The organism is Microbacterium sp. NPDC056057, assembly GCF_042266945.1.
Classification (GTDB): domain Bacteria; phylum Actinomycetota; class Actinomycetes; order Actinomycetales; family Microbacteriaceae; genus Microbacterium; species Microbacterium trichothecenolyticum_C.
On the sequence record NZ_JBHJWS010000003.1, the window covers coordinates 288675 to 343877 of the forward strand.

General features: G+C 70.1%; 56 protein-coding genes and 4 tRNA genes (2 of these 60 running past the window's edge). 37 read left to right on the forward strand and 23 right to left on the reverse strand.

The annotated features are described in order from the left end of the window. Positions 1-304 carry the start of a glycogen debranching protein GlgX gene (glgX, locus tag ACFC1K_RS13410; protein WP_375872008.1) on the reverse strand. Its footprint begins 1781 nt before the window's first position, so only the first 304 of its 2085 coding nucleotides appear in the window; the start codon lies at positions 302-304; the stop codon falls past the left edge of the window. Positions 305-427: 123 nt separating this feature from the next. On the opposite strand from glgX, the gene ACFC1K_RS13415 reads away from it, so the two are divergent. The 4 genes from ACFC1K_RS13415 (at position 428) to ACFC1K_RS13430 (ending at position 5536) form a co-directional block, all read left to right on the forward strand. Continuing rightward, a complete protein-coding gene (locus ACFC1K_RS13415) occupies positions 428-1612 on the forward strand; it encodes a cysteine desulfurase family protein (protein WP_375872405.1) in 1185 nt (394 codons plus the stop codon). A gap of 9 nt (positions 1613-1621) precedes the next feature. Then, positions 1622-2719, forward strand: coding sequence for a tRNA 2-thiouridine(34) synthase MnmA (gene mnmA, locus ACFC1K_RS13420; protein ID WP_375872009.1), 1098 nt, complete (start codon positions 1622-1624; stop codon positions 2717-2719). Positions 2720-2986: 267 nt separating this feature from the next. Next, entirely contained in the window at positions 2987-5173 is a 2187-nt protein-coding gene (gene ligA, locus ACFC1K_RS13425) for an NAD-dependent DNA ligase LigA (protein ID WP_375872406.1), read from the forward strand. Positions 5174-5227: 54 nt separating this feature from the next. After that, the gene (locus ACFC1K_RS13430) at positions 5228-5536 is read left to right on the forward strand and encodes a YciI family protein (RefSeq protein ID WP_310291167.1); all 309 of its coding nucleotides are present in this window, start codon (positions 5228-5230) and stop codon (positions 5534-5536) included. Between the two features lie 4 nt (positions 5537-5540). On the opposite strand, the gene ACFC1K_RS13435 is transcribed toward ACFC1K_RS13430, so the two are convergent. Then, on the reverse strand, positions 5541-7241 hold the full coding sequence (locus tag ACFC1K_RS13435) for a long-chain-fatty-acid--CoA ligase (protein WP_375872010.1): 1701 nt from the start codon (positions 7239-7241) through the stop codon (positions 5541-5543). 60 nt (positions 7242-7301) lie between these two features. On the opposite strand from ACFC1K_RS13435, the gene gatC reads away from it, so the two are divergent. The 6 genes from gatC (at position 7302) to ACFC1K_RS13465 (ending at position 12992) form a co-directional block, all read left to right on the forward strand. Next, positions 7302-7601 carry an Asp-tRNA(Asn)/Glu-tRNA(Gln) amidotransferase subunit GatC gene (gatC, locus tag ACFC1K_RS13440; protein WP_310291162.1) on the forward strand — a complete coding sequence of 100 codons (300 nt, stop codon included), beginning with the start codon at positions 7302-7304 and terminating at the stop codon, positions 7599-7601. Positions 7602-7611: 10 nt separating this feature from the next. Next, entirely contained in the window at positions 7612-9132 is a 1521-nt protein-coding gene (gene gatA, locus ACFC1K_RS13445) for an Asp-tRNA(Asn)/Glu-tRNA(Gln) amidotransferase subunit GatA (protein ID WP_375872011.1), read from the forward strand. Continuing rightward, on the forward strand, positions 9132-10655 hold the full coding sequence (gene gatB / locus ACFC1K_RS13450; protein ID WP_310291158.1) for an Asp-tRNA(Asn)/Glu-tRNA(Gln) amidotransferase subunit GatB: 1524 nt from the start codon (positions 9132-9134) through the stop codon (positions 10653-10655). The genes gatA and gatB overlap by 1 nt, the downstream gene beginning before the upstream one ends. Positions 10656-10758: 103 nt before the next feature. Further along, positions 10759-12021 carry a DNA polymerase IV gene (locus tag ACFC1K_RS13455; RefSeq protein WP_375872012.1) on the forward strand — a complete coding sequence of 421 codons (1263 nt, stop codon included), beginning with the start codon at positions 10759-10761 and terminating at the stop codon, positions 12019-12021. Between the two features lie 82 nt (positions 12022-12103). Next, positions 12104-12424, forward strand: a complete 321-nt coding sequence (locus ACFC1K_RS13460; RefSeq protein ID WP_310291154.1) for a hypothetical protein — start codon at positions 12104-12106, stop codon at positions 12422-12424. Further along, positions 12399-12992, forward strand: a complete 594-nt coding sequence (locus ACFC1K_RS13465; RefSeq protein ID WP_375872013.1) for a hypothetical protein — start codon at positions 12399-12401, stop codon at positions 12990-12992. Before ACFC1K_RS13460 ends, ACFC1K_RS13465 begins: the two co-directional genes overlap by 26 nt. Before the next feature lie 7 nt (positions 12993-12999). Here the strand turns inward: ACFC1K_RS13465 and ACFC1K_RS13470 are convergent, their stop codons facing one another. The 6 genes from ACFC1K_RS13470 to ACFC1K_RS13495 all read right to left on the reverse strand — a co-directional run bounded on the left by ACFC1K_RS13470 (position 13000) and on the right by ACFC1K_RS13495 (position 15087). Continuing rightward, complete coding sequence (locus ACFC1K_RS13470; RefSeq protein WP_375872014.1) at positions 13000-13494, reverse strand: DUF2017 family protein; 495 nt, start codon at positions 13492-13494, stop codon at positions 13000-13002. Continuing rightward, positions 13491-13790, reverse strand: coding sequence for an ATP-dependent Clp protease adapter ClpS (clpS, locus tag ACFC1K_RS13475; protein WP_375872015.1), 300 nt, complete (start codon positions 13788-13790; stop codon positions 13491-13493). The genes ACFC1K_RS13470 and clpS overlap by 4 nt, the downstream gene beginning before the upstream one ends. Continuing rightward, the gene (locus tag ACFC1K_RS13480; RefSeq protein WP_082496959.1) at positions 13790-14137 is read right to left on the reverse strand and encodes a metallopeptidase family protein; all 348 of its coding nucleotides are present in this window, start codon (positions 14135-14137) and stop codon (positions 13790-13792) included. The genes clpS and ACFC1K_RS13480 overlap by 1 nt, the downstream gene beginning before the upstream one ends. A gap of 59 nt (positions 14138-14196) precedes the next feature. Continuing rightward, positions 14197-14272: transfer RNA gene (locus ACFC1K_RS13485), tRNA-His, on the reverse strand. Between the two features lie 38 nt (positions 14273-14310). After that, complete coding sequence (gene orn / locus ACFC1K_RS13490) at positions 14311-14937, reverse strand: oligoribonuclease (protein WP_310291146.1); 627 nt, start codon at positions 14935-14937, stop codon at positions 14311-14313. Between the two features lie 77 nt (positions 14938-15014). Next, a tRNA-Arg gene (locus ACFC1K_RS13495) sits at positions 15015-15087 on the reverse strand. Between the two features lie 106 nt (positions 15088-15193). Here ACFC1K_RS13495 and ACFC1K_RS13500 point away from each other — a divergent pair. Beyond that, a complete protein-coding gene (locus ACFC1K_RS13500; protein ID WP_220287448.1) occupies positions 15194-15406 on the forward strand; it encodes a methyltransferase in 213 nt (70 codons plus the stop codon). 47 nt (positions 15407-15453) lie between these two features. On the opposite strand, the gene ACFC1K_RS13505 is transcribed toward ACFC1K_RS13500, so the two are convergent. Then, positions 15454-16062 (reverse strand): YitT family protein, encoded by a 609-nt coding sequence (locus ACFC1K_RS13505; protein WP_375872016.1) that lies wholly within the window; start codon positions 16060-16062, stop codon positions 15454-15456. Positions 16063-16123: 61 nt separating this feature from the next. On the opposite strand from ACFC1K_RS13505, the gene ACFC1K_RS13510 reads away from it, so the two are divergent. Next, complete coding sequence (locus ACFC1K_RS13510; protein ID WP_375872017.1) at positions 16124-17548, forward strand: PLP-dependent aminotransferase family protein; 1425 nt, start codon at positions 16124-16126, stop codon at positions 17546-17548. Positions 17549-17581: 33 nt separating this feature from the next. Here ACFC1K_RS13510 and ACFC1K_RS13515 read toward each other — a convergent pair whose 3' ends face one another. Continuing rightward, positions 17582-17845: a hypothetical protein gene (locus ACFC1K_RS13515; RefSeq protein WP_375872018.1), complete on the reverse strand. Its 264-nt coding sequence runs from the start codon at positions 17843-17845 to the stop codon at positions 17582-17584. A gap of 227 nt (positions 17846-18072) precedes the next feature. On the opposite strand from ACFC1K_RS13515, the gene ACFC1K_RS13520 reads away from it, so the two are divergent. The 4 genes from ACFC1K_RS13520 to ACFC1K_RS13535 all read left to right on the forward strand — a co-directional run bounded on the left by ACFC1K_RS13520 (position 18073) and on the right by ACFC1K_RS13535 (position 21490). Further along, positions 18073-18615: a single-stranded DNA-binding protein gene (locus ACFC1K_RS13520; RefSeq protein ID WP_375872019.1), complete on the forward strand. Its 543-nt coding sequence runs from the start codon at positions 18073-18075 to the stop codon at positions 18613-18615. A gap of 42 nt (positions 18616-18657) precedes the next feature. Next, positions 18658-19185: a DUF6993 domain-containing protein gene (locus ACFC1K_RS13525; RefSeq protein ID WP_375872020.1), complete on the forward strand. Its 528-nt coding sequence runs from the start codon at positions 18658-18660 to the stop codon at positions 19183-19185. 111 nt (positions 19186-19296) lie between these two features. Further along, positions 19297-20976 carry an energy-dependent translational throttle protein EttA gene (ettA, locus tag ACFC1K_RS13530; RefSeq protein WP_310291133.1) on the forward strand — a complete coding sequence of 560 codons (1680 nt, stop codon included), beginning with the start codon at positions 19297-19299 and terminating at the stop codon, positions 20974-20976. A 1-nt stretch (position 20977) separates the two neighbouring features. Further along, complete coding sequence (locus ACFC1K_RS13535) at positions 20978-21490, forward strand: acyl-CoA thioesterase (protein ID WP_375872407.1); 513 nt, start codon at positions 20978-20980, stop codon at positions 21488-21490. A gap of 20 nt (positions 21491-21510) precedes the next feature. Here ACFC1K_RS13535 and ACFC1K_RS13540 read toward each other — a convergent pair whose 3' ends face one another. Then, a complete protein-coding gene (locus ACFC1K_RS13540) occupies positions 21511-22371 on the reverse strand; it encodes an acyl-CoA thioesterase II (protein WP_310291804.1) in 861 nt (286 codons plus the stop codon). 111 nt (positions 22372-22482) lie between these two features. Here ACFC1K_RS13540 and ACFC1K_RS13545 point away from each other — a divergent pair, with 111 nt between their 5' ends. Beyond that, on the forward strand, positions 22483-23160 hold the full coding sequence (locus tag ACFC1K_RS13545; protein WP_375872021.1) for a hypothetical protein: 678 nt from the start codon (positions 22483-22485) through the stop codon (positions 23158-23160). A 14-nt stretch (positions 23161-23174) separates the two neighbouring features. On the opposite strand, the gene ACFC1K_RS13550 is transcribed toward ACFC1K_RS13545, so the two are convergent. The 8 genes from ACFC1K_RS13550 to pepN all read right to left on the reverse strand — a co-directional run bounded on the left by ACFC1K_RS13550 (position 23175) and on the right by pepN (position 32918). After that, the gene (locus ACFC1K_RS13550; RefSeq protein ID WP_375872022.1) at positions 23175-24833 is read right to left on the reverse strand and encodes an FAD-binding dehydrogenase; all 1659 of its coding nucleotides are present in this window, start codon (positions 24831-24833) and stop codon (positions 23175-23177) included. 39 nt (positions 24834-24872) lie between these two features. Further along, positions 24873-25355: a globin gene (locus ACFC1K_RS13555; protein WP_375872023.1), complete on the reverse strand. Its 483-nt coding sequence runs from the start codon at positions 25353-25355 to the stop codon at positions 24873-24875. Next, positions 25352-26461 (reverse strand): mechanosensitive ion channel domain-containing protein, encoded by a 1110-nt coding sequence (locus ACFC1K_RS13560; protein ID WP_375872024.1) that lies wholly within the window; start codon positions 26459-26461, stop codon positions 25352-25354. The genes ACFC1K_RS13555 and ACFC1K_RS13560 overlap by 4 nt, the downstream gene beginning before the upstream one ends. 46 nt (positions 26462-26507) lie before the next feature. Further along, positions 26508-27209 (reverse strand): response regulator, encoded by a 702-nt coding sequence (locus ACFC1K_RS13565; protein ID WP_375872025.1) that lies wholly within the window; start codon positions 27207-27209, stop codon positions 26508-26510. Beyond that, on the reverse strand, positions 27206-28507 hold the full coding sequence (locus tag ACFC1K_RS13570; protein ID WP_375872026.1) for a sensor histidine kinase: 1302 nt from the start codon (positions 28505-28507) through the stop codon (positions 27206-27208). Before ACFC1K_RS13570 ends, ACFC1K_RS13565 begins: the two co-directional genes overlap by 4 nt. A gap of 10 nt (positions 28508-28517) precedes the next feature. Further along, a complete protein-coding gene (locus tag ACFC1K_RS13575) occupies positions 28518-29327 on the reverse strand; it encodes an ABC transporter permease subunit (protein WP_375872027.1) in 810 nt (269 codons plus the stop codon). Further along, a complete protein-coding gene (locus ACFC1K_RS13580; RefSeq protein WP_375872028.1) occupies positions 29324-30235 on the reverse strand; it encodes an ABC transporter ATP-binding protein in 912 nt (303 codons plus the stop codon). The genes ACFC1K_RS13575 and ACFC1K_RS13580 overlap by 4 nt, the downstream gene beginning before the upstream one ends. A gap of 136 nt (positions 30236-30371) precedes the next feature. Further along, positions 30372-32918: an aminopeptidase N gene (pepN, locus tag ACFC1K_RS13585; protein ID WP_375872029.1), complete on the reverse strand. Its 2547-nt coding sequence runs from the start codon at positions 32916-32918 to the stop codon at positions 30372-30374. A 184-nt stretch (positions 32919-33102) separates the two neighbouring features. Here pepN and ACFC1K_RS13590 point away from each other — a divergent pair, with 184 nt between their 5' ends. The 7 genes from ACFC1K_RS13590 (at position 33103) to ACFC1K_RS13620 (ending at position 40327) form a co-directional block, all read left to right on the forward strand. Continuing rightward, a complete protein-coding gene (locus tag ACFC1K_RS13590; RefSeq protein ID WP_375872030.1) occupies positions 33103-34302 on the forward strand; it encodes a ferrochelatase in 1200 nt (399 codons plus the stop codon). An 84-nt stretch (positions 34303-34386) separates the two neighbouring features. After that, complete coding sequence (locus ACFC1K_RS13595) at positions 34387-34932, forward strand: ribose-5-phosphate isomerase (protein ID WP_375872031.1); 546 nt, start codon at positions 34387-34389, stop codon at positions 34930-34932. Between the two features lie 3 nt (positions 34933-34935). Continuing rightward, positions 34936-35934, forward strand: a complete 999-nt coding sequence (locus ACFC1K_RS13600; protein ID WP_375872032.1) for an Fpg/Nei family DNA glycosylase — start codon at positions 34936-34938, stop codon at positions 35932-35934. Positions 35935-35975: 41 nt separating this feature from the next. Beyond that, the gene (locus tag ACFC1K_RS13605) at positions 35976-36617 is read left to right on the forward strand and encodes an FMN-binding negative transcriptional regulator (protein ID WP_375872033.1); all 642 of its coding nucleotides are present in this window, start codon (positions 35976-35978) and stop codon (positions 36615-36617) included. Further along, a complete protein-coding gene (locus tag ACFC1K_RS13610; RefSeq protein ID WP_375872034.1) occupies positions 36614-38119 on the forward strand; it encodes an amidohydrolase family protein in 1506 nt (501 codons plus the stop codon). Before ACFC1K_RS13605 ends, ACFC1K_RS13610 begins: the two co-directional genes overlap by 4 nt. 109 nt (positions 38120-38228) lie before the next feature. Beyond that, positions 38229-39638, forward strand: coding sequence for a sensor histidine kinase (locus ACFC1K_RS13615; RefSeq protein WP_375872035.1), 1410 nt, complete (start codon positions 38229-38231; stop codon positions 39636-39638). A gap of 20 nt (positions 39639-39658) precedes the next feature. After that, on the forward strand, positions 39659-40327 hold the full coding sequence (locus ACFC1K_RS13620) for a response regulator transcription factor (protein ID WP_310291100.1): 669 nt from the start codon (positions 39659-39661) through the stop codon (positions 40325-40327). Positions 40328-40377: 50 nt separating this feature from the next. Here the strand turns inward: ACFC1K_RS13620 and ACFC1K_RS13625 are convergent, their stop codons facing one another. Beyond that, positions 40378-40860 (reverse strand): Dps family protein, encoded by a 483-nt coding sequence (locus ACFC1K_RS13625; RefSeq protein WP_375872036.1) that lies wholly within the window; start codon positions 40858-40860, stop codon positions 40378-40380. Between the two features lie 144 nt (positions 40861-41004). On the opposite strand from ACFC1K_RS13625, the gene ACFC1K_RS13630 reads away from it, so the two are divergent. Next, positions 41005-43152 (forward strand): acyltransferase family protein, encoded by a 2148-nt coding sequence (locus ACFC1K_RS13630; protein ID WP_375872037.1) that lies wholly within the window; start codon positions 41005-41007, stop codon positions 43150-43152. After that, entirely contained in the window at positions 43149-43688 is a 540-nt protein-coding gene (locus ACFC1K_RS13635; RefSeq protein WP_375872038.1) for a gamma carbonic anhydrase family protein, read from the forward strand. The genes ACFC1K_RS13630 and ACFC1K_RS13635 overlap by 4 nt, the downstream gene beginning before the upstream one ends. 9 nt (positions 43689-43697) lie before the next feature. Here ACFC1K_RS13635 and ACFC1K_RS13640 read toward each other — a convergent pair whose 3' ends face one another. Both ACFC1K_RS13640 and ACFC1K_RS13645 read right to left on the reverse strand, forming a co-directional pair. Then, complete coding sequence (locus tag ACFC1K_RS13640; RefSeq protein ID WP_375872039.1) at positions 43698-44603, reverse strand: alpha/beta fold hydrolase; 906 nt, start codon at positions 44601-44603, stop codon at positions 43698-43700. A 151-nt stretch (positions 44604-44754) separates the two neighbouring features. After that, positions 44755-44825: transfer RNA gene (locus tag ACFC1K_RS13645), tRNA-Gly, on the reverse strand. Between the two features lie 98 nt (positions 44826-44923). Here ACFC1K_RS13645 and ACFC1K_RS13650 point away from each other — a divergent pair. The 8 genes from ACFC1K_RS13650 to ACFC1K_RS13685 all read left to right on the forward strand — a co-directional run bounded on the left by ACFC1K_RS13650 (position 44924) and on the right by ACFC1K_RS13685 (position 52115). Next, the gene (locus ACFC1K_RS13650; protein WP_056368297.1) at positions 44924-45301 is read left to right on the forward strand and encodes a nuclear transport factor 2 family protein; all 378 of its coding nucleotides are present in this window, start codon (positions 44924-44926) and stop codon (positions 45299-45301) included. 75 nt (positions 45302-45376) lie between these two features. Continuing rightward, positions 45377-45450: transfer RNA gene (locus ACFC1K_RS13655), tRNA-Pro, on the forward strand. Between the two features lie 81 nt (positions 45451-45531). Further along, positions 45532-47046 (forward strand): trigger factor, encoded by a 1515-nt coding sequence (tig, locus tag ACFC1K_RS13660; RefSeq protein WP_375872040.1) that lies wholly within the window; start codon positions 45532-45534, stop codon positions 47044-47046. A 157-nt stretch (positions 47047-47203) separates the two neighbouring features. Then, on the forward strand, positions 47204-47794 hold the full coding sequence (locus tag ACFC1K_RS13665; protein WP_310291090.1) for an ATP-dependent Clp protease proteolytic subunit: 591 nt from the start codon (positions 47204-47206) through the stop codon (positions 47792-47794). 29 nt (positions 47795-47823) lie between these two features. Further along, entirely contained in the window at positions 47824-48495 is a 672-nt protein-coding gene (locus tag ACFC1K_RS13670) for an ATP-dependent Clp protease proteolytic subunit (protein ID WP_310291089.1), read from the forward strand. A 206-nt stretch (positions 48496-48701) separates the two neighbouring features. After that, complete coding sequence (gene clpX / locus ACFC1K_RS13675) at positions 48702-49970, forward strand: ATP-dependent Clp protease ATP-binding subunit ClpX (RefSeq protein ID WP_310291087.1); 1269 nt, start codon at positions 48702-48704, stop codon at positions 49968-49970. A gap of 30 nt (positions 49971-50000) precedes the next feature. Next, entirely contained in the window at positions 50001-50987 is a 987-nt protein-coding gene (locus ACFC1K_RS13680; protein ID WP_375872041.1) for a serine hydrolase domain-containing protein, read from the forward strand. A gap of 9 nt (positions 50988-50996) precedes the next feature. Continuing rightward, entirely contained in the window at positions 50997-52115 is a 1119-nt protein-coding gene (locus ACFC1K_RS13685; protein ID WP_375872042.1) for an epoxide hydrolase family protein, read from the forward strand. A 7-nt stretch (positions 52116-52122) separates the two neighbouring features. Here the strand turns inward: ACFC1K_RS13685 and ACFC1K_RS13690 are convergent, their stop codons facing one another. After that, a complete protein-coding gene (locus ACFC1K_RS13690; protein ID WP_375872043.1) occupies positions 52123-54174 on the reverse strand; it encodes a M3 family metallopeptidase in 2052 nt (683 codons plus the stop codon). Between the two features lie 119 nt (positions 54175-54293). Between ACFC1K_RS13690 and ACFC1K_RS13695 the strand changes: the two genes are divergently transcribed. The 3 genes in view from ACFC1K_RS13695 to ACFC1K_RS13705 are tightly spaced (each overlapping or abutting the next) and all read left to right on the forward strand, a layout consistent with a single transcriptional unit that may run on beyond the window. After that, positions 54294-54932, forward strand: coding sequence for a helix-turn-helix domain-containing protein (locus ACFC1K_RS13695; protein WP_310291079.1), 639 nt, complete (start codon positions 54294-54296; stop codon positions 54930-54932). Next, complete coding sequence (locus ACFC1K_RS13700) at positions 54929-55159, forward strand: hypothetical protein (RefSeq protein ID WP_310291077.1); 231 nt, start codon at positions 54929-54931, stop codon at positions 55157-55159. Before ACFC1K_RS13695 ends, ACFC1K_RS13700 begins: the two co-directional genes overlap by 4 nt. After that, on the forward strand, positions 55156-55203 hold the beginning of the coding sequence (locus ACFC1K_RS13705) for an MFS transporter (protein WP_375872044.1). Its footprint extends 1305 nt past the window's final position; the window shows 48 of its 1353 coding nt (coding positions 1-48); it begins with the start codon at positions 55156-55158; its stop codon lies beyond the right edge, outside the window. Before ACFC1K_RS13700 ends, ACFC1K_RS13705 begins: the two co-directional genes overlap by 4 nt.

The window sequence follows — 55203 nt, forward strand, 5'->3', positions numbered from 1 at the left end:
TGCCGCGATTGAAGGTGTTGCCCGGGGCCTGCGGCCCGTCGACGCGGATCGCGTATCGCGTGCCGGGGCGCAGGAGCGGCGTCGTGATCTCCCAGACGCCGCCGCCGATCGCGACGAGAGGCTCGGTCGCGGTGATCCAGTCGAGGTCGGTGTCGTCGAAGACGACGAGGTCGATCGCGTCCGCCGCGTCCGACCAGACGCGCAGGCGTGCGTGACCGTCGAGCAGCACGACGCCCAGCCCATCGAGCTGAGGATCGAGCAGATCCGCGTCAGGGGGCGAGATCACGGAGACCGGGCTGACCATGCGGACTACCATAACCATGGTCCGAGTCGGCGGTGTTACGACACCGGGTCCCACCGGACACGGAACTCGGATGCAGCAGCCGCCGCATCCGATCGCGAAGGAGGCCGACCGGTCATGAGCGACGTGCGGATCTATCTCGATCACGCCGCGACCGCGCCACTGCGACCGGAGGCGCGCGACGCGTGGGTCGACGCCGCGGCGACGGTGGGCAACGCCTCGTCCATCCACGGCGCGGGCCAGCATGCGCGACGCGTGCTGGAGGAGGCGCGCGAGCGCCTCGCCGCCGTGGTGGGTGCGGACCCGATCGAGATCGTCTTCACCTCGGGCGGCACCGAGGCCGTCAACCTCGCGGTGAAGGGCCTGTGGTGGGCGCGCCGACCCGATTCCGGCGCCGTGGTGCTGCCGGACGGCGAGCACCACGCCACCCTCGACGCGGTCGAATGGCTCGAGGCGCAGGGCGCGCACCTCCGGCACGTCGGCATCGACGACGCTGCTCGGATCCGCGTCGACGAGTTCGCCGCGGAGCTGTCCGACGCGGCTCTGGCCACCGCGCTCGTCGCGAACAACGAGGCCGGCACGGTGAACGATGCGGCCGCCCTGTCGGCTTCGGCAGCGGGGGCCGGCGTGCCGCTCCACCTCGACGCGGTGGCGGCGTTCGGTCATGTGCCGGTGTCGTTCCGCGCCTGGCGGGCCGACGCGCGGGGTCGCGCCGGGCTCGCAGCCATGAGCGTGTCGGCACACAAGATCGGCGGCCCGGCGGGCGTCGGCGCGCTCGTCGTCGCCCGCGGCGCGGAGCTCACTGCGCTCCTTCACGGTGGTGGTCAGCAGCGGCGGCTGCGGGCCGGCACGCAGGACGTGCCCGGTGCGGCCGCCTTCGCGGTCGCCGCAGAGCTCGCGGAGGCGGAACGCGTGGCGGAGGCGGAACGGCTCGGCGCCCTGCGGGAGCGGCTGGTGGGCAGCATCCGAAACCGCATCCCCGATGCCGAGCTGCTCGGAGACCCGATCGACCGCGTGCCGGGGAACGCACACCTGCTCTTCCCGGGGGCGTCGGGTGAGACGCTGCTGTTCCTGCTCGACATGGCGGGCGTCGAGGTCTCCACCGGATCGGCGTGTCAGGCGGGAGTGCCCGAGCCGTCGCACGTCGTGCTCGCGATGGGACGGACCGATGCCGAGGCCCGCCAGGTGCTGCGGTTCACGCTGGGGCGGACCACCACCGACGCCGACGTCGACGCCGTGCTCGCCGTGCTGCCCGACGTCGTCGAGCGCGCGAGGGCGGCATCCGGGCCACGGTCAGGCAGAGGTTCGTAGACTGGACCCATGCGGATCCTTGCGGCCATGAGCGGTGGAGTGGACTCCGCCGTCGCGGCCGCCCGGGCCGTCGAGGCGGGACACGAGGTCGTCGGCGTGCACCTGGCGCTCTCACGGGCCGGCGGCACGCTGCGCACCGGCAGCCGCGGCTGCTGCACCATCGAGGACGCCATGGACGCGCGCCGGGCCGCCGACCGCCTCGGCATCCCCTTCTACGTGTGGGACTTCTCCGAGCGCTTCCGTGACGACGTCATCGACGACTTCGTGGCCGAGTACCGCGCCGGCCGCACGCCGAATCCCTGCATGCGGTGCAACGAGAAGATCAAGTTCGCCGCGCTCCTCGAGCGCGCGATCGAGCTCGGCTTCGACGCGGTGTGCACGGGGCATTACGCCACGCTGGTCGACGGCCCCGAGGGTCTCGAACTGCACCGCGCCTCGGATGCCGCGAAGGACCAGTCCTACGTGCTGGGCGTCCTGAACGCCGAGCAGCTCGCGCGCACCTACTTCCCGCTGGGCGCGACACCGTCGAAGGCCCTCGTGCGCGCCGAGGCCGAGGAGCGCGGCCTGACCGTCGCTCACAAGCCCGACAGCCACGACATCTGCTTCATCCCCGACGGCGACACGCGCGGCTGGCTCGCCGAGAAGGTCGGCGCCGAGCGCGGTGACATCGTCGACCGAACCGGCGCGGTCGTGGGAGCCCACGACGGCGCGCATGCCTTCACCGTCGGCCAGCGCCGCGGCCTTCAGCTCGGCGTTCCGGCGCCCGACGGCAAGCCGCGCTTCGTGCTCGAGGTGCGACCCGTGTCCAACACCGTCGTCGTGGGCCCGAAAGAGGCCCTCGCCACCGCCGAGATCGCGGGGGAGCGGTACTCCTGGGCCGGGCGCCCCCAGTCCGCCGGCGAGTTCGCATGCCATGTGCAGATCCGCGCCCACGCGGACCCCGTGCCGGCGACCGCGACTCTCGCGGACGGCCTGCTGACGGTGGTTCCCGAGGAGCCGTTCGACGGCGTGGCTCCGGGCCAGACGGCCGTGCTCTACGACGGCACGCGCGTGATCGGGCAGTTCACGATCGATCGCACGGTTTCGGCCGTTCCGGTCGACGCCTAGACGGGAACGGATGCTGCGCCCCCGGTTCTGCGGACGCCTCGGCGCCCTGGCGGTGTCCGACCCCGCTCCTAGACTGGTGCGGTGACGGATGACCTCGGTACGCCAGCCTCCGCCCCGCTCGATGCGGCGGCCCCCCTCCCCGCCGACGCCGGTCTCGAGGCCTCGCGCGCCGAAGCACTGGAGCTGACGGACCGCATCATCGACGCCCGCGACGCGTACTACGGCCGCAACGCCGAACTCGTCGACGACGCGACCTACGACGGGTGGATGCACCGGCTCGAGGAGCTCGAGCGGCTGCACCCCGAACTCCAGGGCCAGGACTCGCCGACTCAGACAGTCGGCGCGGCCGAGAGCTCGATGTTCGCCCCGGTCGAGCACGCAGAGCGCATGCTGAGCCTCGACAACGTGTTCAGTCTCGACGAGCTGCGGGACTGGTGCGTGAAGGCCGAGACGGCGGCCGGCCGAAAGGTGCGGTGGCTCACCGAGCTCAAGATCGACGGACTGGCGATCAGCCTGCGCTACGAGAGGGGCGTCCTGACTTCCGCGGCGACGCGAGGCGACGGCCGCACCGGTGAGGACGTCACCGTGAACGCGATCCGCGTGGCGGGGATCCCGCAGCGGCTCAAGGGCAGCGGGCACCCCGACCTCGTCGAGGTGCGCGGTGAGGTATTCATCCCGGTCGCGGCCTTCGAGGCTCTGAACGCCCTGCAGGCCGACATGCGCGACCGTGCCGTCGAAGAGACGCGCGCCCGCGGGCGCGCGTTCGACGAGGCCAAGGCGCGACTGAGCGCGGAACGGCGGTTCCCGTCGTTCGCCAACCCGCGCAATGCCGCCTCGGGCGGCCTCCGCCAGCAGCTTGACAAGAAGGACGGCCTGGAACGCGAGGCCGGTCAGGCCCGGCTCGATTCGCTCCGCCTCTTCGTCCACGGCATCGGCGCGTGGAGTCGCCCGCCGGTGGATTCGCAGAGCGAGACGTACGGCCTCCTCGCCGAGTGGGGACTTCCGGCCAGCCCGTACTTCCGCACGGCCGACGACATCGACGGCGTGCTGGACTTCGTCGCACATTATGGCGAGCACCGCCATGACGTCGAGCATGAGATCGACGGCGTCGTCGTGAAGGTCGACGAGCTCGCGCTGCACGACGAGCTCGGCGCGACCAGCCGCGCGCCGCGGTGGGCGATCGCGTACAAGTACCCGCCCGAGCAGGTGAACACGAAGCTGCTCGACATCGTCGTCTCGGTCGGTCGTACGGGTCGCGCCACGCCGTTCGCCGTGATGGCTCCGGCGCGCGTCGCCGGGTCGGTGGTGCGTCAGGCGACGCTGCACAACCAGGACGTCGTGCGCGCGAAGGGTGTGCTGATCGGCGACACGGTCGTGCTGCGCAAGGCCGGCGATGTGATCCCCGAGATCCTCGGTCCCGTGGTCGAGCTCCGCGACGGCACCGAGCGCGAGTTCGTCATGCCCGCCGAATGCCCCGAGTGCGGCTTCCCACTCGCGCCGGCGAAGGAGGGCGACATCGACTTGCGCTGCCCCAACACGCGGGCCTGCCCGGCCCAGGTGCGCGGCCGCGTCGAGCACATCGGCTCGCGCGGTGCGCTCGACATCGAGGCGTTGGGCGAGGTGACCGCTGCGGCGCTCACGCAGCCGTCGGTGCCCGAGGTGCCTCCCCTCGAGACCGAGGCGACGCTCTTCGAGCTCACGGTCGAGCAGCTGGTGCCGATCGAGGTGGTCGTGCGCGACGCCGAGACCGGCGAGCCGCGCGTCGACGAGAAGTCCGGCGAGGTCGTTCGGCGAGCGCCCTTCCGGCGCAATCCCACTCCGGCCGAGAAGAAGGCGGGCATCACCGACGCGCAGCCGTCGGCGCAGGCTCTCACGCTCATTGATCAGCTGGAGCGCGCGAAGTCCAAAGAGCTGTGGCGTTTCCTGGTGGCCCTCAACATCCGCCACGTCGGGCCCGTGGCGGCGCGGGCGCTGGCCCAGTGGTTCGGCTCGGTGGAGGCGATCTGTGAGGCCTCCAGAGACGACCTCGCCGCGGTCGAGGGCGTGGGCGGGATCATCGCCGACTCGCTCCGGGAGTGGTTCGAGGTGGATTGGCACCGCGACATCGTCGATCGGTGGGCGGCTGCGGGCGCCCAGCTCGCCACGCCTGGCCACCCCGGTCCCGGAGCGGCTGTGAGCACCGGGGGAGTGCTCGACGGCCTCACCGTCGTCGCGACCGGCTCCCTCGAGGGCTACAGCCGTGAGGGGGCGCAGGAAGCCATCCTCAAGGCCGGCGGCAAGGCCGCGTCGAGCGTGTCGAAGAAGACCGACTTCGTCGCCGCCGGCCCGGGGGCCGGTTCGAAGCTCGCGAAAGCGGAGGAGCTCGGCATCCGCATCCTCGACGCCGCGCAGTTCCACATCCTCGTGACGCAAGGACCCGAGGCGCTCGACGCCCTCGTCCCCGACGCGGGCTGACGCCGACTTCCCGAGGACGGTGCGCCCGCGGTCCGCGGCTGGGATGATGACCGCATGGCGCAGTGGCTCTACCGGATCGTCCCGTCTCGACCCGAGATGGTCGCCGACGCGACTCCTGACGAGCAGCGCATCGTGGGCGAGCACTTCGCCTATCTGGTCGCCTTGCGCGACCGCGGTGTACTGGTCCTCGCCGGGCGGACGCAGGAGAGCGAGGGCACCTTCGGCATCACGATCTTCGAAGCCGACGACGAAGCCACGGCGCGCGGGATCATGAACGCCGACCCCGCGGTAGCGGCCGGCGTCTTCGTCGCGTCGCTGCATCCCTATCGGATCGCAGTCGCCCGCGACGGCCTCGAGGACTGAGCCGTCAGGCTCCCGTGTTCAGCGCGAGCAGGCGGTCGCGCACCTGGCGGCGCAGCACCTTGCCGATCAGGGACTTGGGCAGCTCGTCGACCACGTAAATGCGTCGCGGCACCTTGTAGGGCGTGAGGATGCCCCGCGCGAAGTCGCGCACGGCTTCGACATCGATCTCCTGGCCCGGGGCGACCACGATCGCGGCAACGACCTCCTCGCCGGAGTGCTCGCTCGGGAGTCCGACGACGGCCGCGTCCTCGACCTGGGGGTACTGGCGAAGCGCGTTCTCGACCTCGGTGGGCGCGACGTTGAAGCCGCCCGTGATGATCAGCTCCTTGATCCGGTCGACGATGCGCACGAACCCGGCGTCGTCGATCGTGACGATGTCGCCGGTGCGGAACCAGCCCTCGGTGAACACCGCCTCGGTCTCTTCGGGCTTGCCGTAGTAGCCGCTGAACACCTGCGGGCCACGCACGACCAGCTCACCCCGTTCTCCGGCGGGCACATCCTGGGTCGGGTCGTCCGGGTCGACGACGCGGCACTCGGTGCCCGGCAGCGGAAGACCGACCGTCCCCGGGACCCGGTTGCCGGCGACGGGATTCGCCATCAGCACCGGCGAGCACTCGCTGAGACCGTAGCCCTCGACGAGGAACCCGCCGGAAGCCGCCTCGAAGGGCACGACGAGCTCGTGCGGGAGCGCCATGGCGCCCGAGATCGCGACCTCGGTGCCCGCGAGCGACACGCCCTTCTCACGCGCGGCCTTGAGGAGGCGATCGGCGATCGGCGGGACGAGCGGGAGGAAGGTGGCGGGATGCTTCTTCGTGACGTCGAGCACCATGTCCGGGTCGAAGCGGGGGAAGAGTACCAGGCGCGCGCCCATCGACATCGCGAAGGTCAGGCAGAGGGTGAGTCCGTAGGCGTGGAACATCGGCAGCACGGCGTAGACGACGCACCCGTCTCCGCGGACGATCGACGGCACCCACGCGCGCGCCTGCGCCGCGTTCGAGAGCAGGTTGCGATGCGTGAGCGAGGCGCCCTTCGGAGTGCCGGTGGTTCCGCTCGTGTACTGGATGAGCGCGAGGTCGTCGGTGCCGGGGCGCGGATGGGATGCCGGCAACGCCGGTGACCCGACGACCTTCTCCCATGTCACCGTCCCCGAGACCCGCTCGGTCAGCGCCTCGCGCGCCTCGCGGGCTTTGGCGATGGGTAGCTTGAGGGCCAGGCGGGTGCCGAACGGCATCGCCTTGATCACGTCGACCGAGATGAGGTTCGTGACGGCGAGATCGGCCGGGAAGTCCTGCACGGTCGCGACGACCTTGGTCCAGACGATCGCGTGCTTCGCGCCGTGGTCCTCGAACTGCTTGCGGAGCTCGCGCGGTGTGTAGAGCGGGTTGTGCTCGATCACGACCGCGCCCAGGCGCAGGATCGCGTAGAACGCGACGATGTGCTGCGGGCAGTTCGGCAGCACGATCGCGACCGGGTCGCCGGCCTTCACCCCGAGGTCACGGAGTCCGGCGGCCGCGCGCTCGATCTGCTCGTGCAGCGAGCGGTAGGACGTCTCGCGTCCGAAGAACTGCAGGGCCGCAGCATCCGGGTAATCGCGTGCCGACGCATCGACGATGTCGACGAGCGAGCCGGTCACGGGGGCGAGATCCTCCGGAACCCCTTCGGCATAGCTGGCGATCCAGGGGCGCGGCGGGTCGTAGGTCGTCACGGGCACAGCCTACGCCGGGGACGCCCGGGGCCATGGGTGCGGCCCCGGTAGTCTTGTCTGGTGTCTGAAATCACCCCCGATCTCGTGCGCCATCTCGGTGTGCTCGCCCGGATCCAGCTGAGCGACGGAGAGGTCGAGCGCCTCACCGGCCAGCTCGACGCCATCGTCGACAACATCGCCAAGGTCTCCGAGGTCGCCACCCCCGACGTCCCCGCCACCAGTCACCCGATCGCCCTCGAGAACATCTTCCGTTCGGATGTGCCCGGCGATCTGCTGACACCCGCGCAGGTGCTGCAGAACGCACCGGATTCCGCGGACGGCCGATTCCGCGTGACCGCGATCCTCGGCGAAGAGCAGTAAGGGGCCCGACGTGACCGATCTCACGAAGCTGAGCGCCTCCGCGCTCGCAGACAAGCTCTCCGCCGGCGAGGTGTCGAGCGTGGAGGCCACGCAGGCCCACCTCGATCGCATCGCCGCCGTCGATGCTGAGGTGCACGCCTTCCTCCACGTCAGCGAGCATGCGCTGGACGTGGCCGCCGACATCGACCGCCGGCGCGCAGCCGGTGACGACCTCGGCCCGCTCGCGGGCGTTCCCCTCGCCATCAAGGACGTGCTGGTCACGACGGACATGCCGTCGACCAGCGGCTCGAAGATCCTCGAGGGCTACATGTCGCCGTACGACGCGACCGTCGTCGCGCGTTCGCGCGCCGCGGGTCTCGTCCCGCTCGGCAAGACGAACATGGACGAGTTCGCGATGGGCTCGTCGACCGAGCACTCGGCGTACGGTCCGACGCGCAACCCCTGGGATCTCTCCCGCATCCCCGGCGGTTCGGGCGGTGGCTCGGCCGCCGCGGTCGCGGCTTTCGAAGCACCGCTCGCCCTCGGCTCCGACACCGGCGGATCCATCCGCCAGCCGGCGCACGTCACCGGCACCGTGGGCATCAAGCCGACCTACGGCGGCGTCAGCCGCTACGGCGCGATCGCGCTGGCCTCGAGCCTCGACCAGGTCGGCCCCGTCACGCGCACGGTGCTCGACGCCGGACTCCTCCACGACGTGATCGGCGGGCACGACCCGCACGACTCCACGTCGCTCGCCCACGAGTGGCCGTCGTTCGCCGCGGCCGCCCGCGAAGGCGCGACCGGCCAGGTGCTCAAGGGACTCAAAGTCGGTGTGATCCGCGAGCTGCCCGATAGCGGCTTCCAGACCGGCGTGTCGGAGTCCTTCCGCGCGGCTCTCGCCGCGATGGAGGCCCACGGCGCCGAGATCGTCGAGATCAGCGCGCCGCACTTCGAGTACGGCGTCGCCGCGTACTACCTGATCCTCCCGGCCGAGGCATCCAGCAATCTGGCGAAGTTCGACTCGGTCCGCTTCGGACTGCGTGTCGACGTGCCCGGCGGCACCGTCGAGGACGTCATGGCCAAGACCCGCGACGCCGGCTTCGGCGACGAGGTGAAGCGCCGCATCATCCTCGGCACCTACGCTCTGTCGGCGGGCTACTACGACGCGTACTACGGCTCAGCCCAGAAGGTGCGCACGCTCATCCAGCAGGACTTCGCGGACGCGTTCTCGACGGTGGATGTGATCGCGACGCCGTCGGCCCCGACCACGGCGTTCAAGCTGGGCGAGAAGATCGACGACCCGCTGCAGATGTACCTCAACGACGTGACGACCATCCCGGCGAACCTCGCCGGTGTGCCCGGCATCTCGATCCCGTCGGGCCTGGCATCCGAGGACGGCCTGCCGGTCGGCATCCAGTTCCTCGCCCCGGCCCACGAGGACGCTCGCCTGTACCGCGTCGGTGCGGCGCTGGAGTCTCTGCTCGTCGACTCGTGGGGCGGCCCGCTCCTCGACAGGGCGCCGGCACTCGGCGCGAACGGAGGTGCCCGCTGATGGCGAAGGACAAGCTGATGGACTTCGACAAGGCGCTCGAGCTCTACGAGCCGGTGCTCGGGTTCGAGGTGCACGTCGAGCTCAATACCGAGACCAAGATGTTCTCGGCGGCGGCCAACCCGGCGAACGACGCGAACCACGGTGCAGCGCCGAACACCCTCGTCGCTCCCGTCGACATGGGACTGCCGGGCGCGCTCCCCGTCGTCAACGAGACCGCGGTGCGGTACTCGATCAGCCTGGGCCTTGCCCTCGGCTGCTCGATCGCGCCGTCGAGCCGGTTCGCGCGGAAGAACTACTTCTACCCCGACCTGGGCAAGAACTACCAGATCTCGCAGTACGACGAGCCCATCGCCTTCGAGGGCTCGGTCGACATCGAGCTCGCGGACGGCGAGATCGTCACGGTGCCGATCGAGCGCGCGCACATGGAAGAGGATGCCGGCAAGCTCACGCACGTCGGTGGCTCGACCGGTCGCATCCAGGGCGCCGAGTACTCGCTCGTCGACTACAACCGCGCCGGCGTCCCGCTCGTCGAGATCGTCACCAAGCCGATCTTCGGCGCCGAGCACCGCGCGCCCGAGATCGCGAAGGCGTACGTCGCGACGATCCGCGACATCGTGATCGGACTGGGCATCTCGGAGGCGCGCATGGAGCGCGGCAACCTCCGCTGCGACGCCAACGTCTCGCTGCGTCCGCGCGGCCAGGAGAAGCTCGGCACGCGCACCGAGACGAAGAACGTCAACTCGATGCGCTCGGTCGAGCGTGCCGTGCGGTACGAGATCCAGCGTCAGGCCGCCATCCTCGCCGCAGGGGGGACGATCACGCAGGAGACGCGCCACTGGCACGAGGACACCGGCACCACGTCGCCCGGTCGTCCGAAGTCCGACGCGGACGACTACCGCTACTTCCCCGAGCCCGACCTGCTGCCGGTGGCGCCGTCCATCGAGCTGATCGAGCAGCTGCGCGCCGCGCTGCCCGAGCCGCCGGCGGCCCGCCGCCGCCGTCTCAAGGCGGACTGGGGATTCGCCGACATCGACTTCCAGGGCGTCGTGAACGCCGGTCTTCTCGCCGAGGTCGAGGCGACGATCGCCGCGGGCACGTCGCCCGCCGCGGCACGCAAGTGGTGGACCGGCGAACTCCTGCGCATCGCGAACGCCGAGGGGCGCGAACCCGCTGAGCTCGCCACCCCCGCGGACGTTGCCGCGCTGCAGGCACTGGTCGACGCGGGAACGCTCACCGACAAGCTCGCGCGCCAGGTGCTCGAGGGCATGATCGCCGGCGAGGGCACACCGCAGGAGATCGTCGATGCCCGCGGCCTCGCGGTCGTCTCGGACGACGGCGCGCTCATCGCGGCGATCGACGAGGCGCTGGCCGCTCAGCCCGACGTGCTCGAGAAGATCCGCGACGGCAAGGTGCAGGCGGCGGGCGCCGTCATCGGCGCGGTCATGAAGGCGATGAAGGGCCAGGCGGACGCCGCGCGCGTGCGTGAGCTCGTGCTCGAGCGCGCCGGGTCGACGAGCGCGTAACGGCCGGGGGTGCACGCGCACGCGTGGTGCTTCGAGAGGGCGGATTCCGACCGGGATCCGCCCTCTCGCTGTCGATGTCCGACGTTGGTGGAAGGATCAAGGCATGGGGCGTGGCGACGGGACCGGCCGTGTCGTCTCACCAGAGGGTGCCGACGACAGTGGCGCCGGCATCCTGCACGTCGACATGGACGCGTTCTACGCGTCGGTCGAGCAGCTGGACGATCCGTCGCTGCGCGGCAAGGCGATCATCATCGGCGCGCCCGACGGCCGCTCGGTCGTGTCCAGCGCGTCGTACGAGGCTAGGCGCTACGGGGTGCGTTCGGCCATGCCGGTCGGTCAGGCGCTCCGACTGTGTCCGCACGCGGTCGTCGTCCCTCCGCATTTCGACCGGTACCTCGAGACGTCGGCGCAGGTCATGCGCATCTTCCGCGCCGTCACCCCGCTGGTCGAGCCGCTGTCGATCGACGAGGCGTTCCTCGACGTGCGGGGCGCGCGCCGGCTGTGGGGGAGTCCCGGAGAGATCGCACGGATGCTGCGCCGCCGCGTCCTCGACGAGACCGGCCTCACATGCAGCGTGGGCGTCGCGGCGACCAAGCACGTCGCGAAGATGGCCTCGACGATGAGCAAACCCGACGGGCTGCTCATCGTCGCGGAAGCAGACACGGCCGCGTTCCTCGCGCCGCGGTCGGTGCGCGCGCTGTGGGGCGTCGGCCCGAAGACGTCCGAAGCGCTCGAGGCACGCGGCATCCGTACCATCGCCGACGTGCTCGACACGCCCCGCGAGCTCCTGGATCGCGCTCTCGGAGTCGCGATGGGGGATCGGATCTGGCATTTGGCGCGGGGGATCGACGCGCGCGAGGTCGACACGAGCCGCGTCGAGAAGAGCGTGGGGCACGAAGAGACCTTCCACGAAGACATCGGCGACACCGCCATCCTGCGCTCCGAATTGCGGCGCCTCGCCGATCGTGTGGGTGCCCGACTGCGCAGCAGCGGGTGGGAGGCGTCGACCGTCGCGATCAAGGTGCGCTACGCGGACTTCACGACGATCTCCCGCTCCCAGACGCTCACCGAGCCCACGGCCGTGGGGCAGCGCATCGGCGATGCCGCCCACGAACTGTTCGCGTCGGTGGATCGAGCGCTGCCTGTGCGGCTCATCGGCGTGCGCGCGGAGAAGCTGCGCCCGGCGGGCGCGGCGATGCCGACGCTGTGGGACGACGATGAGGGATGGCGCCGCATCGAGGACGCGCTCGACGGTGCCACCGCGAAATTCGGACGCGGCGCGGTCACCCGCGCCACACTGCTCGGTACGCGGGGCGGAGGCACCCTGCCGTCCAGCCCGCCCCCGCCCCGGCTCGACCAAGGGTGACGCGCTCGTACGAGGCTGGACGGGGTCGTCGGAGTTCCCCTGCGCGCTGTGCGTGCGGCGCGGCGGCGGGTACGTTGGAAACATGCCCAACATCGCACTCGAACTCGGCAAGCAGTCCGCGTCCTTCGGCGTGAAGAGCGCATACGGCGATCAGCAGGACGTCGACGGCGTCCGGATCATCCCGGTGGCGCTGACGTGGTCCGGCTTCGGCGGCGGATCCGACGAGGCGGGGAACGGCGGCGGCGGCGGAGGCGGCTGGGCCATCCCGGTCGGCGCATATATCCGTCGGGGCGATGACCTCCGGTTCGAGCCGAACATCATCGCGCTCCTGACGGTCGCGGTTCCGTTCGTCTTCTTCGCCGGTCGCGCGCTCAGCCGTGTCATCCGTACCCTCAAGAAGTAACCCGGACGCGGTCGGCAATTCGCTCGGGATCGCGGTCGATCGGATCATCGCGGCAGTCGCAGAGGTCGCCGCATCCAATCCCGTGGTCCTCATCGACGGACGAAGCGGTGCGGGCAAGACGTCGCTCGCACGCACACTCGTGGCGAGATGGCCGCTGCGCGGCCGGGTTCAACTGGTGGCGCTCGATTCCATCTACCCGGGCTGGGACGGACTGGACGACGGCGTCGCGCTCGCGCGGGAGCTGATCCTGACCCCGCACGCCAAGGGACTCGTGGGGGTGTGGCAGCGGTGGGATTGGACCGTCGGCGAACCTGCCGAGGCGCATGCCGTCGATCCGTCGCTGCCGCTCATCGTCGAAGGCTCCGGTGCGCTCACCCCGGCGACCGCCCGGCTCGCGGACGTGCGGGTGTGGCTCGAGTCGCCGGCGGCGTCGCGCAAGGAGCGCGCCCTGGCCCGCGACGGCTCGACGTACCGTCCGCATTGGGATCGATGGGCACGCCAGGAACAGCAGCACGTGACCCGCGACGATCCGATGAGCCTCGCGTCCCTCGTGTTCCCCGTGCCGTGAGCGCGGTTCAGTCCTCGTTGTCGAGAGCCGCGACGAGACCGTCGAGCCGGTACCCGATCCAGTCGTAGACGCCGAACCGCGGATCGTCGTGTTCGTGGTCGTCCTCGTCGACGACGCCCAGCCGGGTGGCGAGCACCAGGCGGACGGCGGCGAGGGTGCGCAACCAGGCCTGAGCCGTTTCGGGGGCGATCCTGATCTCCACCTGCTCCAGCAGTGCCGGGTCGTCGGGGTCCTCCGGGATCTCGGACGCGTCCTGGAGGGATGCGAGCACGAGAGCTGCGTCGGAGGCACGCCGATCGAGCAGGTCGGACTGCGTGAGCGCCCGGAACTCCCGCGCCGCGTCCTCGTCGTCCGAGTAGGCCGACGGCACCAGCCGGGCGATGGCGGGGTCGCCGTCGTCGGGCGCGGATTCGCGCAGCAGTTCGGCGAACTGGCCGACCAGGCCCGCGAGATGGGCGGCCTCGAGGCGGGCGACCTCGAGCACGACGACCCGGTCGCTCATCGGGGCTCCTGTCTCACGGTGGCCCACAGGCCGTAGTCGTGCATCGCCTGCGCGTGCATCTCCATCTGCTCGCGGGGGCCGCGCGAGACGACCGCGTGCCCCTCGTTGTGAACCGCGAGCATGAGGCGCTCCGCGTCCGGGCGGGCGAGGCCGAAGTACTCGCGGAACACGTGCGTCACGTAGCTCATGAGGTTGACCGGATCGTCCCAGACGACGGTCTGCCAAGGGCGCGCGGGATCGACGAGCTCGGAGAGATCGATGTCTTCGTCGACCGACGGTGTGGCGAGCGCGGCCATCATGCCCACCCCAGCTCGTGCAGGCGGTCGTCATCGATTCCGTAGAAGTGCGCGATCTCGTGCACGAGCGTCGTGTGGACCTCATCGCGCAACTCGTCTTCGTCGTCGCAGACCGCCAGATGGGGTTCGCGGTACACGATGATGCGGTCCGGCAGCTCGCCGATGCCGTAGCGCTCGCGCTCGGTCAGCGCCCAGCCGTCGTACAACCCCAGCAGGTCGAGGCTGCCGTCCTCGGGCCGGTCTTCGACCACGAATACGACGTTGTCGAGGCCCTCGACCATGTCGTCGGGGAGCGCATCCAGCTCGTCGATCACGAGCGTCTCGAAGGTGGCGGCATCCATCTCCATCATGATGCCCCGCTTCTACGCGAATGGGGCGCGTGAGACGCGCCCCATTCGATCTGACTTGGGGTGAGTAACGGGGCTCGAACCCGCGACATCGGCCACCACAAGGCCGCGCTCTACCAACTGAGCTATACCCACCATGTGCCCCGCTCGCGCGGGGCAACCAGACGATTCTCTCACACCTCGGGGGCAAAAGACGACACGACGGCAGCAGCCGCTGCGCGCGCGCCGTCGCTCGTCGGACCGGGCTCCGGAACGAACACCGCCTGGCGGTAGTAGGCGAGCTCGCGGATCGACTCGAGGATGTCTGCGAGGGCGCGGTGGCCGCCGTCCTTCGCGGGTGCGTGGATGTACGCGCGCGGGTACCAGCGACGAGAGAGCTCCTTGATGCTCGACACATCCACGTTGCGGTAGTGCAGCCAGCGGTCGACCCGCGGCATGTACTTCGCCAGGAACATGCGGTCCGTGCCGATGGTGTTGCCAGCGAGGGGAGCCTTGCCCTCGAGCGGGACGAACCGCTGGATGTACTCGAGGACCTGGAACTCGGCGTCCGCCAGGCTCACGCCGTGCGGGATCTCGTCGAGCAGCCCCGAGGAGCGGTGCATGTTGGTGACGAACTCATTCATGTTCGCCAGCGCCGAGTCGTCCGGTTTGATCACCACCGAGAAGCCCGGGTCGAGCGTTCGCAACTCGAAGTCGGTGACGACCACGGCGATCTCCACCAACTCGTCGACGCCCAGGTCGAGGCCCGTCATCTCGCAGTCGATCCATACCAGACGGTCGTTCTCGGATGCACCCACCATGTGCTCCATCCTTATCGCAAGTCCAGACATCCCACGGGCCTGGACTCAGGTGCCGACTCCCACGCCGGACCCGTTCGCCCCTCCGGGAGGATTCGAACCCCCGACCTTGCGGGTAGAAACCGCTCGCTCTGTCCCCTGAGCTACGGAGGGAAAGGTCCTTCCACACTACCGGGTCGCACCACGCCGTCGCGGACGCTGGCGGATGACGGACTCTCGGCGTAGCGTCGACACCGGAGGCATCGAAAGGAGTTCACCGATGAGCACCACGGAGACGCACCACCCTCTCTGGGTCGCCTACGGAGCATCCGGCGTCGCCGGAAGCATCCGCAAGGACGACGACGGCTACACGGTCACCATGGCCGGCGCGAGCGAAGCGACGGGTACGTACCCGACGATGGAGATCGCGAAGAGCGCACTTCACTCGCACATGACGCCGGGCAGCGACTGGCCCATGTTCCGCGAGCACTGACCCGCACGGCGCGCCCGGTCGCGGGTGCGCCGTGCGGGTGACGCGCGTCACGCCGAGTGCTCGGCGGCGACGCGCGTCCGCGTCCTGCGGGTGTCGAGCAGGGGGAGTGCGACGTGCACCAGCGGGCCGATGAGGACCGCGAAGAGCACCGTGCCGATGCCGACCGTGCCGCCGAGGAGCCATCCCACGATCAGCACCGACACCTCGACGAGTGCACGGCACAGCCAGATCGGCCAACCGAGGCGCGCGTGCATGCCTGTCATCAGGCCATCGCGGGGCCCGGGCCCGAAATGTGCCCCGATGTAGAGGCCCGACGCGATCGCGACCAGGACGATCCCGCCGAGCAGCGTCGCGAGCTGGGCGACGAACCCCGAGACCGGCGGGACGGCACCGAGCACGATCTGCATGCTGGTGCCGACCAGGAGGATGTTGGCGATCGTGCCGACGCCCGGCTTCTGCCGGAGCGGAATCCACAACAGGAGCACGAAGAAGCCCACGATATTGGTGATCCAGCCGATGCCGATCCCCGTGCGGACGGAGAGCCCCTGGGCGAAGACGGTCCAGGGATCGACGCCGAGGCCGGCTTCGACGGTCAGGGCGCAGCCCGCTCCGTAGAGGAAGAGACCGACGAGCAGCTGGACGATTCGGCGTGGCATGGGTCCATCCAATCGCAGAATTGGATCGCGGCCTGCAGTCCAATGCGACTACTCTGGCCTCATGGACTCCCGCATCTCTGCGCGCGCCCTGTCGGCAGCCCTCGGTGGCTGGCGCACGCGCGAACCTGCGTACGAAGCACTGGCGGACGGGATCCGCCTGCTCTGTCTGGACAACCGCCTCGCCCCCCGCACGGCCCTGCCGGCCGAGCGCGAGCTGGCGTCCGCCCTTCACCTGAGCCGCAGCACGGTGGCAGCGGCCTATCGGAGCCTTCGGGAGACGGCTCACATCGCGAGTCTGCGCGGGTCGGGCAGCGTCACGCTGCCGCTCGGGCGCCGAGAGCCCGGGCGCGCCGACGTCGGCGAGGGGATGATCGATCTCCAGCAGGCCAGCCCGCCCGCCTGGCCGGGTTTGGCCGGGATCATGGCGGAGACGGCAGGCGGTGCGTCCGCGCTGGTGTCGCGCGTGGGCTACGACGTCCTCGGGCGCATCGAGCTGCGTGAAGCGATCGCCGACCGATACACCGCTCGCGGGGTGCCGACGCGCCCGGATGAGGTGCTCGTGACGACGGGCGCCCAGAGCGCGATCCATCTGGTGGCGACCGTGCTCATCGGCCGCGGGGACCGCGTGCTTGTCGAGACGCCGACCTATCCGCACGCGGCGGACGCTCTCCGCCGGGCCGGCGCCCGGCTGGTGGGCGTGCCCGTCACGACCGAAGAAGGCTGGGATCTCGATCGGGCGGAGCAGGCCTTTTCGCGGACGCTTCCCGTGATGGCGTACCTGATGCCCGACTTCCAGAACCCCACGGGTCGGAGCATGAGCGTCGGCGAGCGTGAAGCGATGCTCGCCGCGGGGGAGCGGTCGGGAACGGTGCTTGTCCTCGATGAGACGACCGCCGATCTGGACATCGACCGCGGACCGCTCGCCGCGGGCTTCGCGGCGTCCGAGCCCGGGACGGTGGTGCGCATCGGCTCTCTGGGCAAGACGGTGTGGGGCGGGCTGCGGCTCGGGTGGGTGCGCGCGGACGGCGACCTGATCCGCAGGCTCGTCGCGGCGCGGCCAGCGCACGACCTCGGCACGCCCGAGTTCGAGCAGGCGATCGCCACCCGACTGCTCTCGCAGTTCGACGACATCGTCCGGCAGCGCTCGGAGCTGCTGCGATCGGGTCGCGACGCGCTGGTGCGAGCGCTGGGGGAGCGTCTGCCTTCGTGGGACGTCCCAGACGTGCATGGCGGCGTCTCGCTCTGGATCGAGCTGGGTGCCCCGCTCAGCTCCGCGCTGGTCCTCGAGGCGCGGGCGCGCGGCGTGCTGCTGAGCGCCGGGCCGCGTTTCTCCGTGGAGGGCGGGCACGAGCGGCACCTCCGCGTGCCTTTCACTGCGCCGCCAGAGGAGATGGTGCGCGCTGCAGACGTGCTCTCAGACGCCTGGTCGTCGGTCCGTGCCGGCGTGCCCTCGACGCTCGTGGAGCAGGTCGGCGCGGTCATCTGAACAACGACCGGCCCCCATGCCCGCCGTGCGGGTTCAGCGGGCGAACACCAGGCACTCGACAGCGTCGTCGGCGTTCCAGAAATCGCCCAGATCGCGGAAGACGTGAGCGGCGGGGTTGTAGCGCCGCGCGCGGAAGCGGATGCTGCCCGCCTGTGCGACTTCCTGGAGATGGCCGATCACGCGGCCGCCCGGTTCCACGACCCGCCACAGGGAGGGCGCCGCGGCGACGAGACGCATGCGGTTCCGCGACTCGAGCAGCGGAGCGCCCGAGGTGCGGGTTTCGACGAGAGCTGACATGGTGCCTCCTTCGTCTTCGAACATATATACGCCCTCCGACATTCAGGGTGACGATGTCCTCCGGCGTTTCCTCCCCAGGCAAGCGCACGACGCCGCTGTCCACAGATCGCCCGCACCCCTCACTCCGAGCGCTTCGGCGCGGCGAGGCTGGATCCACTGCCGGCGTCCTCGGGCACGGGGCGCCGGCAGGACCGAGGAGGGTCCTCGGAAGACAGAGAGGATGAGCGATGAGCGACAGAGGCGACACCATCACGATCACCGGAAACGTGGCGACACCTCCGGAGTTGAAACGGACGCCGGCCGGGGTGCCGATCACCACCTTCCGGGTCGCGAGCGGTCAGCGCCGCTACGACCGCGGGGCGGAGGCGTGGACCGACGCCGGGACGAACTGGTACACCGTGTCGGTGTTCCGTTCGCTGGCCGACCATGCCTACCAGTCCTTGCAGAAGGGAGATCGGGTGATCCTCACGGGCCGCCTCCGGCTGCGGGAATGGGACAACGGCACGCGCCGCGGCACGGCGATCGAGATCGACGCCGAGGCGATCGGGCACGACCTGCTCTGGGGGACCACGACGTTCGTGAAGGATTCCCGCAGCGCGACGATCGACGCCGCCCCGGCGCGGCCGACCCCCGTCGGCGACGACGCGTGGGCGACCCCCGGGATCGATGGCGGGACCGCGGGCGAGGTCGAAGAGGCCGCGAGGCCGATGCTCGTCGTCGTCGGGGCGGGCGGGGACTCGTCGACGGACGGCATGGAGGCGCCCTTCTGAGGTGTTCAGCTTGCGCGGGGCCGGCGGCCCTAAACTCTCCCCGTGGCCCGAGACCTCCCGCCCCGCGCTCGCTTCGATGTCCGTTCACGCCGCGCCGCGCGGGTGATCCTCACCGTCGCGCTCGTCGGGGTACTCGTGGCGTGCAGCCCCAGTGACCCGGAGGCGACACCCACCCCCACCACGACGATCACCGACGGCGTCCCGACCCCGAGCGCAACGCCGACGACGCCGGCCGAGCCCACGCTCGTGCCGGACGGAACCGCGGAGGACAACCTCCCGCTGTTCTCGTCGGTCACGGCGGCGGTGTGGGCGACGGACGCCCGGGTGACGGGGCGGGCGTACATCGACGCGCTCACTGCGGCGGGGTTCGACAAGGCAGCGATGCAGGTGACCCAGGACCAGTCGACGGTGGGCAATCCCGCCGAGAGCATCCAGTTCTCGGTGCGCTGGAACGATCAGTGCCTCATCGGCCAGGTGGGCCCGGCGACGGGGGACCCGGTCACCGTCGTGGTGCCGGTGCTCGCCGAGGGGAACTGCCTCATCGGGCAGACGCGGCCCATCGACTGGTGACGTCCGAGCGCCGCCCACCCCATCTCGGACGTGGGTCGGCTCACGCCGCTCGTCGCATCGCCCGGTAGGCTGGGACGCTGACGTCTGAAGTCCAAAGAGAGCAGAAACCGCATGGCTGAGTACATCTACTCGATGGTCCGCGCCCGTAAGGCCGTCGGCGACAAGCTGATCCTCGACGACGTCACGATGGCGTTCCTCCCCGGCGCGAAGATCGGCATGGTCGGCCCCAACGGCGCCGGAAAGTCGACGATCCTGAAGATCATGGCCGGGCTCGACACGCCGTCCAACGGCGAGGCGAAGCTGAGCCCCGGCTTCACGGTCGGCATCCTGATGCAGGAGCCCGAGCTCGACGAGACCAAGACGGTCCTCGAGAACATCCAGGACGGCATCGCGATCAAGGCGAAGGTCGACCGGTTCAACGAGATCTCGGGGCTCATGGCAGACCCCGACGCCGACTTCGACGCCCTCCTCGCCGAGATGGGCGTGCTCCAGGAAGAGATCGACGCCGCCGACGCCTGGGACCTCGACTCCCAGCTCGAGCAGGCGATGGACGCGCTGCGCACCCCGCCGGGCGACGCCGAGATCGGCCCGCTCTCGGGCGGTGAGAAGCGTCGTGTCGCTCTCACCAAGCTCCTGCTGCAGAAGCCCGACCTGCTTCTGCTGGACGAGCCCACGAACCACCTCGACGCCGAGAGCGTGCTCTGGCTCGAGCAGCACCTGCAGAAGTACCCCGGCGCTGTGATCGCCATCACCCACGACCGGTACTTCCTCGACAACGTGGCGGAGTGGATCGCCGAGGTCGACCGCGGGCGCCTCATCGGCTACGAGGGCAACTACTCGACCTACCTGGAGAAGAAGGCGGAGCGCCTCGCCATCCAGGGCAAGAAGGACGCCAAGCTCGCCAAGCGTCTCGCCGAGGAGCTCGACTGGGTCCGCTCGAACCAGAAGGGCCGCCAGGCGAAGTCCAAGGCGCGCCTCGCCCGCTACGAGGAGATGGCCGCCGAGGCGGATCGTACGCGCAAGCTCGACTTCGAGGAGATCACGATCCCGCCCGGGCCGCGCCTGGGCAGCGTCGTGATCGACGCCAAGAAGCTGCAGAAGGGCTTCGATGGCCGCTCGCTTATCGACGGCCTGAGCTTCACGCTCCCGCCGAACGGCATCGTCGGCGTGATCGGTCCGAACGGTGTCGGAAAGACGACGCTCTTCAAGACCATCGTCGGCCTGGAGCCGCTCGACGGCGGTGCCCTCAAGATCGGCGAGACGGTCAAGATCAGCTACGTCGACCAGTCGCGTGCGAGCATCGACCCGAACAAGACGCTGTGGGAGGTCGTCTCGGACGGTCTCGACATCATCACCGTCGGCAAGACCGAGATCCCCTCGCGCGCCTACGTGTCGAAGTTCGGCTTCAAAGGCCCGGACCAGCAGAAGAAGGCGGGGGTGCTCTCCGGCGGTGAGCGCAACCGCCTCAACCTCGCGCTGACCCTCAAGGAGGGTGGCAACCTGCTGCTCCTCGACGAGCCGACCAACGACCTGGACGTCGAGACCCTGCAGTCGCTCGAGAACGCACTGCTCGAGTTCCCCGGCTGTGCCGTCGTCATCACGCACGACCGGTGGTTCCTCGACCGCATCGCGACGCACATCCTCGCCTACGAAGGTACGGACGAGAACCCCGACCAGTGGTATTGGTTCGAGGGGAACTTCGAGGCGTACGAGGCGAACAAGATCGAGCGCCTGGGCGCGGAGGCGGCACGTCCGCACCGCACCGCGTACCGCAAGCTCACGCGTGACTGAGATGGGCGACGCGGCGGTCGCGGCCACGGCCGGCGACCGCCGCCTGCACATCCCCATCCACCTGCGATGGGGCGACCTCGACGCGTTCAACCACGTCAACAACACGTCGATGCTGAAGCTGCTCGAAGAGGCCCGAGTGCGAGCGTTCTGGCTGCCCGAGCCGGGCGAGGACGCGCCGCCGACGGCGGTGCTGGACTCGAGCATCTTCAGCGGGATGCTGACGCTCATCGCCCGGCAGGAGATCGAGTATCTGGCGCCCGTGCCGTATCAGCGGCACCCGCTCGACGTGCAGATGTGGTTCGGCAAGCTGGGCGGGTCGAGCATCGAGGTCTGCTACGAGGTCTACAGCCCGGTCGAATCCGCTGCCGGCGGTCGAACGCTGTACGCACGCGCCACCACGGTCATCGTGAAAGTGGATGCTGAGACCGGGCGCCCGCTCCGGCTCACGGGCGAAGAGCGCTCGGCGTGGGGACCCTACGTCGGCGAGCCTATCCACTACACGCACCGCCGCTGACCCGGCCGACCGGCGGCGACTCAGCCCGCGTGACCACCGCTCTCGGGAACCCGGATCATGATCTCCTGCGCCACGCTGGCCAGTAAGGTGCCGTCGGCGGCGTAGATCCGTCCTGACGCGAGGCCCCGGCCACCGCGGGCGCTCGGGGACTCCTGGACGTACAGCATCCATTCGTCCACGCGGCCGAACCGATGCCACCACATGGCGTGGTCGAGGCTCGCGACCTTCAGCCCCGGCGTCGCCCACGAGACGCCGTGCGCGCGCAGGATCGACTCCTGGATGGTGAGGTCGCTCAGGTACGCGAGCGCGGCGCGGTGGATCGCGGGGTCGTCCGGGATCGGGCGGCGCACGCGCATCCAGACAGCCTGGCGCGGCGCCTTCTCGGCGTCCGCCCTGACGTAGATGGGCGCCGGGACGTGCCGCAGATCCACCGGTCGATCGGTGAAGAGCCGCTTGGACATCGGATGCAAACCGCCGAGGTGCGACTCGATGTCGGGCAGGTCGTCGGGCGCGGGCACACCTTCCGGCATCGGCTCCTGATGCTCGAGCCCCGGGTCCTCGTCCTGGAAGGACGCGATCATCGAGAAGATCGGGACCCCCTCCTGGAACGCCTGCGTGCGCCGGGTCGAGAACGAGCGTCCGTCGTGGATGCGGTCCACCGAGAACGTGATGCCCTTCGCGGAGTCGCCGGGGCGGAGGAAGTACCCGTGCATCGAGTGCACGATCCGCTCCTCGGGGATCGTGCGCGACGCGGCGACGATGGACTGCGCGAGCACCTGGCCGCCGTACACGCGCCCGAGCGGCATCGACTGCGATGCGCCGGTGAAGATGTCCTCCGTGGTGCGCGCATCGGATGCGCTCAGATCGATGACCGACAGCATCGAGGCGACCGGATCCTTCTCCGGCGCGGTCTCGGCGTTCGGCTCGGCATCCACGGGTGCTCCTCTCCGGGGCGGCGGCCGCCCGTAGGTCCGCTTGGTAGCTTAGAGGCGATGTCACCGCGCCTGTTGCTCGCCGATCCCGAGTCCGCCGCCGACGCCCTCACCTTCGCGGGTCGGGCAGCGCGCTTCACCGTCGAGGGCGTGCGACTGCAGGCCTCAGGCGGCATCCTGGCGATGACCGCGGCGCCGCTCGCGCCGCGCGGCTTCGGGGATCCGACCCCGACGGTTCTTGCACTCCGATCGCTGAACGCGGACCCCGAGCTCGTGTGCGACCTCGTGGTCGAGGCATCCGCCCTGTCTGCGAACGCCGACGATCCGCGCGCCCTCACGCTTCCGGAGACAGCCCTGTCGCCCGCCTGGGCGGGCATCACCCCGCCGCGCAGCGGCTGGGACGCGCGGCCCGGCATCGAGGCCTCGACGCTCGCCGCCAAGGCCCAAGGAGGGATCGCCCGCGTCGCCGACACGGTGCCGACGGATGCCGGCGAGGACGTGGTGCGCACCGTCCGCGCCGCCGTGTGGGGCGCACCAGACGACGAGCTGGGAGGTCTGCCGCTCGGCGTCGCGTTCGCAGCGCTGAGCCTCGGCTTCATCAGCGGCGGCGAGACCGCGCGGGTGTTCGCGAGCGGACCATGGACGCGAGTGAGCCTCACGCGCGGTCACGTGCTGGTGCGCGGACCGGTGGCGGCCGGACTCACGCCGGTGCGTCGCACGGGCTCATCCGCCAGCTGACACCGACCTTCCGGTCAGACTGCCGCCGCTGCCGCGCGCCCGGCGACCCGCCCCGAGAAGAGGCATCCGCCGACGAAGGTGCCCTCGAGGGCGCGATAGCCGTGGATGCCGCCGCCGCCGAATCCGCTCGCCTCGCCCGCGGCGTACAGGCCGGGAATGGGCTCGCCGCCGGCGCCGAGCGCTCGGCCCGACAGGTCGGTCTCGATGCCGCCCAGGGACTTCCGGGTGAGCACGTGCAGCTTCACGGCGATGAGCGGTCCGGACTTGCGGTCGAGGATGCGGTGCGGGTTCGCGGTGCGGATGAGGCGGTCGCCACGGAACGCGCGTGCCGAGCGAAGCATCGCGATCTGCGCGTCCTTGGTGAAGTCGTTGTCGATCTCACGGTCGCGAGCCTCGACCTCGAACCGGACGCGGTCGGCGTCGAGCGCGTCGCCGCCGGGGAGCGCCTGCATGCCCGCGATGAGGTCGTCGAGGTTGTCGCGCACGACGAAGTCGGCGCCATGATCCATGAACGCCTGCACGGGACCCGCGGCGCCCTTTCCGAGTCGGGACTTCGCGAGGAGCTTGACGTCCTTGCCGGTGAGGTCGGGGTTCTGCTCGCTGCCGGACAGCGTGAACTCCTTCTCGATGATCTTCTGCGACAGCACGAACCACGAGTGGTCGTGCCCTGTGGCGCGGAGGTGCGCGAGCGTGCCCAGCGTGTCGAAACCGGGGAAGAGCGGGACCGGCAGGCGATTGCCCGTCGCGTCGAGCCACACCGACGAAGGTCCGGGAAGGATGCGGATGCCGTGATCCGGCCAGATCGGATCCCAGTTCTGGATGCCTTCGACGTAGTGCCACATGCGGTCGCCGTTGATCAGGCGCGCGCCCGCAGCCTCCGACACGGGCTGCATCGAGCCGTCGACGTACGCCGGGACCCCGGTGACCATCTTCGCGGGGGGAGTGCCGAGACGCTCGGGCCACCACTGGCGGACGAGGTCGTGGTTGCCCCCGATGCCTCCGGACGACACGATCGTCGCGTCCGCCGTGACCTCGAAGGTGTCGACGACTTCGCGCGAGCTCGCGACGCCGCGCGCGGCGCCGGACGGAGCCAGCACATCACCGGCCGCGCCCGTGACGACGCCGCCATCGACGGTGAGAGACGTGACGCGGTGGCGGGGGAGGATCGTCACGCGTCCGTCGGCCTCACCGGCTTCCACAGCCGCCTGGAACGGCGCCACGATCCCGGGCCCGGTGCCCCACGTGATGTGGAAGCGCGGCACCGAGTTGCCCGGACCGGTCGCGGTGTACCCGCCCCGCTCCGCCCAGCCGACGATCGGGAAGAAGCCGACGCCCTTCTCGCGCAGCCACGCGCGCTTCTCCTCGTGCGCGAACTGCAGGTAGGCCTCGGCCCAGCGCCGGGGCCAGAGATCCTCGTCGCGGTCGAACCCGGCATTGCCGAACCAGTCCTGCCGCGCGAGCTCGAGCGAGTCGTGGATGCCGAGGCGCCGCTGCTCGGGCGAATCGATGAAGAAGAGGCCGCCGAACGACCACCACGCCTGCCCGCCGAGATTCGACCGAGGCTCCTGGTCGACGATCGTCACGCGCTTGCCCGCCGCGACCGCCTCCGCGGTGGCGACGAGACCGGCGAGTCCCCATCCGATGACGAGGATGTCGGTGTGGTGGGAGGGCATGTCGACTCCTTCGTCGGCGAGGGGAGGCTGAGGCGAAGCTCAGCGAGCGGGGTCGGCGTCGGCCGGCGGTGCCGCCGTGACGGGAATGGATGCTGCAGCCCGGGGTCCTGCGGCGGGTCCGATGCCCGAGGGCTCGAAGGTATTCACCATGGCATACGCGGCGCGGTGGAGGTAATCCCAGAGGGTGGCTTCGTGGAGCGGCGGGAGCTGGAGCTCGTCCACGGCGACCCGCATGTGCGCGAGCCAGCGGTCGCGCGCGTCGGGGTCCACGTGGAACGCCGCGTGACGCATACGCAGCCTGGGGTGGCCGCGCTCCTGGCTGTACGTCGTCGGACCGCCCCAGTACTGCTCGAGGAACAGCGTGAGCCGCTCCTGCGCCGGGCCGAGGTCCTCCTCGGGGTACATGGGGCGCAGGACCTCGTCCTCGGCGACGCCCCGGTAGAACACGTCGACGAGCCGCACGAACGTGTCGTGGCCGCCGACCTCGTCGTAGAAGCTCAGCGGGGTGGCCGGGTCCGTCATGGGGTTCCTCCGGTGGTCGGGCCGGGCTCGTCGCCCGTGGGCGGTGTCGACGGCTTCTTGGGGGTTCGCTTCGGCTTCCACACGGGGCGCTCCGGCGTGGAAGCGACCGGCGTGGGCTTGGTCTTGGGCGGGTTGGCGCCGCGGACACGCTGCGCGCCCTCGAGGCCGCTCGGCATGACCGCGGTGAGGGCGGGCAGCGTGATGCCCATCTCGTCGATCGTGTGCTTCAGTCGCATGCGCAGCTCGCGCGCGACGTCGTCCTTCGCGTTCGCGCGGGTCTTCATGACGAGGCGGATGACGAGCGCGTCGCCCGAGATCGACTCGAGGCCCCACACCTCGGGCTGCTCGAGGATCCGCGTGCGCCACTTCGGGTCCTTCGCGAGTTCCTTGGCGGTGTCGAGCATCGCCTTCTCGACCTCGCCGATGTCGGAGTCCGTGGCCACCGAGAGATCGAGGATGACTCGCGACCATCCCTGCGAGAGGTTGCCGATGCGCAGGATCTCGCCGTTGCGCACGTACCAGAGGGTGCCGTTGACGTCGCGGACGTGCGTGACACGGACGCTCACGTACTCGACGATGCCCGTCGCCAGTCCCAGGTCGACGACGTCGCCGATCCCCACCTGATCCTCGGCGACGATGAAGATGCCGTTGAGCACGTCCTTGACGATGTTCTGCGCGCCGAAGCCGAGACCGGCTCCGATCGCCGCCGTGAGCAGTGTGAGGGATCCGAGAGCGGTCGGTGCCAGGACGTTGATGATCAGCAGCAGCGCGATGATCACGACCGTCACATTGACGATGTTGCCGAGGATCGAACCGAGCGTGCGCGTGCGCTGGACGAGCCGCACGGACGCGAGCGGCGACCGCTCGAGTGCCTGGGTGTCGTCGACGTTCGCCTTGTTCTTGGCGCCGTTGACGATGCGGCCGACGACCCGGTGGATCACGAAGCGGAGGATCCACACGACCAGGACCGCGCCGACGATGATGCCGGCGACCGCCAGCAGGTTCCAGCCGGCCTGGACGAAGAACGCGCCGATCGCCTGCCAGAACTCGATGTCTGCGATGGTCGGCTCGTCAGGAGTCGTGGTGTCGAGGGGGACGCTGATCATCGTCACGATCCTAACGAGGTGAGGATGCGCTCAGCCTGGGCGGCGCTCAGGTTGTGGACCGCTCGCCGTCGGGCAGCGCCGACTCGTCGACCAGCCGGTGACGGTGGGCGAGGATCACGGCGTGCACCCGGTCGCGCGCCCCGATCTTGGCCAGCACGCGGCCGACGTGCGTCTTCACCGTCGATTCGCTGAGGAACAGGTGACCCGCGATCTCGGTGTTGTTCATCCCGCGCGCGATCGCGACGAACACCTCCCGCTCGCGGTGGGTGAGCTCGGCCGTCGGGTCGCTCGCCGGGCTCGCGCGCTCCGTTACGGGCGGCGCCGCGTGGAGCCGGTCGATGAGCCGCCGTGTGACCGACGGCGCCAGCACGGCGTCGCCCCGATGCACGGCGCGGATCGCCGCGGTGAGCTCGGAGCGGTGCGCATCCTTGAGGAGGAATCCGCTCGCTCCCGCGTCCAGCGCCCCGACGGCGTACTCATCGAGGTCGAACGTGGTGAGCACGAGAACGCGCGTCGACGGGTGTGCGACGACGATCGACCGGGTGGCCGCGATCCCGTCGGTGCGCGGCATCCGTATGTCCATCAGCACCACATCCGGTGCGTGCGCCGCCACCGCACGTATGGCCTCCTCGCCGTCGGCCGCCTCACCGACCACTTCGACGTCCGGTTCGGCCTCGAGCACCAGGCGGAAGCCGAGTCGGATGAGCTCCTGGTCGTCGACCAGGAGGACGCGGATGGGTGTCGTCATGGTGCGTTCTCCTCGAGGTCGGTCTTCGCGCCTGCCTGCGCCGGCAGGGGCAGCGAAGCGCGCACCGCCCAGCGCCTGCCGTCGACCGCTCCGGCCTGCAGCGTGCCGCCCACGTGCGCCGCGCGCTCGCGGAGCCCTGGGAGGCCGAACCCCGCGCCCCCTGGCGAATCCGCCGATTCGGTGCGGGGGCGTACGCCGTCGTTCACGATGTCGAGGTCGACGGCGTCCGCCCGCACGGCGATCCGCGCGTCGATCGTGGTCGCGAGGGGGGCGTGCCGCATCGCGTTGGTGAGGGATTCCTGCACGATGCGCGCCACGGCGAACCGCACCTCCGCGGGGACATCGTCGAGGCGACCCTCCACGTGCAGCACGACGGGGAACCCGGCGCGCTGCGCCGACTCGACCGCGTCCGCGACCGACGCCGCGTCGACCGGCGCGAGGGGCGCGTCCGGGGACAGTTCGGGATCGCGCAGCACGCCGAGCATCGCACGCATCTCGGTCAGGGCGCCGCGCGCCGTGTCGGCGATCTGCTCCGTGACCGCCCGCGCGCGGGCCGGGTCCGGAGTCGCGGTCGCCCCTTCGGCGAGAGCGACGATGACGGTCAGATTGTGCGAGACGATGTCGTGCATCTCGCGGGCGATCCGCGTGCGCTCGGCGGCGGCGCCCAGGCGCGCCTGCTGATCGCGTTCGACGAGCAGTTGGCGCGATCGGTCGATGAGAGCCTCGAGATACCGCCGCCGGTTGCCGACGTTGATCCCGATCAACGCGCCGATGAGCATGGCGATCGCGCCCGACACCAGCGAGGTGACGAGATAGCCCCACGTCGCGGGAGCCGCCAGGCCGGCGATGACCGTGTACACCGCCATCAGGCCGGTCGCCGTGGCGAAGGCGATCCAGCACGACCGCACCGACCGATAGACCGCGACCGCGTAGATCGCGAAAGCCGGAAGGACATGGGATGCCGGGACCAGGCTCGGTGGCAGGATCACCAGGGGCATCGCCGCCGCGGCGAAGACGAGGAGCGGCCGCGAGCGGCGGAACACCAGGGTGACGCAGGCGCCGACGACCACGACGATCGCGTACACCGTCTGCGGCACCGTCGGCGGGACCGGGTATTCGGAGCGGAACGCGGCAGTCGGTGCCGACAGGAGGAACGCGAGGACCGCGACGATCACATCGGCGGCTCGCGGATGCCGCGCCCAGAAGCGCCGGAAGACGCCTGGGGGCCGCGGCAGCAGCAGGCCGTCGTCGGTGCCGGAGGCGGCACCGACGACGGCCTGGCTGGCGGTTCGCGGCATTCGGTCGACTCTACGCGTCGCGACCGCGCAGCACCGCCCAGCCGCCCACGAGCGGCACGAGGCCCCACGCGGCCAGGGTGACGAGCGGGACCGCGAGGTCCTCCGCGCCGGGAGCGGTCACCGCGGACGCGGCATTCATCGGGAGGTACTCGGCGAGGTCGGCGATCCAGCTCCAGCTCTCACCGAACATCGAGAACAGGCTGAACACGATGGGCAGCACGAACAGCACGCCGACGGTCACCGCGATGGCTCCGGCGCCGTTGCGCAGGATGAACCCGAAGCCGAGGCCGATGAAGGTGAAGACCACCATCGAGAGCACGCCGAGCGCGAGCGGCACGATCGACTGCGCGGGTTCCGACCAGTCGATCCCCTCGGCGAGGAACGGGGCGGTCGCCGCGATCGCGAGGGCGTAGGTCACCACGGTCGTCAGCGCGATGAGCACGCCGATGACGACCGCCTTCGCCACGACGACGGCGCCGCGACGCGGCTCGGCGGTGAGTGTCGAGCGGATCATGCCGGTCGAATACTCGCCGGTGACGACGATCGCGCCGAGGATGCCGGCGACGAGCATGGTGAACTGCGTCGGCGAGAGGATCGCGCTGACCGCGGGGAATCCGCCGCCGAACTGGGCGGACGCCGACGCGATCATCATCGAGATGCCGATCGAGAGCACAGCGGTGATCCCGAGCGACCACCACGTCGAGCGGAGCGTCGTGATCTTGATCCACTCGCTGCGCAGCAGATTCGCGAACGTCAGGCGGTACGGAGATGCGGCGCGCGCTCCGGCATCGGCACGCGTGGCGGGGGCGAGGGCGGTCATGCGATCTCCTTGGAGGTGTACTCGACGGCGTCGCCGGTGAGGGCGAGATACGCGTCTTCCAGTGATCCGGTGCGGGAGGTGAGTTCGTGGACGGGAATGCCGAGCGACGCGGCGAGGTCGCCGATCGACGCGGCGGTGACGCCCGAGATCTCGGCGAGCCCTGGGGACGACGCCGTCACGGTGACGTCGGGGCCCGCGAGGGCGGCGACGAGCTCCGACAGGCGCGGCGACCGCACGATGACGTTGTTGGTGGTCCACGCCTGCACGAGCTCGGACAGTTCGGCATCGGCGAGCACCTGCCCGCGGCCGAGCACGATGACGTGGTCGGCGGTCTGCGCCATCTCGCTCATGAGGTGGCTGGACAGGAGCACGGTGCGCCCCTCGGCGGCGAGGTGCCGCACGAACTGGCGCACCCACCGAACGCCCTCGGGATCGAGGCCGTTCACAGGCTCGTCGAGGATGAGCGTGCGCGGATCGCCGAGCAGCGCCGCCGCGATGCCGAGCCGCTGGCCCATGCCGAGCGAGAACTTGCCCGCCCGCTTGCCGGCGACCGACTGGATGCCGGTGAGCTCGATCACCTCGTCGACGCGCGAACGGCCGATGCCGTGGGTCGCGGCCATCGCGCGCAGGTGGTTGCGGGCCGAGCGACCCGTGTGCACGGCCTTCGCGTCGAGCAGGACGCCGACTTCGGTCAGCGGTGAGCGCAGGTGCGCGTAATTCTGGCCGGCGACGGTCACCGTGCCGGATGTGGGCCGGTCGAGGCCCACGATCATCCGCATGGTGGTCGACTTGCCGGCGCCGTTCGGACCGAGGAACCCGGTGACCTTTCCCGGCTGCACGGTGAACGACACGTTGGACACCGCGGTCTTGTCTCCGAAGCGCTTCGTGAGCTGTTCTGCAACGATCATGCCCACAACGCTATGAGTCAGCTGTGCCCGCGCGCGTCAGCCTCCGGGATGAACACTCGGCGACGGAGTGGTACCAGGGTGCCGAAGACGACGGATGCCTCGACCCACGCAGGGTCGAGGCATCCGTCGTCGTTGCCTACTGAGCGTCGCGGTCCTGCACCGACAGCGCGCGCTCGACGCCGGCGAGGTTCTCGGCGACGAGGCGGCGGAGGGCGGGAGCGGCGTCGCCGTTCGCCTCGAGCCACGCGCGCGTGGCGCCCTGGAGGGCGACGTCGGCGAGCGGCGCGGGGTAGAGACCCACGATGAGGTACTGCGCGATCTGGTACGTGCGGGAGTTCCAGATGGGCAGCAGCGAGTCGAAGTAGCGCGCGACGAAGTCGCCGAGCAGTGCGCGTCCGGCCGGGTGCGTGAAGCCGAGGGCCGCGGACCGGACGATCGTGTTCGGCTGGTCGTCGCTGTCGACGAGCGACGACCACGCGGCGGCCTTCGCCTCCGCCGACGGGAGCGCCGCCTTGGCCTGCGCGGCGAACTCGCCGCCCTTGGCGGTGTTGTCGGCCTCGAGGGCCTCGTCGATGTCGGCCGCCGTGACGACCCCGCCGGCGGCGAGCGATACGAGCAGCTGCCAGGAGAGGTCGGTGTCGATGTCGAGACCGTCGAACGTCGCCTCGCCGTCGCGCACCTGACGGACCTTGTCCCACTGGCCAGGGGTGGCCGCGGCGGACGCGAACGCGGTCACGAACTGCAGCTGGCTGTCGCCGCCGGCCTCGGCCGAGCCGGCCAGCGTCCACAGTGCGTCGGCGACCTTGGCACGCGTGATGTCGCGCTTCTCGGGCGCGACGTACGAGTTCGCGGCGAGCTGCAGCTGCGCAAGGGTGGTGCGGACGGTGGTCGACTCGGTCTCGGCGCCGATGTTGCGCAGCACCAGGTCGACGTAGTCGGAAGCGGATGCCTCGGCATCGCGCGTCTGGTCCCACGCGGCACCCCACACCAGCGAGCGGGCGAGCGGGTCGCTGATCTTGCCGAGGTGGTCGATCGCGGTCTGAAGCGACTGGTCGTCGAGGCGGATCTTCGCGTAGGCGAGGTCCTCGTCGTTCAGGAGCACCAGCGCCGGACGCTTGTGCCCCTTGAGCTCGGGGACCTCGGTGAGGTCGCCGTCCACGTCGAGCTCGACGTGGTGCACGCGCACCAGAGCCTCGCCGCGGAGCTCGTAGAAGCCGACGCCGAGGCGGTGCGGGCGGATCGTCGGGTAGTCCGCCGGGGCGGTCTGCACGATCGCGAATCGCGTGATGGTGCCGTCGACGTCCGTCACGATCTCGGGCGAGAGCGTGTTGACGCCCGCCGTCTCGAGCCACTTCTTCGACCACGTCGACAGTTCACGTCCGCTGGTGGCCTCGAGCTCGGCGAGCAGGTCGCCCACCTCGGTGTTCGACCACTCGTGCTTCTTGAAGTAGGCGGCGACACCCGCGAAGAACGCCTCGATGCCCACCCATGCGGCCAGCTGCTTGAGCACCGAGCCGCCCTTGGCGTACGTGATGCCGTCGAAGTTGACCTGCACGTCTTCGAGGTCGTTGATCTGCGCGACGACCGGGTGCGTCGAGGGGAGCTGGTCCTGGCGGTACGCCCAGGTCTTCTCCATCGCGTTGAACGTGGTCCACGCCTCGGTCCACTCGGTCGCCTCGGCGGTGGCGATCGTCGACGCCCACTCGGCGAACGACTCGTTCAGCCACAGGTCGTTCCACCACTTCATGGTCACGAGGTCGCCGAACCACATGTGCGCGAGCTCGTGCAGGATCGTGACGACGCGGCGCTCCTTGACGGCGTCGGTCACCTTCGAGCGGAAGACGTACGTCTCGGTGAAGGTGACCGCGCCCGCGTTCTCCATGGCGCCCGCGTTGAACTCGGGCACGAACAGCTGGTCGTACTTCGCGAACGGGTAGGCGTAATCGAACTTCTCCTCGAAGTACGAGAAGCCCTGGCGCGTCTTGTCGAAGATGTAGTCGGCGTCCAGGAACTGCCAGAGACTCTTGCGGCCGTAGACGCCGAGCGGGATGACGCGGCCCGACGAGCTGGTCAGCTCGGAGAAGGTCGCCTCGTACGGGCCCGCGATGAGCGCGGTGATGTACGACGAGATGCGCGGCGTCGGCTCGAAGCGCCAGGTCGCGGTGCCGTCACCGTGCTTCTTCGGCTCGGGAGTGGGGGAGTTGGAGACGACCTTCCACGGCTCGGGGGCCGTGACCGTGAACGCGAACGTCGCCTTCAGGTCGGGCTGCTCGAACACCGCGAACACGCGGCGGGAGTCGGGCACCTCGAACTGCGAGTAGAGGTAGACCTCGCCGTCGACCGGGTCGACGAAGCGGTGCAGGCCCTCGCCGGTGTTGGTGTACAGGCAGTCGGCGTCGATGACGAGCTCGTTGTCGGCGGCCAGGTCGTCGAGCGCGATGCGCGAGTCGGCGAACGCCGTCGCGGGGTCGATCGAGCGGCCGTTGAGGGTGATCTCGCGCACCTCGCGCGCGATCAGGTCGATGAACGTCGCGGCACCGGGCGTCGCGGTGAAGCGGACGACGGAGCGGGATCCGAAGACCTCGGCGCCCTTCGTCAGATCGAGCGCGACCTCGTACGACTGCGTGTCGACGATCGCGCGGCGCTCCTGCGCCTCGATGCGGGTGAGGTTCTCTCCAGGCACTGCTGTGGCTCCCATGGGTGAGGATGACGGAGGTGGTCGATCGGCTCGTCGCGCGAGCGCTCGATCCGGCGGCCGCCACCAGCGCTGCTGGCACCGATGACAACCGTCCCAGCCTATGCCAGCGGGCCCGCGAACGCCCGATCCCGTGGCTGAAACCACCCGGGCGCGGTGTCAGGATGGAGGGGTGACCTCTCCCGAGCAGCACGTCGTCCCGTTCGCCTCTCCCGCCGCCGCACCGGGCGCCCCGTACGTCGAAGAGCCCGTCGCGTACGACGGCATCCTTCTCGCGGGCTTCGGCGGCCCGGAGGGCCAGGACGATGTCATCCCCTTCCTCCGCAACGTCACGCGCGGCCGCGGCATCCCGGACGAGCGCCTCGAAGAGGTCGCTCACCACTACCGCCACTTCGGCGGCGTGAGCCCGATCAACGCGCAGAACCGCGCGCTCAAGGCCGCCCTCGAGGGCGAGCTCGCTCGGCGCGGTCTCGACCTTCCCGTCTACTGGGGAAACCGCAACTGGGCGCCCTACCTCGGCGAGGCGGTGACGGATGCCGCGGCCGCCGGCCACACGAACCTCCTGGCGCTCGCGACCAGCGCCTACTCGTCGTTCTCGAGCTGCCGGCAGTACCGCGAGGACTTCGCGCGCGTGCTGACGGAGACGGACCTCGCCGGGCGCGTCTCGATCGACAAGGTGCGGCAGTTCTTCGACCACCCCGGGTTCGTGCAGCCCTTCGTCGACGGGGTGCGCGACGCCGTGGCAGGCTTCCTCTCCGACGGCATCGCCCCCGAGGCCGTGCGGGTGCTGTTCTCGACCCACAGCATCCCGACGGCGGATGCCGAGCGCTCCGGCCCGCGCGAGGGCGACGAGCTGCACCGCGACCTGGGTGAGGGCGGCGCCTACGCCGCACAGCATCTCGCGGTGGCCGAGGTCGTCATGGCGGCCGTGGCCGCCGAGGTCCCCGGCGCAGATCGCGTCGCGTGGGATCTCGTCTACCAGTCGCGCTCCGGCCCGCCGAGCCAGCCGTGGCTCGAGCCCGACGTGAACGACGTCATCGCCGAGCTGCCCACGGCCGGTGTGCAGGCCGTGGCGATCGTCCCGGTCGGCTTCATGAGCGACCACATGGAAGTGCTGTGGGACCTCGACACGGAGGCGATGGATGCCGCGGCCGAGGTCGGCATCCGCGCGGTGCGCACGCCGACGCCCGGCGTCGACCCGGCGTTCGTGTCGGGGCTGGTCGACCTCGTCCAAGAGCGCCTCAACGGCACGCCTGCGGGGGAGCGGCCCCACGCGACCGACCTCGGACCCTGGTTCGACGTCTGTCGCCCCGCCTGCTGCGAGAACGTGCGGGCAGGTTTCAAGCCCGCCGCCGCGGGCGTCGCGCCCTGAGCCGGCGAACCGCCCGAGCGGACCGCTCGCCGCGGCCGCAGCATCCTTCGTCCTCCGCCGCCCGCCCTCTCTAGGATTGAGCCCATGCGCATCCACATCGCGACCGACCACGCCGGCCTCGAGTTCTCGACGCAGCTGCAGCACCACCTCGCGGCCGCCGGCCACGAGGTCGTCGACCACGGCCCGATCGAGTACGACCCGCTCGACGACTACCCCGCGTTCTGCATCCGCGCCGCGCAGGCGGTCGTGCGCGACCAGGCGGCCGGCATCGACGCACTCGGCGTCGTCTTCGGCGGCTCCGGCAACGGCGAGCAGATCGCCGCGAACAAGGTCGTCGGCGTCCGCGCCGCCCTCGCGTGGAGCATCGCCACCGCTGAGCTCGCCCGCGAGCACAACGACGCCAACGTCATCGCGATCGGCGCACGTCAGCACACGTTCGAAGAGGCGGCGACCTTCATCGACCGCTTCATCGCGACCCCGTTCTCCGGCGAGGAGCGCCACGCCCGCCGTATCGCGCAGCTCGCGGCATACGAGGAGGACGGCACCCTCGAGCCCGACCCGCGTGCGGTGACCGCGCAGCCCGACGTCCTCGCCGCCGACGACAGCTCATTCGACCCCGAAGCCGGCTGAACCGTGCCCGAGGGGCATTCCGTCCATCGCATCGCCCGCCAGTTCGACCGCAACTTCGTCGGGCGCGCCGTCGCGGCGTCGAGCCCCCAGGGCCGTTTCGTCGAGGGCGCGGAGATCCTGAGCGGCCGCACCGCGACCTCGGTGCGAGCCGTCGGCAAGCAGATGTTCCTCGAGTTCGACGACGACCTCTGGCTGCGCGTGCACCTGGGCATGTACGGGGCGTGGGACTTCGCGGGTGAGATCCTGGTCGATCCGACGATCGCCTCGGCCAATGGCCGGATGGGACAGACGAACCAGCGCGGCACCGATCTCGACGACCCGATCCTCGACGGCGCCGGCGAGAATTCGCTGACCTCGATCGGCGCCCCGCGGCGCACCCGCGTGCACGTGCGCATGTCGGAGCAGACCACGGGGCTCGCCGACGAGGGCGACGAGTGGCCGCCGCCGGTCGTCGGGCAGGTGCGCCTGCGTCTGCTCACGGACGTGACCTGCGCCGACCTGCGCGGCCCGACCGCGTGCGAGCTGCAGACGCCCGACGAGGTCGCCGCGACGATCGCCAAGCTCGGGCCCGACCCGCTCGTCGACGACGTCGCGGAGGGCGAGGAGCGCTTCACCTCGGTGGTGCGCCGCAAGCCGACATCGATCGGCCTGCTGCTCATGGACCAGAACGTCGTCAGCGGCATCGGCAACGTGTACCGCGCCGAGCTGCTGTTCCGGGCACGGCAGAACCCGCACACGCCGGGGCGCGACGTGCCGGAGGAGGTCGTCCGCGACCTCTGGCGGGACTGGGTGCGCCTCCTCGCGATCGGCGTCGAGACCGGCCAGATGATGACGATGGACGACCTCGACCCCGAGGCCTACCGTGCCGCGATGGCAAGTCGCGACGACCGCCATTGGGTCTATCACCGCGCGGGGCTGCCGTGCCGGGTGTGCGGCACCGCGATCCTCGTCGAGGAGGCCGCGGGGCGCAAGCTCTACTGGTGCCCGCGCTGCCAGGCGTGACGCCGATCCGCGGGGGCAGCCTGCGCGAATAGGCTGGGCGCATGCGTCAGAACCCGAGCTTCGCGATGTCGGATGTCGGCGAGATCCGCCGGCTCATCGAGCACAACCCGTGGGTCACGATCGTCTCGTCGACCGAGAACGGGCTCGTCGCCTCGCACTACGCCGTGCTCCTCGACGCTGACCGCGACGACCTGACGATCGTCGGCCACGTCGGCAAGCCCGACGACCTCGTACACGGGCTCGGAGAGCGTGAGCTGCTGGTGGTCGTGCAGGGACCGCACGGGTACGTCTCGCCCGGCTGGTACGGCGACGTGCAGAGCGTCCCGACCTGGAACTTCGTCTCGGCGCACCTCGGCGGCATCCCGGAGCTGCTCACGCCGGATGAGAACCTCCAGGTGCTCGAGCGCCTCGTCGCGCGGTTCGAGAGCGGCCTGCCGCAGCCGCGCCTGATGTGGGAGCCGCCGAACGATCCGGAGTACGTGCGCCGGCTCGAGAGGGGCACCGTGGGCTTCCGGCTCACGCCGACGAAGGTCGTCGGCAAGCGCAAGCTGAGCCAGAACAAGCCCGACGAGACCGTCGAGACCGTGATCATGGAGCTCGAGGCCGGTGCGAGCCCGTACGCCGACCCGCGGCTCCCCGCGGAGATGCGGCGCGACCTCGAGACGCGGAAGGCCGCTCGGTGACGGCGGCGCGCGGCGAGGCGGTCGACGTCATCGCGAACGCGCGTCTCACCGGCTCCCACCGCACTGATCCTTTCGGCGCCGACCCGGTCGACGTGCACCTGGCCGAGGGCCTCGTCGTCGACATCGCGCCCGCCGGGGCGCTCCCGCGCAACGGGAAAGTGCTCGACGCCGACGGCGGCTGGGTCGTCCCCGGGCTCTGGGACCACCACGTCCACACGGTGCAGTGGGCGCTCTCGGCTCAGCGCGTGCCACTCGGAGGGGCGAGGTCCGCCGCTGAGGCGGCGCGTCTCATGGGGGCCGCGGATCCGCTGCCCGACGGGCGCCGCGTCGGCAGCGGCTTCCGCGACGCGTTCTGGGCCGACACCCCCGATCTCGCTGCGCTCGATGCCGCGACGGGCGAGGTCCCGACCTACCTCATCAACGCCGACGTGCACAGCGTGTGGCTCAACTCGGCCGCGCTCCGCCGCGAGGGCTTCGAGCCCGACGACCACGGCATCCTCCGCGAGGAGCCGGCGTTCGAGATCTCACGCCGGCTCAACGCCGTCGACGCGTCCGTGTCCGACCCGCTCGTCGCGCGCATGGCCCGCGATGCCGCCGCCCGCGGTGTCGTGGGACTCGTCGACCTCGACATGTCGTGGAACGAGGACGCGTGGGCCCGGCGCCTCGCGGCGGGGTTCGACGCGCTGCGGATCTCGTTCGGGATCTACCCCCAGTTCCTCGACCGCGCGATCGCCGACGGACTCCAGACCGGAGACGTCGCCCGGGGCGCAGCATCCGATCTCGTCCGTGTCGGCCCGCTCAAGGTCATCACCGACGGATCCCTCGGAACCCGCACGGCGGCGTGCTCCCACGCCTATCCCGATGACCCGCACAACCACGGCCTGCTCACCGTCGACGTCGCGACGCTCGTCGACCTCATGACCCGCGCGACCGCGGCAGGCATCGCGTCGGCGATCCACGCGATCGGCGACGTGGCGAACTCGCACGCGCTCGACGCCTTCGCCGCGACCGGGGCGTGGGGCACGATCGAGCACGCGCAGCTCGTCGCGCACGCAGACATCCCGCGGTTCGCGCGACTGGGGGTGGGCGCGAGCGTGCAGCCCGAGCACGCGCTCGACGACCGCGACCTGACCGACACCGTCTGGGCCGGCCAGACGGCGCAGCCGTACCCGCTGCGGGCACTCGCCGATTCCGGCGCGAACCTGCTCTTCGGCTCGGATGCGCCCGTCGCGCCGCTCGATCCCTGGGCGGCGATGGCGTCCGCCGTGTTCCGCACGCGAGGGGGCCGCGATGCTTGGCAGCCGGCGCAGCGTGTCGACGCGGCGACGGCACTGGCCGCGTCGACGCGCGGCGGCTCGGCGGAGCCTGCGCGCATCGATCCCGGCGACGTCGCCGACCTCGCGATCTGCGAACACGACCCTCTCGCCGCCGACGAGCCGCGGCTGCGCGGGATGCGCGTGACTGCGACGCTGCTGGCGGGACGACTCACGCACGTGGCGTGACCCGTCGCGGGTACGGGGGTCAGCCCCCGTACCCGTTCGGGAGGGCATCGGATGCCGCGGCACCGCGACCGCCGCGAAGCTGGGAGCATGAGTTCCGAGGGAGACACCGATGACCGCCGCCACCACTGAACCGGCCCCGCTCCAGCCGGTCGCGTCCCACCCCGCGACGGGGTTCTGGGCATCGTACGGACAGGCGTGGGTCCGCACGCCGGGCAGTGCGCTGTACCTTCTCGCGGTCTTCGTGCTCGCCATGGTCTCGGTGAGCCTGCTCGCATCGCTGTTCTGGACCGGCGTCGGCCTGCTGATCCTGGTGATCGGGCTGCCGCTCATCGTGCTGACGCTGCTGATCGCGCGAGGGTTCGGCGTCGCGGACAGGTTCCTCCTGCTTCTGACCGGACAGCCCGAGGTCGCCGAGCCGGAGTGGAATCGTGACGCGCCCGGGGCGACAGGCTTCTGGGTGACGCTGACCCGCCCGATCCGCAACACGCACTACTGGCTGTACCTGGTGCACGGCATGATCGTGAACCCGATCATCAGCACCATCTCCTTCACCCTCACCGTGGTGTGGCTGAGCGTCGGCCTCGGCGGCCTCACGTACTGGTTCTGGGGGCTGTTCCTGCCCCGGAACTGGAGTAGCGGGGACGGCTCCGAGGGCGAGTGGGGGCACTACGTCGCCGACTTCATGCCGTGGCTCTTCGGAGGCTGGTCGAGCTGGGCCGTCGAGGTCGCGCTCTACCTCGTCGCCGGCATCGTCTTCACCTTCACGATGCCGTGGGTGCTCGGCGGCCTCGCGCGCGGCCACCACGCGGTCGCGAAGGGCATGCTCGGCCGATGGGAATCGGACGAGCTCGCTGCCGAGGTCCGTGCCGAGGCGGCGGCTCGCGGTGCCGCGGTGCATGCCGAGGACGTCGCCCTGCGCCGCCTCGAGCGCGACATCCACGACGGTCCGCAGCAGCGCCTGGTACGGCTGCAGATGGACCTCGCCGCGCTGGAGCGCCGCGCCGAGTCGGGAGACACGGATGCTGCGGCCGACCTCGCGCGGGACGCACGGGGTCACGCGAAGGCGGCGCTGGACGAGCTGCGTGCGCTGTCGAGCGGGGTCGCCCCGCCGCTCCTGCAGGACCGCGGGCTCGCCGCTGCGCTGGACGCGGTCGCGACAGCCTCGCCGCTCTGGGTGCAGGTCGAGATCGACCCCGCGGTCGACCGCGCCGTCAGCCAGGAGGTGGCCCGCACCGTCTACTTCATCGTCGCGGAGCTGACGACGAACGCGGTCAAGCACTCCGGCGCCACCGGGGTCACACTGCGCGCGTCGCTGCGGCGGACGCCTGCCGGGGCACCCACGCACCTCGACGTGTGGGTGGTGGACAACGGCCGCGGCGGCGCCGCCATCACGTCGGGTCATGGGCTCGAGGGCCTGCGCGAGCGCGTCGCAGGGCTCCGCGGCGTGCTGGTCGTGACCAGCCCGGTCGGCGGACCGACCTCGGTCGGCGCGCACATCCCGCTCACGGCCCTGCCATGACCGATCCCTATCCTGAGGGAATGGTCTCGTCGCCCGGCTCCGCCCCGCTCCGCGTCGTCCTGTTCGAGGATTCGGTCCTCCTGCGCGAGGGACTCATCCGGCTCTTCGACGAGGCGGGCTACGTCACCGCCGGCGCCTGGGGCGACGCCGATGACGTCGTGGCCCGTGTGCGCGAAGCGCGTGCGGACGTCGCGATCCTCGACGTCCGCCTGCCTCCCGCGTTCCGGGACGAAGGCATCCGCGCGGCGCTGGCGGTGCGGGCCGCGCTGCCGGCGGTCGGCATCCTCGTGCTCAGTCAGTATGTCGAGGGCGTCTACGCGAAGGAGCTCCTCGCCGGCGGCGAGGGCGGCGTCGGCTACCTCCTGAAGGACCGTGTCACCTCGCTCGACGAGTTCACCGACGCCGTCCGCCGCGTCCGCGAGCGGGGGACCGTGCTCGATCCACTCGTCGTGCAGGGGCTGCTCTCGGCGCGGCCGGATCCGCTCTCCACGCTGACGCCGCGCGAGCGCGATGTGCTGACGCTCATGGCCGAGGGGCGCAGCAACGCGAGCATCGCGGAGCGGCTGTTCATCGGCGTGGGAGCGGTGGAGAAGAACATCAGCGCGATTTTCGCGAAGCTCGGGCTCGAGGAGTCGGGCACCGAGCATCGCCGGGTCCTTGCGGTGCTCGCCTTCCTGCAGCATCCGTGACACGACGAAGGCCCCCGGGAATCCCGGGGGCCTTCGTCATCAGATGGCGATCATTCGGCGAGGTGCGCGAAGAGGAACCAGCGGTCCTTCTCGAGCGACTCCTTGATGCCGATCGCGATGTCCTGGCTCGTGAGGTCGAACTCGTCGAGTCCGTCGATCGCGGCCTGCGTGTCGGCGATGACCGTGTCCATGTCGGAGATCACGTTGCGGATGAGCGCATCCCACTGCGTGAAGCCTGCGGGGACCGCGGACGAGGTCTTCTGGGCGACCGTGCCGACGCGGGCGTCGACCGGGAGCCCGAGGGCCACGATGCGCTCGGCGGCCTGGTCGGCGCCGGCCAGAGCGTGGGCGACCACGGAGTCGAGCAGTTCGTGGATCGCGATGAAGTTCGCGCCGCGCACGTTCCAGTGCGCCTGCTTTCCGTTCACTGCCAGGGCCTGCAGGCCCAGGACGACGGGGGTGAGGAACTGCGCCGTCGCGGCGGCGACGTCGGGGTTCGCTGCGGTTGCGGGGGTGGTCTGGGTGTTCGTCATGTCGCTCGTCTCCATCTTTCGGCCTCTGGTGACTGCAACGCTACTCACGAGGAGTCATTCCGCAAGCAAGAGAAGGCTGGGCTAAACCGGGGAATCCGCGCCGTCGGTGCGGGCCGGCGGTGCGACAGCGGCTAACGTCGATTCGTGCCTTCCGCCGATCACGACCTCGGACCGCAGCATCTGAGCGTTCCCGCCAAGACCGTGACCCGCGAGCCCCGCGACCGCTCGCCCGAACACGCCGAGCCCTCGCGCTTCATCCCGCATGTGCAGGGCCTGCGCGCGATCGCCGTGCTGTGCGTCGTGCTGTACCACTTCTGGCCGGGCCGGCTCACGGGCGGCTACATCGGCGTCGACATCTTCTTCGTGATCTCGGGCTTCCTCATCACCGCGCATCTGATGCGCGAGCTGACCGCCACCGGCTCGGTGAAGCTCGGCCAGTTCTGGGCGCGACGCGCACGGCGCCTGCTCCCGGCTTCCCTCCTCGTCCTGCTGTTCTGCGCCGTCGTCGTGATGTCGCCGTATCTCATGCCCACGTCGGCGCTGCCGAACGAAGTGCGCGAGATCCTCGCGTCGACGTTCTACGTCGAGAACTGGTACCTGGCGCTCAACTCGGCCGACTATCTCAACCACTCGGGTTCGCCCACCACGGTGCAGCACTACTGGTCGCTGTCCCTCGAAGAGCAGTTCTACGTGATGTGGCCGCTCATCATGCTGCTGGCCGCGTGGATCGGCGTGAAGTTCTTCCGCGGCGCCCGGCGCCGCGCCATCATCACGACGCTCGGAATCGTGACCGCCGTGTCGTTCGTGTTCTGCGTCGTCTTCACGATCACGAACCCCGCGCCCGCGTATTTCGTCACGTTCGGCCGCATGTGGCAGTTCGGCGTGGGCGCCCTGATCGCGCTCGTCCCGGTGCTGAGGGTCCGGGGCGCAATCGGCAGCTTCGTGCTCGGCTGGGGCGGCATCCTGCTCCTCCTCTACGTCGCCTTCACGTTCGACGGGCAGACGCCGTTCCCCGGCTACATGGCGGCGCTGCCGACCCTCGGCGCGGCCGCCGTCATCGCGGCCTCGAACACCGAGCGCTGGTGGTACCCGACCCGCATCCTCGCGATCCGTCCGGCGCAGTTCGTCGGCGACATCTCGTATTCGCTCTACCTGTGGCACTGGCCGCTGATCGTCATCGCACCCTCCGTGCCGTTCTGGGGCCTCACGATCTACCATCGCGTCGCCCTGCTGGTGCTGTGCTTCGTGCTCGCATGGCTCACGAAGCGATTCGTCGAGGATCCTGCCCGCGGCTGGAAGGTACTCACCTCGCGTCCCGCTCGCGTGACCCTGTGGTCGTCGCTGGCCGCCATGATCGTGGTCGGCCTGGTGGCCGCCTCCGCATGGTTCGTCAACGCGCCCCTGTACAGCCAGGGCACCCGCGACATCGCGGAGCTGCAGCAGAATCCGCCCGAGTGCTTCGGCGCGGCATCCGTCCTCGACTCCTCCTGCGCAGACGCGGACTTCGGTGACACGATCCTCCCTGCTCCCGGCTTCGCGGGGATCGACCGACCCGAGAATCCGGACTGCTTCGTGCAGCTCACCGATTCGCGACCGGTCTCGTGCACCTTCGGCTCGGACGACCCCGACGCCCCGCGCGTCGCGCTCATCGGCGACAGCCACGCCTACCAGCTGCTGTCGACGTTCCAGCGCATGGCGGACGAGAACGGCTGGCAGCTCGTGACCTGGTTCAAGGGCGCGTGCCCCTGGAACGCCACACCGCTGGCTACGCCGGGGGCCTTCGGCGCTGCCTGCACCGAGTGGCGCGACCGCGTGCAGAACGCGATCGACGACGCCGACCTCGACGCCGTGTTCACCGCGGCGATCGCGACCACTCCGTACTCGGCGGCCGGCTACGACTCCTCCTACGACGCGGCCGTCGCGGGCTACCGCGACGCGTGGAGCACCGTCACCGCGCGCGGCATCCCCGTCGTCACGGTCGTCGACAACCCCGTGTGGGAGACCGACCCCAACAAGTGCCTGCGCACGCACGACATGTCCGAGTGCGACGGCGCTCGATCGGACGTGCTGGTGGACGACGATCCGCTCCGGGGCGCAGCATCCGGTCTCGACTCCGTCACGCTGCTCGACTTCACCGACGTGTTCTGCGGCCCCGACACGTGCGCGCCCGTCGTCGGCGGGGCGAACATCTACCGCGACCAGGACCACCTGACGGTCACGTTCGCCGACACGCTGGCGCCCTGGTACACCGACGCCATCGAGAAGGCGCTGGCGAATAGGGTCGGACCATGACGGTCGCACCCGGAGCATCGGTCCTCGTCGCAGCGGGCAGGACGCCCTCGCTCGACCCCACGTCCTTCATCGCCGCCGGCGCCCGCGTCGTCGGGGGCGTGACCCTCGGCCCCGGTGCGAGCGTGTGGTACAACGCGGTGCTCCGCGCCGACGGCGACACCATCACGGTGGGGGCGAACAGCAACCTCCAGGACAACGTCTCGGTCCACGTGGACGCCGGCAGGCCCGTCGTGATCGGCGAGAACGTCTCGGTCGGCCACAACGCCGTCGTCCACGGCTGCACGATCGGCGACGGCTCGCTCATCGGCATGGGCGCGGTGGTGCTCAACGGCGCGAAGATCGGATCGGGATGCCTCGTGGCCGGTGGGGCGGTCGTGCTCGAGGGCTCCGAGATCCCGGACGGATCCCTGGTCGCCGGTGTGCCCGCGAAGGTGCGCCGGGAGCTCACCGTGGAGGAGCGTGCCGGTCTGCTTCGCAACGCCGAGCACTACCTCGCGCACATCGACGAGCACCGCGACGCGACGCCACTCGACTGAGGCGCCCCGTCAGCCGCGCGGCTGCGCCGGCGGATGGTGCTTGCCGCGGTGCACCTCGTACAGGCGCACGTGGCCGGGCCACGCCGGGTCGTTCTCGATCGGCAGGTCGTCCATGAAATGACGGATGACGTGGGCCAGCTGCCCCGGGTGGCTGAAGTTGATCGCGTGGGCGGCGCCCTCGAGCATCACGACCAGCACGTGGCTGTCGGTCTGGCTCGCGATCTCGTCGACGCGGTGCGCATGGGGGAGGAGCGGGTCGCGCTGGCCCAGCACGACGAGCGTGGGGATGCGCATCTCGAGCAGCCGCTGCAGTGACGGGTACTGCGTGAGCGAGCGGAACATCTTCATCGTGCTCGGCACGCCGAAGCGCACGTAGTCGGGCACCGCGACTCGCGCCATCTTCACCGGCTCGCGCGGAGCATCCTGCGAGAGCTGCTTGATCGCCCGACGCAGCGGCTGGTTGAACAGTCCGCCCGCGGGGGACACCAGCACCGCACGGTCGATGCGCTCGGGGTAGCGGTGCGCGAACTCGATGATGACGGGGCAGCCCATCGAGTTGCCGACGAGCGTCGCCTTCTCGATGCCCCGGTCGTCGAAGAAGTCGACCGCGGCACGGGCGAGATCGGGGATGTCGAGCATGTCCTTGCGCTTGCCGCTGCGCCCGAATCCGGGAAGATCCGGGACGTAGGTGTGGAACTCGTCGGCGAGCCGCTCAGCCGTCGGCAGCAGGTAGCGGCCCGACAGCCCGAATCCGTGCACGTGCGCCATCACGCGCTCGTCCTTTGTCGGGTTCGGCGACTCGCGGTAGAAGACGTCGACGCCGTCGATGCGGGTCCACTTCTCGGCGAGCTCCGACGCGGCGCGCCGCGGGAGCTTGCGCTCGCCCGGCTCGGGGATCGGCTTACGGCTGCTCATCGCGGCTCCTGGAGGGCATGGAACAGTTCCGCACCCAGTCTGCCGCGAGAGGGCGACCCGGGAACAGTAGGCCACGCGGGAGCAGATCGCGCGATGCGAATGAAATCGCCCCTCCGCGGCGGCCTTCGGCCGGCCTCGGAAGGGCATTCGGAGGGGATGACGGGAATCGAACCCGCACCATCAGTTTGGAAGACTGAGGCTCTACCATTGAGCTACATCCCCGTGCGCCCGCGGACGGGCACGGTCAATCGTATTACATCGCGACGGCCTTCCCGTTCCGACCCGCTGTCCAGACGCGCGGCCGAGCGAAGGGGCCGGTCATGGAACGCACGGGCAGACAGGTCGTCGAGGCGCTCGTCGCCACACTCAACGCGGGCGACGTCGCGGGCATGGACGATGTGTTCCACGACGACGCCGTCATCGAGTGGCCGCAGTCGGGGGAGCGCATCGTGGGCGCAGACAACCGGCGCGCCATCTACGGCGCGTTTCCGCAGCTTCCTGCGATCTCGCCGCGCCGCCTCACCGGTGCCGGGGACCTGTGGGTGCTGGAGGCTGATCTGGACTACGGTGACGGCGATCCCTACCAGACGGTGTTCGTCTTCGAGCTGCGCGACGGACTCATCTCGAAAGAGACCGCGTATTGGACGAAGCCGTTCCCGGCCCCCGACTGGCGCGCGGGTTGGGTCGAGCAGATGTAGGCGCGCAGGAACGTCGCGGGCGCGTCGGCTAGACTTCTCGGGGCCGAAAGGCGCACGCACGCGTGCGAACCCGCCCGGGGCGTAGCTCAGCTTGGTAGAGCGCCCGCTTTGGGAGCGGGAGGCCGCAGGTTCAAATCCTGTCGCCCCGACATCACGGCCCTCGGAATTTTCGAACCCAGACCTTCAACCGCACGCTGCCGCGTGCGGCCGGAAAGAGGAGAAGTACAGGCATGGTGAACAGCACCGTCGAGAAGCTCAGCCCGACCCGGGTCAAGCTGCACATCACGGTCAGCCCCGACGAGCTCAAGCCGTCGATCAAGCACGCTTACGAGCACATCGCGCAGGACGTGCAGATCCCCGGCTTCCGCAAGGGCAAGGTGCCCGCGCCCATCATCGACCAGCGCATCGGTCGAGTCGCGGTGCTCGAGCACGCCGTCAGCGAGGGTCTCGACACCTTCTACCGCGAGGCCGCGGCAGCCCACGAGCTGCGCGTGCTCGGCCGTCCGTCGGCCGACGTCACCACCTGGCCGAACGAGAAGGACTTCTCGGGCGACCTCGAGGTCACCGTCGAGGTCGACGTGCGTCCCGAGTTCGACCTGCCGTCCTTCGAGGGCACGACCGTCGAGGTCGAGGCCGTCGAGGTCGACGAGGCCGCGATCGACGAGGAGCTCGACCGCCTGCGCGGCCGCTTCGGCACGCTCGTGACCGTCGACCGTCCCGCCGCCACCGGCGACTTCGTCGAGCTGGACCTCGTCGCCACGATCGACGGCAACGAGATCGACCGCGCCGAGGGCGTCTCCTACGAGGTCGGCTCGGGCGAGCTCCTCGAGGGCATCGACGAGGCCATCGACTCGCTCACCGCCGGTGAGGACACCACCTTCCGCTCGAAGCTCGTCGGCGGCGACCACGCCGGCGACGAGGCCGAGGTCTCGGTGACCGTCAAGGCCGTCAAGGAGCGCGAGCTTCCCGAGGCCGACGACGACTTCGCCCAGATCGCGAGCGAGTTCGACACGATCGCCGAGCTGCGCGACAGCCTCAAGGAGCGCGTCGGCCAGCAGGGCGCCTTCACGCAGGGCTCCGCCGCGCGCGACAAGCTGATCGAGACGCTGCTCGAGCAGGTCGAGATCCCCGTTCCGCCGCAGCTCATCGAGGACGAGGTGCACAACCACCTCGAGGGCGAGGGCCGTCTCGAGGACGACGTCCACCGCGCCGAGGTCGCCGAGGCGAGCGAGAAGCAGTTCAAGACGCAGATGCTGCTCGACAAGATCGCCGAGACGGTCAACGTGCAGGTCTCGCAGGACGAGCTCACGCAGTACCTCGTGCAGTCGGCCGCCCAGTACGGCATGGCACCGCAGGACTTCGTGAACGCGCTGCAGGAGGGCAACCAGCTCCCCGCCATGATCGGCGAGGTCGCCCGCAACAAGGCTCTCGCCGTCGCGCTCGGCAAGGTCAACGTCGTCGACACGAACGGCAAGCCCGTCGACCTCAGCGGCTTCGTCGCCAACGAGGACGAGGAAGAAGTCGTCGAGGAGGCGGAGGAGATCGCGGATGCCGCGGCCGACGCCGACGCCGTGATCGAGGCCGAAGAGGCCGAGGTCGCCGAGAAGCCCGCCACGAAGGCTCCCGCGCGCAAGCCCGCCGCGAAGAAGGCGGCCGCGGAGGACGCTGAGGCTGTTGAGAAGGCTCCCGCCAAGAAGCCGGCCGCCAAGAAGGCCCCGGCCAAGAAGGCCGCCGACGCCGAGTGATACTCGTTTCGGTCGACTGACCGATCGACGGAAGAGGACGGATGCCGCGGCATCCGTCCTCTTCTGTCATGTGTGCGCTCTGCCCAGGGCGAACACGGGCGGGTCGTTCGCGAGGCGCCGGTAGATTCGATGGCGACCCAAGGAAACAGGAGTACACATGGCCGAACCACTTGTCGCGACCAGCGTCTTCGACCGGCTGTTGAAGGACCGCATCATCTGGCTGGGGTCAGAGGTGCGTGACGACAACGCCAACGAGATCTGCGCGAAGATCCTGCTTCTCGCCGCCGAGGACTCCGAGAAGGACATCTACCTCTACATCAACTCGCCCGGTGGCTCGATCACGGCCGGCATGGCGATCTACGACACGATGCAGTTCGTGCCCAATGACATCGTCACGGTCGGCATCGGCATGGCCGCCTCGATGGGCCAGCTCCTGCTCACGGCGGGCACGAAGGGCAAGCGCTACATCACGCCGAACGCCCGCGTCCTGCTGCACCAGCCGCACGGCGGGTTCGGCGGCACCGCGAGCGACATCCAGACGCAGGCGCAGCTCATCCTCGACATGAAGAAGCGCCTCGCCGAGATCACCGCCAAGCAGACGGGCAAGTCGGTCGAGCAGATCAACGCCGACGGTGACCGCGACCGTTGGTTCGGCGCCGAGGAAGCACTGGAGTACGGCTTCGTCGACCACATCCGCGAATCCGCGAGCGACGTGATCGGCGGCGGCGGCACCGCCTCCGACAGCTGAGACCGAAGGCGAAAGAGAGAGAACCCGGAATGCAGACCCCCACCTTCGGAGCGGCGGCGCCCCAGGCGCTCCAGATGCCCGGCAGCCGCTACATCCTGCCGCAGTTCGAGGAGCGCACCGCCTACGGCTACAAGCGCCAGGACCCGTACAACAAGCTGTTCGAGGACCGCGTCATCTTCCTGGGCGTCCAGGTAGACGATGCCTCGGCCGATGACGTCATGGCCCAGCTGCTCGTGCTCGAGTCGCAGGACCCCGACCGCGACATCATCATGTACATCAACTCGCCCGGTGGCTCGTTCACGGCGATGACCGCGATCTACGACACCATGCAGTACGTGTCGCCGCAGATCCAGACGGTGGTGCTGGGCCAGGCGGCGTCCGCCGCGGCCGTGCTGCTCGCGGCCGGCGCACCCGGCAAGCGCCTGGCGCTGCCGAATGCCCGCATCCTGATCCACCAGCCCGCCGTCGGCGAGGCCGGCCACGGTCAGGCGTCGGACATCGAGATCCAGGCGGCCGAGATCCTGCGCATGCGCACCTGGCTCGAGGAGACGCTCGCGAAGCACTCGAACAAGACGCAGGCAGAGGTCAACAAGGACATCGATCGCGACAAGATCCTCTCCGCGGAGGAGGCGGTCACCTATGGCCTCGTCGACCAGGTGCTGACCACGCGCAAGCGCGGCCAGCAGGCCCTGACGAAGTAGTCTCTCCGCGTCGATCTGCGCAGAGCTCAGCGCCCCGCCGCCCGGATGACCGGGCGGCGGGGCGCTCGCGTGTGCGGTCCCGGTTCTCTCTCCGCGAACCCCGGGTCGTCCACAACGTGCGTCGCAATGCCGCCGCATGTCGGCCTCAGCTATTAGGCTCGGAGAACAGCTGGGGGGCTCGCCCCCGACGTACGAGGAGGAGCGGCATGGCACGCATCGGTGAGAGCGCCGACCTGTTCAAGTGCTCCTTCTGCGGTAAGAGCCAGAAGCAGGTCCAGCAGTTGATCGCCGGACCCGGCGTCTACATCTGCGACGAGTGCGTCGAGTTGTGCAACGAGATCATCGAAGAGCGCATGGCCGAATCGTCGTCCGGCGTCGTCGCCGACTTCGACCTGCCGAAGCCCCGCGAGATCTTCGCGTTCCTCGAGGAGTACGTCGTCGGGCAGACCGACGCCAAGCGCGCACTCTCGGTCGCCGTCTACAACCACTACAAGCGTGTGCGCGCGCACGGCACGATCCAGTCGGCCGAGCAGCGCGCCGACGAGATCGAGATCGCCAAGAGCAACATCCTGCTCCTCGGGCCCACGGGCTGCGGCAAGACCTATCTCGCGCAGACGCTCGCGAAGCGCCTCAACGTGCCGTTCGCGGTCGCCGATGCCACCGCGCTGACCGAGGCCGGCTACGTCGGCGAAGACGTCGAGAACATCCTCCTCAAGCTGCTGCAGGCCGCCGACTTCGATACGAAGCGCGCCGAGACCGGCATCATCTACATCGACGAGGTCGACAAGATCGCCCGCAAGGCCGAGAACCCGTCGATCACCCGTGACGTCTCAGGTGAGGGCGTGCAGCAGGCGCTGCTCAAGATCCTCGAGGGCACCGTGGCCTCGGTCCCGCCACAGGGCGGTCGCAAGCATCCGCACCAGGAGTTCATCCAGATCGACACGACGAACGTCCTGTTCATCGTGGCGGGCGCGTTCGCCGGACTGGAAGACATCATCTCCTCTCGCGTCGGGAAGCACGGCGTCGGCTTCGGCGCCTCGCTGCACCGCAAGGACGAAGACCTCAACCTGTTCGGCGACGTGCAGCCGGAAGACCTGCACAAGTTCGGCCTGATCCCCGAGTTCATCGGTCGGCTCCCCGTCGTCGCCTCGGTCTCGTCGCTCGACCGCGAGGCGCTCATGGAGATCCTCACCGAGCCGAAGAACGCGCTCGTGAAGCAGTACCACCGCATGTTCGAACTCGACGGCGTCACCCTCGAGTTCGATCACGAGGCGCTCGAGGCGATCGCCGACCTCGCGGTGGCGCGCAAGACCGGCGCGCGCGGCCTTCGTGCGATCCTCGAGGACGTCCTCGGCCCGATCATGTTCGAGATCCCGTCGACCGACGATGTCGACAAGGTCATCGTGACCCGTGCCGCGGTCGACGAGGGCGCTCCGCCGACTCTCGTGCTTCGGGAGAAGCGCAAGAGCGCCTGACCGGATCCCACGACCGCGGGAGTCCCACGCATGGGCGATGTCGCACCGGACCTCGAGGGCTTCTGCGGCGTCATCAGCGCGCGCCGTAGCGACGACGTGCTGGGCGAGTGGGCTGTCGGGCTTGCCGACCGTACCGCCGGTGCGCCGAACACCCCCGCGACGCGGTTCGGGCTCGCGAGCGGAACGAAGACCTTCACCGCGCTCACCACGCTCTCGCTCATCGGCGACGGCCTGCTGCAGCAGGACACTCCCGCGCGCGAGATCCTCCAGGACGACCTGCCGCTCATCGCCGATGACGTCACCATCGACCATCTGCTGAGCCACACGTCCGGGATCGGGGACTATCTCGACGAGGAGGTGGATGCGCTGGCGCCCCTCAGCGTGCCGGTGCAGAGCCTCGACTCCACGCCCGCCTACCTGCCGATGCTCGAGGGCTTCCCGACGAAGTTCCGCGCGGGCGAACGGTTCTCCTACTGCAACGGCGGCTACGTCGTGCTCGCGATCATCGCCGAGCGCGCCTCGGGCACTCCGTTCGCCGACCTCGTGCGGGCACGCGTGTTCGAGCCCGCCGGCATGGCATCCACCGGCTTTCCCCGCTCCGATCTGCTCCCGCCGGGCACCGCGACCGGCTACAGGGACGACGGCCGCACCAACGTGTTCGAACTGCCGGTCGTCGGGTCCGGCGACGGGGGAGCGCACTCCACCGTGGGAGATCTCCACCGGTTCTGGGTGGCGCTCCTGGCGGGGCGCATCGTCGACCCGGCGCTGGTCGCGCTGCTCACCGAGCGGGTCACCGCCGACGCGGGCGACGGGCTCGGCTACGGCCGGGGGGTGTGGCTCGATGGCGAGGATCTCGCGATCGTGGGCGGCGACCACGGCGTGGTGGCGGTGAGCCGGCACCACCCTCCGACGGCGACAACGGTCACGGGGCTCGCGAATGCCGAAGTGCCGACCTTCGTCCGAGTCCGCGAGTTGATGAGCGCAATCCGGGCAGGCGGTGTCGGAGGGGCTGAGTAGCTTCGGGCCATGCCCACCGTTCGCCCCTTCTCGATCCACGTGCCCGACGCCTCACTCGCTGATCTGCAGGAGCGCCTCGACCGATTCCGGCCTCTTCCGGAATCGCCGCGGCGACCGCCGTCGGGCATGAACGCGGATTATCTCGCCACCCTCGTCCAGGCGTGGCGCGACTGGGACTGGCGGGCGCGCGAGGCGTGGCTGAACGGGCACCCGCAGTTCCTCGCCGACGTCGGCGACGCGACGATCCATTTCGCGCATCTGCGCTCCGCCCGCGACGACGCGCCCGCGCTCCTGGTGATGCACGGCTGGCCGCACACGTTCGCGCTGCAACTCGACTTCGCGGATCTGCTGCCCGACTTCCACGTCGTGGTGCCGAGCTTCCCGGGCTTCGCGTACTCGTCCGCCTACGCCGAAGGCCCGATGACCGAGACCCGGCTCGCCGCGACGATGCATGCCCTCATGACCGACGCGCTCGGCTACGAGTCCTACCTGACCTACGGCGAGGACGTGTCGGCGAACGTCAACGACCTGATCGCGGGATCGTACCCGGAGGCGGTGTCGGGTGTGGTCGTCACCCACTCGCACTTCCCCTCCATGGCCGAGCGCGAGCTTCTGACCGCCCCCGACGAGGTCGCCTTCTTCACACGCCTCGAGCAATGGGGCGGCACCAACGGCGCCTATGGGCACGTGCAGGCGACCCGGCCCGACACGCTTGCCGCCGCCCTCAACGACTCACCGGCGGGTCTGCTCGCCTGGCTGACCGAGAAGCTCGTGGAGTGGAGCGACACTCCGCAAGCGGACCCACGCGCGGTCGAGCGACGGATCTCTCGCGACCGCATCCTGACCGAGGCGATGATCTACTGGACGACCCAGACCATCGGCACCTCGTTCCGGCCCTACTACGAGGGCGCCGACCAGCCCGACGAGATGCCACCCGTCGTGGTTCCGGCATCCGTCCACATCCAGCGCCACGAAGGCGACTACCCCGAATCGCTGGCACGACGCTTCTACCGCGACCTGCGCACCTTCGAGCGGCTCGACGAGGGCGGGCACTTCGCGATCGCCGAGGTGCCCGCCGTGATGGCCGAGCGGGTGCGCGCCTTCGCCCGCGAGCTCGACCTGCTGTGAGCGTCGGCTAGCCTGCCAGTCCGCGGCGATCGAGCAGCGGCTGGATCTCGGCGTCGCGGCCCCGGAAGTCGCGGTAGGCCTCGAGCGGATCCTTCGACCCACCCACGCCCAGCAGCCGGCCGCGGAAGCGATCACCGTTCTCGCGACGGAGTCCGCCGTTCTCGCGGAACCACTCCACCGTGTCGGCGTCGAGCACCTCGCTCCAGATGTACGAGTAGTAGCCGGCGCTGTAGCCGCCCGAGAACACGTGAGCGAAGTAGGTCGACGAGTAGCGGGTCGGCACGGCCGCATTGTCGAGCCCGATGTCGGCGAGTGCGGCCGCCTCGAAGTCCGCGACGTCGATGTCGGCCGCAGCGCCGTCGACCGACAGCGAGTGCCACGCCTGGTCGAGCCATGCCGCCGCGAGGTACTCGCTCGTCGCGAATCCCTGGTTGAACGCCTCCGACGCGTGCAGCTTGTCGACGATCGCGGCAGGCAGCGGCTCGTCGGTGTCGATGTGGCGGGCGTACGAGGCGAGGATCTCGGGCCAGTAGATCCACATCTCGTTGACCTGGCTGGGGAACTCCACGAAGTCGCGGTAGACGTTGGTGCCGGCGAAGTGCGGGTACGTCACGGTCGCGAACAGCCCGTGCAGGGCGTGCCCGAACTCGTGGAACAGCGTGGTCACCTCATCGAGGCTGAGCAGGGTCGGCCGCCCCTCGGCCGGCTTCGGCACATTGAGGTTGTTGACCACGATCGGCTGTGTGCCGCGCAGCCGCGACTGCAGCACGATCGAATTCATCCATGCGCCGCCGCGCTTGGTGTCGCGCGTGTAGAGATCGAGGATGTACAGCCCGAGCGTCGATCCGTCGGCGTTGTGGATCTCGAACACGCGGGTGTCGGGGTGGTATCCACCGAGGTCCGTGCGCTCGGCGAACGTGATGCCGTACAGATCGGTGGCCGCCCGGAACACGCCGTCCTGGAGCACCCGCTCCGCCTCGAACCAGGGGCGCAGCGCGGCGCGGTCGAGGTCGTACTCGGCCGCGCGCACCTTCTCGGTGTAGAAGGCCCAGTCCTGCGCCTCCAGCGCGAACGGCTCCGGCTCGGCGTCGATGATGGCCTGCAGCTTGGCCTGCTCGCGCCGGGCATTGCGGGCGGCGGGCACGGCGAGCTGGCGCAGCAGGTCGTGGACCGCTGCGGGGGAGCCGGCGGTCTCGTCCGACGTGATGTACGACGCGTGCGAGTCGTAGCCGAGCAGCGCCGCCCGCTCGGCGCGGAGCCTGACGATCTCGAGCAGGGTGGCGCGGTTGTCGTGCTCGGTGCCGCGCGAGCCCCGGGAGCGGGATGCCGCGAGCAGGCGCGCACGGGATCCGCGGTCGGTCAGGCTCGACAAGTAGGGATGCCCCGTGAAGAGGGTCAGGGTCACGACCCACTTGCCCTCGAGTCCGCGATCCGCCGCGGCCTGCGCCGCCGCGGACAGCTCGCCCTCCGAGAGCCCGTCGAGTTCGGACGCGTGGTCGAACACGATCGCGAGGTCATTGGTGTCGGCGAGGAGGTTCTTCTCGAACTGCGTGGTGAGGGTCGACAGCCGCTGGTTCAGCTCCGTGAGGCTCTGCTTCGCCGCGTCGTCCAGTCCCGCACCGGCGTGGACCATCTCGGTGTGGTGGCGCTCCACGAGGTACCGCTGCTCGGGCGTCAGATCGAGCTGGTCGAGCTGTTCGTGGATCGACCTGATTCGCCAGAACAGGTCCGAATCGAGCTGGATGGAGTCCTGGTGCGCCGACATGAGGGGCGCGAGCTGTTCCTCGATCTCCTGGATCTCGGGCGTCGCGTCGGCCGACGACACGGTGTAGAACGTGCGGGCGACGTCACCCAGCAGGCGACCGCTCTCTTCCAGCGGCACCAGCGTGTTCTCGAACGTCGGCATCGAGCGCACGCGCGTGATCGCCGCCACCTCGCGGGTGTGCTCCGCGAACGCCTGCTCGAACGCCGGCAGGTAGTGCTCGGGGCGGATGGCCGCGTATTCGGGCAGACCGTACGGCAGCGTGCTGGGGGACAGGAGCGGGTTCTCGTTCGGCATGGCGTCCAGCCTAGTCACGCCGACCCCCATGCCGAGAGTCTTTTGCAAAGCTCCGCTTGCAAACTATTGATTGCAAAGAAGTACTTGCAAAGAACTCTTTGCATCGCTAACCTGGGGTCATGGCAGAGAACAAGACACCCGAGACCGCGGACGCCGCCGCCCGCACCGAGGAGCGTCACAACCAGGATCGCGTCCTCGACTCCGGGGCGCTCCGGGCTCTGGCGCACCCGTTGCGCGTGAAGATCTACGACATCCTCAGCCAGTACGGTCCGCAGACGGCGAGCTCGCTCGCGGAGCGGCTGGGGGAGTCCAGCGGGTCGACGAGCTACCACCTCCGCGCTCTCGCCAAGCAGGACTTGATCCGGGAGGCCGAAGACCGCGGCACCGGCCGCGAGCGGTGGTGGGAGCGTCCCGTCGGAGGCGTTTCATTCGCCAACCCGGATGCGATGGCGACGCCCGCCGGTCGTGCGGCGACGCAGGTCGTGATGAACGAGTTCCTGCGCAACCGCAACGACCAGCTGCTCGACTTCGTCAACCGCGGGATCGGCGGCGAGGACGAGATGTGGCAGGAAGGCACGCTGATCTCCACCGCCACCGCGCGCCTCACCGCCGAGCAGAGCAAAGACCTGGCGCTCAAGATCATGGCGCTCATCGACGAGACCGTCGACAACTACCGCAATCAGACCGGCGAGAACGTCCGCCCCGTCACCATCCGGGCAGACCTCTTCCCGCTCCCGCAAATAGGAGGACAGTCATGACCGCCATCACGGCAGACGAACTCGCGGCACGTGGGTTCCGGGCATCCGCCACCCGATTCGACCGCGCGCTGCTGCGCGCTGCATCCGCTCTCGACGCGTACGTCGTCGCACGCGTCGAGAAGCGAGACGACGCCGAAGAGCGTCGCGCATTGACCGCTCAGGCGGCCGTGGTCGGGGCTCGGCGCGAAGCCGAGGCGCGCGCGGCGATGGGGCTGTTGCCGCGATGAGCGACAGCGTCGACACGGCCGAGCGGACCGGATCGTCGGCCGGG

What these genes read in the sequence shown, in the direction of transcription:
- ACFC1K_RS13545 (WP_375872021.1), top strand. Translation starts at nt 22,483, where the DNA reads ATGTCACCGCGCCTGTTGCTCGCCGATCCCGAGTCCGCCGCCGACGCC.
- ACFC1K_RS13605 (WP_375872033.1), top strand. Translation starts at nt 35,976, where the DNA reads ATGCGTCAGAACCCGAGCTTCGCGATGTCGGATGTCGGCGAGATCCGC.
- ACFC1K_RS13535 (WP_375872407.1), top strand. Translation starts at nt 20,978, where the DNA reads ATGGGCGACGCGGCGGTCGCGGCCACGGCCGGCGACCGCCGCCTGCAC.
- ACFC1K_RS13480 (WP_082496959.1), bottom strand. Translation starts at nt 14,137, where the DNA reads ATGGAGATGGATGCCGCCACCTTCGAGACGCTCGTGATCGACGAGCTG.
- ACFC1K_RS13555 (WP_375872023.1), bottom strand. Translation starts at nt 25,355, where the DNA reads ATGACGGACCCGGCCACCCCGCTGAGCTTCTACGACGAGGTCGGCGGC.
- ACFC1K_RS13565 (WP_375872025.1), bottom strand. Translation starts at nt 27,209, where the DNA reads ATGACGACACCCATCCGCGTCCTCCTGGTCGACGACCAGGAGCTCATC.
- tig (WP_375872040.1), top strand. Translation starts at nt 45,532, where the DNA reads ATGGTGAACAGCACCGTCGAGAAGCTCAGCCCGACCCGGGTCAAGCTG.
- ACFC1K_RS13510 (WP_375872017.1), top strand. Translation starts at nt 16,124, where the DNA reads ATGGACTCCCGCATCTCTGCGCGCGCCCTGTCGGCAGCCCTCGGTGGC.
- ACFC1K_RS13615 (WP_375872035.1), top strand. Translation starts at nt 38,229, where the DNA reads ATGACCGCCGCCACCACTGAACCGGCCCCGCTCCAGCCGGTCGCGTCC.
- ACFC1K_RS13595 (WP_375872031.1), top strand. Translation starts at nt 34,387, where the DNA reads ATGCGCATCCACATCGCGACCGACCACGCCGGCCTCGAGTTCTCGACG.
- ACFC1K_RS13455 (WP_375872012.1), top strand. Translation starts at nt 10,759, where the DNA reads ATGGGGCGTGGCGACGGGACCGGCCGTGTCGTCTCACCAGAGGGTGCC.
- ACFC1K_RS13665 (WP_310291090.1), top strand. Translation starts at nt 47,204, where the DNA reads ATGGCCGAACCACTTGTCGCGACCAGCGTCTTCGACCGGCTGTTGAAG.
- ACFC1K_RS13430 (WP_310291167.1), top strand. Translation starts at nt 5,228, where the DNA reads ATGGCGCAGTGGCTCTACCGGATCGTCCCGTCTCGACCCGAGATGGTC.
- ACFC1K_RS13650 (WP_056368297.1), top strand. Translation starts at nt 44,924, where the DNA reads ATGGAACGCACGGGCAGACAGGTCGTCGAGGCGCTCGTCGCCACACTC.
- ACFC1K_RS13620 (WP_310291100.1), top strand. Translation starts at nt 39,659, where the DNA reads ATGGTCTCGTCGCCCGGCTCCGCCCCGCTCCGCGTCGTCCTGTTCGAG.
- ACFC1K_RS13460 (WP_310291154.1), top strand. Translation starts at nt 12,104, where the DNA reads ATGCCCAACATCGCACTCGAACTCGGCAAGCAGTCCGCGTCCTTCGGC.
- ACFC1K_RS13640 (WP_375872039.1), bottom strand. Translation starts at nt 44,603, where the DNA reads ATGAGCAGCCGTAAGCCGATCCCCGAGCCGGGCGAGCGCAAGCTCCCG.
- ACFC1K_RS13575 (WP_375872027.1), bottom strand. Translation starts at nt 29,327, where the DNA reads ATGACCGCCCTCGCCCCCGCCACGCGTGCCGATGCCGGAGCGCGCGCC.
- ACFC1K_RS13700 (WP_310291077.1), top strand. Translation starts at nt 54,929, where the DNA reads ATGACCGCCATCACGGCAGACGAACTCGCGGCACGTGGGTTCCGGGCA.
- ACFC1K_RS13625 (WP_375872036.1), bottom strand. Translation starts at nt 40,860, where the DNA reads ATGACGAACACCCAGACCACCCCCGCAACCGCAGCGAACCCCGACGTC.
- ACFC1K_RS13685 (WP_375872042.1), top strand. Translation starts at nt 50,997, where the DNA reads ATGCCCACCGTTCGCCCCTTCTCGATCCACGTGCCCGACGCCTCACTC.
- mnmA (WP_375872009.1), top strand. Translation starts at nt 1,622, where the DNA reads ATGCGGATCCTTGCGGCCATGAGCGGTGGAGTGGACTCCGCCGTCGCG.
- ACFC1K_RS13635 (WP_375872038.1), top strand. Translation starts at nt 43,149, where the DNA reads ATGACGGTCGCACCCGGAGCATCGGTCCTCGTCGCAGCGGGCAGGACG.
- clpS (WP_375872015.1), bottom strand. Translation starts at nt 13,790, where the DNA reads ATGGCCGCGCTCGCCACACCGTCGGTCGACGAAGACATCGATCTCTCC.
- ACFC1K_RS13680 (WP_375872041.1), top strand. Translation starts at nt 50,001, where the DNA reads ATGGGCGATGTCGCACCGGACCTCGAGGGCTTCTGCGGCGTCATCAGC.
- ACFC1K_RS13470 (WP_375872014.1), bottom strand. Translation starts at nt 13,494, where the DNA reads ATGAGCGACCGGGTCGTCGTGCTCGAGGTCGCCCGCCTCGAGGCCGCC.
- ACFC1K_RS13500 (WP_220287448.1), top strand. Translation starts at nt 15,194, where the DNA reads ATGAGCACCACGGAGACGCACCACCCTCTCTGGGTCGCCTACGGAGCA.
- ACFC1K_RS13515 (WP_375872018.1), bottom strand. Translation starts at nt 17,845, where the DNA reads ATGTCAGCTCTCGTCGAAACCCGCACCTCGGGCGCTCCGCTGCTCGAG.
- ACFC1K_RS13520 (WP_375872019.1), top strand. Translation starts at nt 18,073, where the DNA reads ATGAGCGACAGAGGCGACACCATCACGATCACCGGAAACGTGGCGACA.
- ACFC1K_RS13560 (WP_375872024.1), bottom strand. Translation starts at nt 26,461, where the DNA reads ATGATCAGCGTCCCCCTCGACACCACGACTCCTGACGAGCCGACCATC.
- ACFC1K_RS13690 (WP_375872043.1), bottom strand. Translation starts at nt 54,174, where the DNA reads ATGCCGAACGAGAACCCGCTCCTGTCCCCCAGCACGCTGCCGTACGGT.
- ACFC1K_RS13570 (WP_375872026.1), bottom strand. Translation starts at nt 28,507, where the DNA reads ATGCCGCGAACCGCCAGCCAGGCCGTCGTCGGTGCCGCCTCCGGCACC.
- clpX (WP_310291087.1), top strand. Translation starts at nt 48,702, where the DNA reads ATGGCACGCATCGGTGAGAGCGCCGACCTGTTCAAGTGCTCCTTCTGC.
- ettA (WP_310291133.1), top strand. Translation starts at nt 19,297, where the DNA reads ATGGCTGAGTACATCTACTCGATGGTCCGCGCCCGTAAGGCCGTCGGC.
- ligA (WP_375872406.1), top strand. Translation starts at nt 2,987, where the DNA reads ATGCACCGGCTCGAGGAGCTCGAGCGGCTGCACCCCGAACTCCAGGGC.
- ACFC1K_RS13670 (WP_310291089.1), top strand. Translation starts at nt 47,824, where the DNA reads ATGCAGACCCCCACCTTCGGAGCGGCGGCGCCCCAGGCGCTCCAGATG.
- gatB (WP_310291158.1), top strand. Translation starts at nt 9,132, where the DNA reads ATGGCGAAGGACAAGCTGATGGACTTCGACAAGGCGCTCGAGCTCTAC.
- ACFC1K_RS13550 (WP_375872022.1), bottom strand. Translation starts at nt 24,833, where the DNA reads ATGCCCTCCCACCACACCGACATCCTCGTCATCGGATGGGGACTCGCC.
- ACFC1K_RS13540 (WP_310291804.1), bottom strand. Translation starts at nt 22,371, where the DNA reads ATGCTGTCGGTCATCGATCTGAGCGCATCCGATGCGCGCACCACGGAG.
- ACFC1K_RS13695 (WP_310291079.1), top strand. Translation starts at nt 54,294, where the DNA reads ATGGCAGAGAACAAGACACCCGAGACCGCGGACGCCGCCGCCCGCACC.
- ACFC1K_RS13505 (WP_375872016.1), bottom strand. Translation starts at nt 16,062, where the DNA reads ATGCCACGCCGAATCGTCCAGCTGCTCGTCGGTCTCTTCCTCTACGGA.
- orn (WP_310291146.1), bottom strand. Translation starts at nt 14,937, where the DNA reads ATGGTGGGTGCATCCGAGAACGACCGTCTGGTATGGATCGACTGCGAG.
- ACFC1K_RS13580 (WP_375872028.1), bottom strand. Translation starts at nt 30,235, where the DNA reads ATGATCGTTGCAGAACAGCTCACGAAGCGCTTCGGAGACAAGACCGCG.